This is a genomic window from Xanthobacter pollutisoli (genome assembly GCF_040044995.1).
Taxonomy (GTDB): Bacteria; Pseudomonadota; Alphaproteobacteria; order Rhizobiales; family Xanthobacteraceae; genus Xanthobacter.
Genome location: NZ_JBDZDP010000021.1, coordinates 1 through 50739 on the forward strand (window position 1 = coordinate 1; position 50739 = coordinate 50739).

Genomic DNA, 50739 nt, shown 5'->3' on the forward strand with positions numbered 1-50739 from the left:
GCTCCGCTTCCCGCGGGGCGCCCACCTTCCAGCCCGCAATTATGCGGAGCAGAACCCCCGCCGAAACCGGCGGCAACACAGACCTTACAGGCCGGCGCTCTGCATAATCCCGCTCTCCGCATAATCGGCGCGACCGACCAGGACGCGGTGGCTGGGGGCGTTCTCGCCGGTGGCCCGGGTCTCGGGGACGATTCGGACGTTCTTGGCCTGAACGCTCAGGGTGACGATCTCGCCGGTGAACTCGTTCGTGCCGGTCTTCTTGAAGGTGCCGATGGTGGCCATGTCATTTCTCCTCGATCTGAAGTCTCGAGCCCGCACCATTGCGGCCTCGATGGCGATCGGCGGGCCGGAGACGCTCGGCGGCGCACCCCAGCCTCGGGGCCCCAGTTCGCTGGGGTAGGCTTGGGGCCTGACAGCAAAGGAGGAACTTTCTTGTTCCGCGAGGAATGACGGCGCAGCCGGCAGGGGAAGAAAGTTGTGACGCCGCTGTTGCGCCATTGGCGAGCGAGGCGTGAGCCGGTCTTCGGCCAGATCAGGCCATTGAAGAGGCCGCTCGGGTGCGCTCGATCTGGCTAGATCCCGAGGGGATGACGTGGCGGCGCAGGGCATCGGCCGAATTGGCATGCGCGGTTCACGCGATCGGCGTTTCTGAGCTCTGAGCTGACACGTCTTGTCCTGCTGATGAGGGGCGCCTGACCGGTGACGCCCGTCAGCCTGCGTTTTGGTCAGTCGGCGAATGAGTAGCCGGGGATCAGACGATCAGCGAGCCCTGCGCCATGACAGGTTGCGCGCTGACGTGCGCGCCCTTTCGCCCGATCCCACATCAGGTCGGTCGATGGTTGGTGCGTGGCGCACGTCCGCTTTCTGGTCCGGCTCTGCGGTCAGTTCGGCATTCAGGCATTGGCAACGCCCCGGCTGGTCGATCCTGGCGGGGTGAGCGACGTCACGCGGATGAAGGTCGTGACCGCAACGGCAATCGCCCCGATGACCGAGAACACGAGCTGCCAGGTTTCCGACGGCATGGTGTGCTTCACGATGCCATGCGTCGCGTGAAAGCCCGCGATGGCTGCGGGCGCGACAAAAGCCGAGGCGACGAGGAGTTTCAGCCAGGCCGGTCGCAGGATGGCGAGCAGAAGCTGGCCGACGCCGAGTGCGATACCGGCGCCAACGGCGCCGATGACGATGGCACCGAGCAGGCCGGCGCCGGTCTCATGCGCCCAGATGCCCGCGCTGACGCCGATGAAAGCTGGAAGCGCAAAGACGGCAAGCGTGAACAAAAGCCAGCAAAGCACGCCGATGGCGGCAAGCGAACCGAGAATGGCGAAGACGATCATGGTGGTGGCCTCCGTAAGAATAGGTCTGACGGGTGCGCCAACCACCACCAAGGCGCATTGCAGAGTATAGCGAAATTCGACGTGCTTCGGGAGCGGAAATCGAACCGATCTCCGCCCGCGAAGCTGTTCTGCCAGACGTCAGACGTCGAACGGATCGATCTCGGCCACGACCTCGGCATCGCCGTCGAACTCGTTGCAGGGAGTGACAGACAGCGTGCCGTCGCCCGCTCGGAAGATGATGATGGCGACCATCAGGGTGCCAGCGAGGCTGTTTGCGAAGGCATAAGCGGCGTCGAGGGACATCGGTCCGGCTCCTGTTCCGAGCGGAGGACCATCCCCCGCTGACAGGCGCCCGAAGTGTCCGGCCGAGGGCCGCAATCACCGCGCAGGCGAAGACGAAGCGGCGGCACGCAATGGGCGTAGCCGACCCTTCATGGGTTGATGGCGTCAGGCCCTCGGTTGGACCAAGGATGAGCGCACAAAAGCGGGGCGGTGGCTCTGCCTCCGGCGCCAGTGCGGCCGGTCGATGACCAGTAGCGTGGCCATAGCAGTTTGCGGTATCCCGCATCCGATTTCTCTCATGCATGAATAGGGCAGAAAGCGGTCGTCGAAAGCAAAGGGGAGAGGGATGTTGAGGTTTCGTGATTTTGTAAATTTGCCGATGCTGACCGAAATAATTTTGTCCAAAGATGACGAAAGTTTCGAGCGGCTTGACGAAGGCAAATGGGTGAACGGCCGTTTCGACAGAAACATCCGTATCGACCAGCCGACACACGGCGTTGGGCAGACGCATGCGCATATATACGGGCGCAGAGGGGCAGAAATAGGTGTGGTAAATTTGGACGGCTCATCAAGCCACGGAACCCAATGCCGGTTGAGCGATGCAGACGCCGCCGCCCTGCGAGATCGTGGCTTCACGATAATGGCGGGCAACATCGTAGAGTGGGTCATGCTGCCCACGCAGCCACAGCTTTTGTTCGGCTAAAGGCGGCGCTCACGCGCCGCCGAACCTCCAGACCGGGATGCCGAGCTTCTTCGCCTTATCGGCCAGGTTGTCCTGGATGCCGGTGCCGGGGAAGACGATGACCCCGATCGGCAGCACGTCCAGCATCTGATCGTTGCGCTTGAACGGGGCTGAACGGCCGTGCCTGGTCCAGTCGGGGGCAAAGCCGATCTGCGCGACGCCGCGGTGGTCGGCCCAGCGGGCGGCGATTTTCTCGGCCCCTTTCGGAGATTTGCCGTGCATCAGCACCATGTCGGGATGCTTCATGCGGACCTGGTCGAGCTTGGCCCAGATCAGTTGATGGTCGTTGAAGTCGAGCCCGCCGGTCAGCGCGATCTTCGGTCCGGCGGGCAGCAGCACCTCGCGATCGGCGCGTTTGCGGGCGGCGATGAAGTCGCGGCTGTCGATCATCGCAGAGGTGAGCTGTCGATGGTTGACGCGTGAGCCGTGGCGGGGAGACCAGTTCGAGCCGGTCGTTTTCCGGTAAAGGTCGGCGCCGGTGTCACGAAAGAGTTCGAGGGCGTCGCGGCGTTCGATGAGCCGCTGTCCGGTGGCGATCAGCGCTTCGAGCTGCACGGCCTTCACCTCGGAGCCGTCCTGTTCGCGCTGCCCTTGCTTCTGCGCCTGCTCGTTGTCGTCGAGTGTGCGTTCGACCCGTTCGACGGCGCGGTGGAAGGTGTTGACCGTTGACCACAGCAGGTCGTCGAGATCAGCGTCGAGGCCGGTATCGGCCATGGTGGCAATCAGCGCGTCGAAGATGTCGGCGACGGCGCCGGCGATCACGCGATCTTCCGGAATTGGTCGAGGATCGGGTTCATCGTCGCGGGGATGGAAGCCGTAGAGCTGAAGCTCGGTCAGAACGTGGTCGGTGGGAGAAGAGATGTGGTCGGGCTCAAATTCGTCGTGCTCGCTCATGGGAAGCTCCGTTCGCTGGACCGCGACCGCCGCGGCCTTCATGGCGACGAAGCCGTCGGACGGGCTGGACTGGCACCCGGAGCGAAGCGAGGGGCCGCAGCGTGAGAGAAGGACCGTAGGGGCAGGCTATTTTGTCTCGCGATGGAAAGGCCCGAGCCGGGGTCCCCGCGCGGCTTCACCGCGTGGGGTGGAACGGGCCGCCGGAAAATAGTCGGCCACAAGGTTGCCGGGATGGACCGTCTGATGGCCGATCGCCCTCTGGAAGGCCGGGGCGCGGTCCTCTGGCGAAACGGTCATCCCAGATGCGAGCGTTGATCGAAGTGCTCGACCGGCAGCCGCCTGCCTCCATCGCGGTTAAGCTGCGTGCTCCATGAAGCGTGCGATTTCCTGGGGCGCGACCTGGACACGGATGGCCGCCCGGAGCGCTGCGAGTCCCAGCAGCCGGAGGTCTTCATTGAAGTCGCCGAGGGTCGGAGACAGGATGACCGCCTCGATGCCCGCTTCCTCCGCGCGGGTCATCAAGGTCCTCACCGCTGCATCGCCGGCGGGATCGTCATCACGCGCGACATACAACCGGTGCAGGGTGTCGGGGAACTGGATGGCAGCCAGATGCGCCGCCGACAGCGCGGCTGCCATTGGCATGTTCGGCAGGACGCAGCGCAGCGACAGCATGGTCTCGACGCCTTCGCCGGCCGCCATCACCGAGCCCGGGAGTCCGAAGCGCACGGCAGATCCGAGGAGATTGCCCATCGCCCGTCTTGGTGTCTCGACGGGCGCCTTGCCTAAGGTCGCTTCGTTGAAGCCGCCGGGGTCCAGCCAGGTGCGATGTGCGCCAGTGAGCTCGCCATTGAGATCCGTGACGGCTGCGATGATCGCCGGCCAGATCTCGGTCGGGGAATGCTCATCGGGGCGGAAGAAGCAGCGGGGATGAAAGCGCAGCGATCCGGTTTCGTGCAAAGACGTAATGCCGCGTCTGCGCAGATACGTCTCGGCGAGTGTACGGTTGATCGGCTGTGCCATCGCGAAGAGACGCCTCGCGGCTTCTGGTGAACCCATTGGCGCCGCGAACGTCCTAGCCCGCCGCGACTCTCGTGCGGGCTCTGGATGCGGGAGGCTCAAAAAGCGCCGCGCTTCCTCGGCGACCTGCTTGAAGTCGGGAAGGCCGCAGGTTTCGCGAATGATATCGAGCAGATCGCCATGCTCGCCGGTGGCGGCGTCGGTCCACTTGCCGGCGACGCCCTTACCCGTCTGCGGCCCCTTGAGCCGCACGAACATTGAGCGGCCCGGCGTGTTGCGAACGTCGCCTACCAGCCAGTAGCCTCCCTGCCTTGTGCCGTTGGACAAATAGTGCCGGCACACGGCTTCGGCTTGGCCGGCGAGGCGGGCCGCAAGATCGGATGCGTCCAAGCTGGCCATCACGCGGCCTCCCGTTCAGAGATCCGCGTGACCGGATAGCGCTCCATCACCTTGGCAAGAACGGCCACGCCGGTCGCGTCGGTTGGAACGAACATCCTGAGCTTCCAGGAGATGATCTCGTGGAACAGGCCGTAGGACCGGAGGCGATCGCGCATCGTTTCGGAGAAGCCCGATAGCTCGATGCGGTGGATGCCCATCACCCGAGCGCGATGAAGCTGGAGGCCCTCGGTGAGGTCGAGGACGGTGCTGCCTGCCACCAAGGCTGCAAAGGCATTGGCTGCCGTCAGCGTGGGCGCTCCGATCGCGAGTGCGTTGGCCGCCCAGGCTGGAGACACGCGTCGCCCGATGATGCGTTCACCGTCGTCCGTCTGGAGGCGATAGACACGCGTGCACTCATCCGGGAGACGCTTCCAGATCGGGAGCAAGAGCCCGGCGACGACATGGATCGTGCTGTCGGTGAACTCGGGGATCTGCCTCAGTTCGCGCTGCCACGCCACCGCGAAGACCTCGCGATCGGCCGCCCGCCAATGGCTTTCCGCCATCGACGCCAGCGATGCATGGTGATGTTCCATCGGCCGGAGCAAGCGCACCCGGCGTTCGATTTCGCCATCATCCAGCATGATGCTCGGGGCAGGCACCTGAACCGCCGCCCTGGCGGATCGCTCGTTGATCAGCAGAGCTGCACGTGGATCGGCGAGAAGCTCGAAGGCTTGGTCGAGCGACAGGGGCCGGTTGCGCTCGCGCTGGGTGATCGTCAGCAAGCGGGTTTCCGCGCCAGTGGCGGGATGCGTGTAGATGGTGTGCCGGTCGGTGACGACGAAGCTTTCGGCCTTCAGCGTTTCCAGCCCGATGTCATAGGTGCCGCTGGCCAGTGCTCCGGCAATCCGGGCATTGAGAAGCTGCTCGAAGGCGGTGAACAATATGCCCTGCAGGTCGATCGTCAGCGCCAGCAACCTATTGAGAAAGGTCGTGATCGGCGGCAGCTCGTCGCGGATGCCCGTGTCGTCCATCAGGCTGAGGCCGGTGGCGCTCTCGAAGAGCTGGAGCGGGCAGCCATCGACCTTGCCGCGAACGATCAGCAGGTAAAGTTGGCGCAGCGCGTCGCGCGCGTGCGGGCTTTCGAGATTGTCCTCGGGTCTGAAGAGGCCCTGTCCGCCGGTCTGGCGCTGGCCGCGGGTGATTGCCCCGAGCGTGTCGAGCCGGCGGGCAATGGTCGACAGGAAGCGCTTCTCGGCTTTCACGTCGGTTGCGATCGGACGAAACAGCGGCGGCTGCGCCTGGTTGGTGCGGTTGGTGCGACCAAGGCCCTGAATGGCGGCGTCGGCTTTCCAGCCCGGCTCGAGGAGATAGTGGATGCGAAGGCGCTGGTTACGCGCCGCGAGATCGGCGTGATAGCTGCGCCCGGTGCCGCCAGCATCACTAAACACGAGGATGCGCTTGGCATCATCCATGAAGGCAGCGGTCTCGGCGAGGTTAGCGGAGCCCGGACGGTTCTCGACCATGAGCCGATCACCTTTGCGGATGATGCGCCGCGATCGCCCGGTCACCTCGGCAACCAAGTCCACTCCGAAGCGCTGGACGATCTGATCGAGCGCGCCAGGCACCGGCGGCAGGCTTGCGAGTTTCTCGATCAGCCGGTCACGCCGGGCGACCGCTTCACGGCTTTCGACGGGCTGGCCGTCGCGGGTGACAGGTCGCGAAGAGAGATTGCCATCCGCGTCGGTGAACGGCTCGTAGAGCTGCACCGGGAAGGAGTGTTGAAGGTAAGACAGCACATATTCGCGCGGCGTGATGTCGACGCGCACGTCGTTCCATTCCTCGGTCGGCACCTCGGCCAGTCGCCGCTCCATCAGTGCCTCGCCGGTGGAGACGATCTGGACGACAGCCGCGTGCCCGTCATCGAGATCGCGCTGGATCGAGCGGATCAGCGTTGGGGTCTTCATCGAGGTCAGCAGGTGCCCGAAGAAGCGCTGCTTGGTGCTTTCGAAGGCCGAACGGGCGGCAGATTTGGCGCGCGGGTTGAGCGTGCCGGTCTCGCTGGTGATGTTCGCGGCGCGCATCGCCGCATCGAGGTTGTTGTGGATGATCGAGAACGCGCCAGCATAGGCGTCATAGATGCGGCGTTGCTCGTCGGTGAGCGCGTGCTCAACCAGCTCGTACTCGACCCCGTCATAGGACAGGGATCTGGCGGTATAGAGGCCGAGGGCGCGAAGATCGCGGGCCAGCACCTCCATCGCTGCAACACCGCCGGCCTCGATGGCAGCGACGAATTCGGCCCTGGTGGCGAACGGGAAATCCTCGCCGCCCCACAGGCCGAGACGCTGGGCATAGGCGAGATTGTGGACGGTGGTGGCGCCTGTCGCCGAGACGTAGACGATTCGAGCCGCGGGGAGGGCGTGCTGGAGCCGCAAGCCGGCACGGCCCTGCTGCGACGGAGCGACATCGCCTCGTTCTCCCTTTCCGCCGCCGGCGTTTTGCATGGCATGGCTCTCGTCGAAGATGATCACCCCGTCGAAATCGGAGCCCAACCAATCGACGATCTGGCGGACGCGCGAAACCTTGTCGGCCTTCTCATCGGACCGCAGCGTGGCATAGGTGGTGAATAGGACGCCTTCCGGCAGTGTGATCGGCCGTCCCTGCGGGAAGCGGGAGAGCGGCGTCACGAGCAGGCGCTCCATGCCCAGGGCCGACCAGTCGCGCTGCGCATCCTCGATCAGCTTGTCCGACTTCGAGATCCAGACGGCCTTGCGCCGACCGTGCAGCCAGTTGTCGAGGATTATGGCGGCGGACTGGCGCCCCTTGCCCGCGCCCGTGCCGTCGCCGAGCATGAAACCGCGCCGGAAGCGGACGGCGGATGCCGCCTCGTCAGGTGCGGCAGAGACGACATCGAACGTCGCGTCGACAGTCCAGGCGCCGCTGAGAAAGCCCATATGCGCCTCGCCGGCATAGATCATGGTTTCGAGCTGCGCATCCGACAGTACGCCCTCGTTGATGAGCCGTTCAGGCACGCGTGGACGATAGCTTGGCTTGGGCGGTGCGACCGACGCCATGGCCGCCGATTGCACGAGCTTGGTCGGATGGGCCTGAGAGCCGGGAATGCGGATCGTCTGAAGTCCGTATTCCTCGTAGATGGCGTCGGTCAGCCGACCGCCCTCGGCCGGCTTCCAGTCAAGGGTCTCATAGGCGAGGTCCAGGTAAACCGGTTCCTCGAGTGATGACCTCTGCGGCGCGTTCGCGGTGCTGCGCGCAATCGGACAGGCAACCTGCTTCGGCGCCATCGCCGACGGTGCCGGCAGGGCGACCGAACCCGCCAGTGTGAGCCGTGGGGGAACGTGATCCGTGACCCAGCCCATAAGCGTCTGCGTGTCGGGTGCTTGACCCTGTGATGCGGGAAACCGGGCCGGATCGTCTGCTGGCAGCTTGTCGAAGACGGTGAGCCGCGTCTCGATGGTTGTGCCGTGCTTGGCGTAGACGGCGCCGTCGATGCTCGCGGTGAATACGACGCGCCCGAGCTCCTGCAGTCGGATGAACGCGTCGCGCCAGGCGGGATGCTCCGGGCTGACATTGGCGCCGGTGATGGCCACCAAGCGCCCGCCCTCGGCGAGGCGGGCGAGCGCGGATGCGATGTGTCGCAGAGCTGCGTCGGCCATGCGACCGGAGACGTTCGCCATCGCCGAGAATGGCGGGTTCATCAGCACGACCGACGGGACCATAGCCGGGTGCAGATGATCGTCGATCTGCGCTGCGTCGAAGCGCGTGACTGCGACCGCCGGGAAGAGGGAGGACAGGAGGCTGGCGCGGATTTCCGCCAGTTCGTTGAGGACCAAAGTAGCGCCCGCAATCTCGGACAGAATGGCGAGCAAACCGGTCCCGGCGGAAGGCTCGAGCACATGGTCGGCAGGTGTGATGCCGGCCGCGCGCGACGCGATGAATCCGAGCGGGATCGGCGTCGAGAATTGCTGGAACGTCTCGCTTTCGAGGGAGCGGCGGGTCTGCGTGGGAAGCAGACCGGCGACTTTGGCGACCAGCGGCAGGGCAGCGGCCGGAGAGCCGGCTTTGTGCAAAAGCGCTTTGCCGTATTTGCGGAGGAAGAGAACGGTCGCTGCCTCGCAGGCGTCGTAGGCCAGCTTCCAGTCCCAGGCTCCGGCAGCGTCGCTCGCGTTGAAGCTCGCTTCCATCGCGTCACGAAGCAGGGTGGCGTCGACACGTCGGCCGGCTTCGAGATGGACGAGGATGGATCGGGCGGCATCGAGCAGGGCCGCCATTCGGTCGACGCGTGGCAGATGAGACGCCGGCCTATGTTCTTGCGCGCATGGTGCGGAACGATCGTGCATGGGGAAGACCTCGAGGAGAGCGGGAACAGGGCAAGCCCTCGGCCGCTCTCTCTCGACCGTCCGGGCTCAAACCCGTCCCGGCCCCCTCTGCCTCTCGACGTGCGAGCGGCAGGCTGAATCAGCCGAAGCGCCGGCCCGCTTCGGTGAAGGTGTAGCCGTTCGCCGCAATCGCCTCGTCGACCACCTCGTCCGAGGTCAGATGCTCGTATTCCCGTTCGAGCTGGCGGTAGAGCCAGCGGGCCAGATCGCGGAGCGCTTCCGACACGGCATCTTCTGCATCGGCGGTCATGTCCTGACCTACGGGACTGTCGCGATCGACCATGATGGCCATGCAATGCTCGTGATAGTAGCGCCCCCGGTGGGTCATCGTGGCTCGGAGCTGGTAGAAGTTGCGCCTCTGAACGGCCTGGAGGGTATCGGCGATCCGGTGAAGCGCGGTATCCGTCGGTGCATAGGCCCGGATGCGGCCGGCGGCGGATCTCGCGTGTCGGTAGTCGCCCTCGAAGCAGGCTCCGTCGCCCTGGCTCCAGAAGCCCGAAAACCAGATGCAGGGTTTCGAGCGGGTGCTACCGCCGAACAGTCGGACAGGGCGCCTCCTGAGGCTGATGCCGAGGATCATGCAAATGCGTTCGAAGTCGTCATAGGCGAACTCGAACCAGTCATAATCGAAGCTGCCGTCGCGGTACCATCCGCGCGCGGCGTCCTTCGCAGCAGCGGAGAGTTCGTCGAGGCGATAGACGGTGGTTTCGATGATCTCAGACATCGGGATTACCTCCATCCACCGCGGCGGCGAGCCAGCCATCGGTGTCGATCCATCCGAGGGTCTCACCCGTGCCGAGGTCGAGGACGTGCGCACCGCCACCGAACGCATTGAGCCGGGGCCGCGAGCAGGTATTGGCGTATTGGAAGCCCCAACGGCCCTTGAGGCTGAATTCCGCGGCGCAGAGTTTCACGAACTGGATCAGCCGTTCGGGATCGCCGGAGACGTCATCCCGTAGCCAGAGCTGCGAGCCGCCGTGCTCCGGCTGGATGGAGATAAGGAAGCCCTCCGACGGCGGTTCTTCCGACGCGCCGGCTTCGGACAGGGCATTGTAGAGATCGAGTGCGCGCGCGGCGTTCTGAGCTGTGCCGACGTCGAGCAGGCACGAGAAGTGCGTGAAAAAATCTGCCATGACAGTCTCCCACGAAAATGGAAAAGCCCGGCGTGGCGACCGGGCTTATGGAAGGGGCGTGTGAGGAAAGATGCGGGACCACCGGAGCGGTCCCGCCTGGATCGGCTACTCGGCTGCGATGGCCGGGAGCGGCTCGGGATCTTCGTCCGAAGCTTCCTCGTCACCTGAGAGAAACGCCGGCAGATCCACGGAGCTCGCCTCAGCTTCGGGTTCGGCCGGTTCGGAGGATGTGTCCGTGTCGGCGAGCCGCAGCGGCTCGGGCAGCCACCGGGCGTCGGCGAGAAGGCGTTCGGCTTCCTTGGCCATTTCAGCCTTCTTCAGATGCTCGATGAGCTGCGCAGCCCGGTCTCCCGCGCCCTCACGCACGGCCTCGACGATGCGGTGCTTCGGGACCCGGCCGAGATAATTGTCGACCGAAGGACGCCATCCGGCCTCCACCATGTCGAGACCAGTCTCCCGCGCGAGCCGGTCGGCCTGGGCGAGACGGCGTTCGAGCCCGTGCTGGGACACGCCGTTCCCCCCGTAGGGGTTCGGCTTCTCGTAAAGCGCGTTGACGCCGAAGCTCACGCAATGAGCGAGCAGCGCGAGTCGGCTCGCATCGTCGAGTGCCGACAGCCAGTCCCAGAGCGCCTGATCGTCCTGGGGAAGATCGGCCTTCCAGGCGTCGTGACGCTCCGCGATCGCGCATGCGGAGGGGCTGTCCTTGAGGTCGGCGGCCTGCGCGGGGAAGAAGACGTGTCGCACGGACGCTTCGAGGCATCCGCCGCCGGTGCTGGTGCGCTGGAATGTGTCGATGACGAGCTTGTGCAGCAGCGCCGTCAGCGCGATCCGTGGGTTACTCGCCACGGCGTCGCGCAGCGCGAGCGTGCGATGGGCGGTCAGTTCGATCACCAGGCGCTCGGGCAACGGCTTGATAACGTCGTCCTCTTCGTCCTCGCTTTCGATCGTCTGCCCGCCGACCGTGATGACGGTGCGGGACGTGCCGCTCGGTCCGGGTTCGCCGGCTTGGGCGCCGGTCGCCGCCGTAGCGCCACCGGTCTCGTCATCGGGCAGGACGAGGGGCGCCTCATCGTCCGGGCGAACATAGCCGCGGTCGGCCAGGAGCCTGCCGTCCGCGCCGATGCTCACGAAGACGCCAGCACGCGTGATATCGCAGGGATCAAAGATCACCGACCGGGTGTCGAGCTCATCCAGCTGGGCCTCGATCTCGCCGAGCCGCGCATCGACCTCGTCTGGCAATTCGTCCGCACCTTCGTACTCGGCTTCGAGCCGCTGATACTCAGCGTTGAGCGCGTCGATCGTCGCCTGCTCGTCAGCCGATCGTTCGGCGGCGACACCGTCGATCTGGCGCAGACCGTGGGTGTGACCGTAGGGGAAGTCGGCAGCGACCTCGATCCACTTCCAACCTTCGGCCGCGATGGCCTCAGCCTCTGTCTTCAGCTTGGCGGCAACCAGGGTATCGAGCAGGGCGACATCGGCGAGCCAGCCGCCATCGTCCTGTTGGAAGAGATCGCGCAGGACCGTGCCGCCAGCGGCTTCATAGGCATCGAGCCCGACGAACATGGCGCGGCGGTCCGACGCGCGCACCGTCTTCTCGGTCAGCATGCGGCGGATCTGATAGGGCTCCTTGGACCAGGAGCCTGCGATCGTCTCCCAGACCTGTTCCTGCCTAGGATGGTCGGCGCTGACCGTGAAGGCCATCAGCTGCTCCAGCGTCATGCCGTCCTCGGCATAGATGTCGAGAAGCTTCGGCGAGACGCCGGCAAGGCGCAGACGCTGCTTCACCACATGAGCGGAGGTGAAGAAGGCCGCGGCAATGTCTTCCTCGGACTGGCCCTTGTCGCGCAGCGCCTGGAACGCCCGGAACTGATCGAGCGGGTGGAGCGGGGCACGCTGAAGGTTCTCTGCGAGGGAGTCGTCTTCGGCCAGAATCGGCGTCGCGGGATCGCGCACCACGCACGGCACTGCGGCTGTCTTGGCGAGGCGCTTCTGCTTCACCAGACGCTCGAGCGCCTGGTAGCGACGCCCACCGGCCGGGATCTCGTACAGGCCGGTCTCCGTGCCATCGGCATCGATGATAGGACGGACGTTGAGGCTCTGCAGGAGACCGCGGCGCGCGATGTCCTCGGCGAGTTCGTCGATAGACACACCGGCTTTGATGCGCCTGACGTTCGCCTGCGAGAGCGTGAGCTTGTTGAAGGGGATGTCGCGCGATGGCGAGAGGATGATCTTTTGAAAGGCAGTGGCCATGACAGGTCTCCGCGACGGGCGGCCGGGAGCCTCTCTCCCGACCTCCAACCCGTCACGAAAATCGGCGCAGCCCTCTTCCTCTCATCGCTTCCGGAAAGCCGGAACGCCGTAGAGCCGGAAAGACGGGACTGCGCCGATGCTTGGAGTGTATGCGAGTGGGTCAGGCCGCCTGGCGTGCGGCCTCGGGGGTGGTGGCAATTGCCTGACCCGGTTCGCCCGTTTGTGGGGCGAAGGCCAGCAACCAGTCCGCTGCCTTGCTTGCCTGACTGGCTGCACGGACGATGGCGCGATTGTCCTCGCGCAGGACCTCGGCCCATGATCCGATGTAGTCGGCGTGGCGGACGGTCGGGGCGATGCCGAGGGCGGCGCAGCAGAAGGCCGAGGCGATTTCGGCCACCAGTTCCTCGAACGCGTATTTCTTGGAGCCGAACGATCCTGTGAGATCGCGTCCCAGCCGATGGGCCGCGCCGCTGGCATGGGCGCATTCATGCAGCGCCGTGCGATGCCAGTTGATGGGCTCGAAGAAGGCCTGAGGCGGCGGCACCGTCACATAGTCAGGTCCCGGCGCGTAGTAGGCCCGGTCGCCGCCGATGCGAAAGTCGATCCCGCTCGCCCGGATCAGCGCGTCGACCGTGGGCTCGATCAGCCCGGGTTCGGGCGCCGGCACGGCGGCCACGAGGTCCTCAGGCAGGCCGTCACACTGAGCGACGTTGAAGACCGTGAAGCGCTTCAGGAACGGGATCGCCTGTGCCTCGTCGCCGGTCTCTCGCGCACGACGGCGTTCATCGTCCGGCACGAAGCGGTCGGCATAGACGACGGTGGTGCCGCGCTCGCCCTTTCGGACATTGCCGCCGAGCGACAGGGCCTGGCGGAAGGTCAGCCAGCCTTGGCTCGGGAAGCCAAGTGAGATCACTGCGCCCCAGAGGATCAGCACATTGACCCCCGAATAGCCGCGCCCGGTTGCGGCGTTGGTCGGCATGGCCAGTGGCGCCTTGGCCGCGGCCGTCCCCCAGGGCTGGACCCAGGGCAGTCGCCCGGCTTCCAGTTCGGCCAGGATCTTGCCGGTGATTTCGTCATAAAGGCTCGTCCGGTCGGCGCTCGGCCGGGCGCGTGGATCAAGTTTCGACATCGCGGGTCTCCGCGACGGGTGCCGGAAGCCTCTCTCCCAGCCTTCAACCCGTCACGGCACAGCCGGCCTGCACTCTCACTCTCGGGGCGCTAGGGGAGGATTCCCGCAGAAGGGGTCGGCTGAGACATGGCTCAGCCGCAGGGGAATGCTTTTCCCCAATTGACGTCGCAGCTATCGATTCTGCAGGCGATGCGGTTAGACGCAGTAAAATCCAGTGTTGTCATCATCTTCGCCTTTGGGCATCAGCAGTCGCTTAGTGAGCAGGCTGATACCCAGCGGTGCTAAAATCCGCTGCTCGCCATCTCCTTTCTGTCGGGACTCAGCCGGCGCAGCATTTGTCGGGCGACAATCGGCGGAACGCGTTGGTGTATATTCATCGTTTCCTCGCGGTGGCAATTCCGCATGGGTCTTCCGCTTCCGCAGGGACAGGGCCAGTGGCCTTTCGGCCAATCCTGGGACAGCAGTCGCAGGTGGTAAAGGAGGCTCCGTCGCCGGTTTGGAATTCCCAGTGCATCCGCATAGGCCTCTTCGAGCCCGGATGACCCGTGAGCCCTTTCGCCAAAAGGCCATTGCCCAGTCTTTTCAAACCAAAGTTGTCCTAGGAAGTACTCATTGAGCGGGCCGCTGAGAAAGTTCCCGATCGAATGGTCATTTACGGTGACCAGCCAGTTCTCCCACACCGTCACGCAGCAGTCGCCATCAGGGTTAATGTGACGCGCCGCCTCACGCGGAACTCTGCCGCCGACTTCGAAGACCTTTGGTTCGCGGCGAGGGTAGAGATCGGGCAGCTCTATCCTGATGTCGAATTCGGCGATCGGTCCCCCTGGGGCCGCGACGACATCCTTCTCAAGAATGAGAAAGCTGCCCTCGATATATATTTGGTTGCCATTCTGTGACGCGTGCAGCTTCGGCTGGTCAAAGGCGATGGCAGCCTTGGCTTCCTCCAGCGTCAGCAGCTTGGTCGGCTTTCTTACAATTTTGCCCAAGGCTTCGACTGCGGTCCGGCTTGGTTGATCAGTTCGACGGCGCGCTCGGCGCGCGTCATGTCATCGGCATTGGACGGCCTCGAGGCGATCGCCGGGGCTGCGAGGCTGGAAACGGGCAGCGCCGCAGACATCGTGCTATCGACCAGCTTGGTATCCAGGTGCTCTCGGAGCAGTTCGGGCATTTTGTCGAATGTGCTTGCTCGCAGATAAAGCGCGAAGTCCTGCCGTGCCTGATCGAGCCAGCGGTAGAAATTCTCGCGCTTCTTGGGCTCCTCGGCCCACTTGTCGGCGAAGTTCTCGGCTGGATTGACCGGGTTTGCTACCCAAGCGACGCCACCGCGATCCTCGATAAAGCGGTCCATGCCGGTGAGGATGCTCTGTAGGGCCGCCGAGATGGTGAGCTCCTCATTGTAAGCGTGCGCGGCCAGCGTGGTGATGATGATCGAGATCGGTTTGTATTCTGCATCATCCGTGAACATGCAGTCGCGATGGCGCTTCAGGAGCTGGATCGCCCGCTGCAGCGGCGTCTTGACCTTGTAGTCGGGTATCTCGTCGACACTGGCGGTAATCCGCTCTCGCTTGGCTAGAGCGCGTTTTGCTTCGGTCAGGCGCACGCGCATCCGGCTTCTAAACCAAGCCGCGTAGCCGGTCGGATTACTCTGCGGCCAATCCTCCGTTGGCCGATCATATTGCGGTAGAGAATTGTCAGTGATGGCGATGGCCTGGCCGCTCAATGTGTCGTCTTTTGCAAGGGTGCTGTATCCCTCCAAGATGAGCCTCGCCTGGTAGCGCTGCGCATCGGGCAGCGCCGGCAGGACATCCATGTGGAATTGTGCGCCGGCGGCGTAGTTCAGGCGCCAGCAGCGGCGATGCTCCTCGGGGCCGGCCATGCCATGCGCACGAGCATAAAGCGCGACCTCGCGGCCAACCGCCTCCTTTAGGCTCTTCTGTGTGAAATCGGCCTTCGTTGCCAAGAGTCTGCACACCAGATCGACGTCGTATTCCTCGTTGTCATTGAACGGCCGCGTAACCGTACCAAGCAGGAATGACCCTTGTGGTGAGATCGACGGCTCAAATTGGGCGATGGAGGATTCCGGTCGATCGAGCCAGTTGCCTATCGCTTCATAACGGCTCTTCGCCTCCTCGAATTTCGAAGGCGGGATGTCGAGAGCATCCGCTATCGCTTCCAGGATATCGTCGTGCGACTTTGCAAGCCGCTCGTTGTACACGGTCATGGCGTCACCTGTAGTAAGGTATGAATTCCTCAGCCGGTGCGCCGAAGAATTGCGGTTGAAGGATCGGCTTTTGAATCCGTGCTTCCGCGAACGCACGGTCTTTGAGGCTTCGTATGCGGCTAGTGTCGTCGAGCGAATAAAAGCCGTCAGGTACCGGCTGGGAGACACGAAAGATGGCGCGCCGTTCGTGCGGATCGCCGGTAAGGATTTGGGCGATGCCGAGAGAGCCGTGCGACTGCCCCGCCATGAAAAGGCTTGCAAGCTGCGGCGCGAGGCTTGCTGCGCCGTAAGCCTCCCGAACGACCTTTACGTCATCCAGGCAGCCGATGCTGAGCACGCGGATTTCGTCAGCGGGCCATCCAAGTGTCGCTATGGCCTCGACGACAGCAATACCGGTCGGGTTATTGGCCCAGAGTCCCCCGTCGACCAGTCCCACATCATTGGCAGTAACGTGCTGCGCGAAATAGGTTGGAGCTGCTGCGGTACCCATTGCAGCGTCGATCGCGAGTTCTTTGTAATCCGTCCGAAGGCGGGGATGGTGAGCGGTCTTGAAGATGTAGACGCCCTGTGTTTGGGGATGCCATGCGGGGATCACCAACCGCGTTAGAGCTTCGCCGAGCTTGCGGTCGCCGAGCACGCCGTGCAGCGCATCATAAAGAGGTTGCGCGCTGTATTTCGGTCCCCAAAGCAACCACCGGCCTTTGCGCAGATGTCGGCTCAACCAGCCAATCATACCGCCGCGCGACTGAGCAAAAATCGCTGGCCCTTTGTCTTCATAAAGCTTGAGAATGTCCGCAGCGCGCATCCCGAGCGCCAACCCGATGGCGATGATCCCGCCGGTCGAGGTGCCGGAAATAAGGTCGAAGTAGCGGCCAATGGGCTGATCCAGGTCGCGCTCCAGATTGGCAAGGAACGCCGCCGGGAAGGTGCCCCGGATGCCGCCGCCATCGATTGTCAGGATCCGTTTCAAGGCACGCGACCTCAGTTTGCTGCCTAGTGCTTCTTGTCCCGGGGCGGGTTCGGGTCGCTGCCCGGGGGAACCGTGTCGGAGTCGCGCCAGCGGCCGTCACGGCCCTGAATGCGGACCTCGCCTCCGCCGAGATTGCGAACGGTTTGCTTTGCAGCCTGCTCGGCTTCGCGCTGCGTGGGATGGACACTGCTAGCGCGCTCGCCGCTTGGCGCCTTCACTGCCCAGCCCCTCGGATGCTTGGTGACATATCTGTCGGGCATAGCGGACCTCCTTGTCATTGACTCGACGATGGGATGCATATATGAACTATACGCGTTCCTTGTCAAGGTCCGTGTAGTTTTTATCCCCATTGGAGGGCTAGCGGTGCGCTGGGGCGTCGAGCAAAGGCTTGAATTTATTGAATTTCGCCTGTTCTGGGAGGGCTCGATCAACCGTGCCGACATAGTAAAATTCTTTGGCGTTTCGGTGCCCCAGGCTTCGAAAGACCTGACCCTCTATCAGGAGCGCGCGCCTGGAAACATGGACTACGACACGCGCGGGAAGCGCTATGTCGCGGCCGACAAGTTCGTCCTGCGTTTTCTTGATCCCGACCCGTATGTCTATCTTGCGCAGCTTCGGTCCGTCGCCGAAGGCGCGGTCCCGACCCACGATTCTTGGATCGCCACACTGCCGAACGCCGACGTAGCGCTGACGCCCAAGCGGGGCATCGATATTCAGGTCTTGCGCCGTGTGCTCGACGCAGTGCGCGAGAGCGCGTCGGTGGAAATCTTCTATCAGTCGATGAACAAGGTTCGACCAGATCCCATCTGGCGCCGAGTTACACCGCATGCCTTCGGTTTTGACGGCTTCCGATGGCACGCGCGTGCCTATTGCCACCTCGAGAACAGGTTCAAAGACTTTCTGCTCCCACGGATCCTCGAGGTGCGTGGCAAGGGCAAGCCCGGGGCGGCCGGCGAGCAAGACTGGCTCTGGAACAACTTCTTTGATGTAGTCATCGGACCCCATCCGGATTTGACGGAAAGTCAGAAGAAGGTGGTCGCCAAGGACTATGGGCTGGACCAAGGCAATGGTGTGCTGTCCGTTCGGTATGCGATGCTTTTCTATGTTCTGAAGCGACTTGGCCTGCTCGGCGATGCGGCAAAGCAGAGTGCTCGCACACAGCATATTGTCGCGCTAAACCGCAAGGAAACCGAGGCTGCGCTGAACAAGGCGGAGCTTCTGATATGACGATATTGTGGGGGAGCGCCGGCTGATGACCGCCAAGCTCGAAAGCATCAAGAACGGCGCCTCCGTCCGCGGCATCGCGTCTGCGCAGCCCGTGCAGATCGTGTCGGTGGACTGGATCGGAGATCAGGCGATCAATGTCGTCTACCGCGACCACAACGGCTCGGTCGCGGAGTCTGTTCTCTACAGGGACGACGAGCATCGTCTCGAGGTCGAGCAGGACGGGCGGCCGTGGTCGTTCGACGCGGATGGTTCGCTGCTTCGATTGGTGACCGAAGCCAACCGCATCAAGCTTGCCCATTTTTTCGATCCTTATCTGGCCATCCACACCAGCCTCGTCGATCCGCTGCCTCATCAGATTTCGGCAGTCTATGGCGAGATGCTTCCGCGGCAGCCGTTGCGGTTTCTGCTCGCAGACGATCCTGGCGCCGGCAAGACGATCATGGCGGGCTTGCTGATCAAGGAACTCATCGCGCGGAGCGACCTCGAGCGTTGCCTCGTAGTCGCCCCCGGCAGCCTGGTCGAGCAGTGGCAAGATGAACTGGGTCAGAAGTTCAATCTCGAGTTCGACATCCTGACGCGGGACATGATCGAGACGTCTCGCTCGGGGAATCCGTTCAACGACCGGGATCGACTCATCGTTCGCCTCGACGTTCTGGCCCGCAACGAAGACCTTCAAGAAAAGCTCATGAGCGCCCGCGAGTGGGACCTCGTCATCTGCGACGAAGCCCACCGGATGTCGGCAACCTATTTCGGTGGCGAGGTCAAATACACGCGGCGATATCAGGTTGGTCAGAAGCTCGGCCAGGTCTGCCGGCATCTGCTGCTCATGTCGGCGACGCCGCATAACGGCAAGGAAGAGGACTTTCAGCTCTTCATGGCGCTGCTCGACGGCGACCGGTTCGAGGGGCGTTTCCGTGATGGCGTCCATTATGCCGATACGGAAGACATGATGCGGCGCCTCACGAAGGAAGAGCTGCTGAGGTTCGACGGTCGGCCGCTCTTTCCCGAGCGCCGAGCCCGCACGGTCAAATACCAGCTCTCGGAAGGCGAGGCTGCGCTCTACGCCGCCGTGACCGAATATGTGCGAACCGAGATGAACCGGGTTCAGCGGTTTGCTGAGGGAGATGGCAAGAAGCGCAATAATGTCGGATTCGCCCTGCAGATCCTGCAGCGTCGCCTCGCTTCCTCACCGGCTGCCATCTATCAGTCGCTGAAGCGTCGCCGCGAACGGCTCGAGACCGAGCTGGGCGAAGCGAGGCTCGCGGCCAAGGGACGGCGTGCCGGTATCGGCGAGCCGTCGGTGAGCTCCGATGTTCTCGGCAACATCGAGGAGTACGGACAGGACGAAATCGATGAGCTCGAAGAGCTGATTTCGACTGGCGCGACGACGGCGGAGACCGTCGAGCAGCTGGCGCTCGAAGTCGACACGCTCAAGGGGCTGGAGTCTATGGCGCTGGGCGTCCTTCGCTCCGGTGTCGATACGAAGTGGACCCAGCTGAACCGCATTCTCGACGACGATCTCATGATCGACGCCGCCGGAAATCGCCGGAAGCTGATCATCTTCACCGAGCCCAAGGACACGCTTCATTACCTGCTCGACAAAGTGCGCGCGCGCCTTGGGAGCCCTGAAGCCGTGGACGTCATCCATGGTGGTGTGTCGCGCGAGGAGCGGAGGAAAGTGATCGAGCGCTTCATGCAGGATAAGGACTTGCTTGTGCTCATCGCCAACGATGCGGCGGGCGAAGGCGTGAACCTCCAGCGCGGCCACTTGATGGTCAACTACGACCTTCCATGGAACCCCAACAAGATCGAGCAGCGCTTCGGCCGCATCCATCGAATCGGGCAGACCGAAGTTTGCCACCTCTGGAATCTTGTGGCGGCCGACACGCGTGAGGGCGAGGTCTACGGGCGTCTGCTCGAAAAGCTTGAGGCGGCGCGGGAGGCTCTGGGTGGGCGCGTCTATGATGTGCTCGGTGAGCTCTTCGAAGGGACCGCGCTGAAAGACCTCTTGTTCCAGGCCATCCAGTATGGCGAACAGGAGGAGGTGAGGGCGCGCTTGTTCCGCCAAGTCGATGGCGCAGTCGACCAGACGCACCTGCTGGAACTTCTGCGTCGACGCGCGCTCACAAACGACACCATGCCTCAGGCCAAGGTCGAAGAGCTGCGGCTCGAGATGGAGCGCGCCGAAGCGTTGCGCCTGCAGCCGCACCACATTCAGAGCTTCTTTGTCGAGGCATTCCAGCATCTGGGCGGCCGTTTGAAGCGCCGTGAAGAGGGCCGCTGGGAAGTCACCCACGTTCCAGTGCGGATCAGAGAGCGCGATCGCCAAATTGGCACGGGCGCGCCTATCCAGAAGCAGTACGAGCGGGTCTGCTTCGAGAAGAGCAAGATCAATCAACAGCCGGTCGCTGCGTTCATCTGCCCGGGCCATCCGCTGCTGGAGGCTGTGATCAGCCTCATCCGGGAGCAGTACGAGCAGATCATGCGCCAGGGCGCGATACTGGTGGACGAAACCGATACTGGCGACGCGCTGTCCGCTGTCTTCCTGCTGGAGCACACGGTCCAGGACGCCCGCACGACGAGCGGCGGCAAGCCGCATGTCATTTCTCAGCGCTTGCAGTTTGCCGCGATCGACAAGGCCGGGAGTGCCAGCAACGCTGGTATCGCGCCTCATCTCAATCTCCGGCCCGCCGCACCAGAAGAAGTCGACCTGGTTCGAGACCTGCTTGATGAGGATTGGCTGACCACCGAGCTCGAGAAAACCGCGATCCGCTTTGCCACAGTGGAGCTGGCGCAAGGACACGTCGCCGAAGTCAAGGCGCGGCGCATACCTGAAATCGAGAAGGTCGAGCAGGAGGTACGTGCCCGCCTTAAGAAGGAAATCAACTACTGGGACTCGCGGGCCTTCGAGCTGAAAGAAGAAGAGAAGGCGGGCAAGAAGACGCGGCTCAGCTGGCAGAACGCCCAGCGGCGCGCCGAGGATCTGGCGGAGCGGCAGAAGCGCCGGATGGATCAGCTCGAGCGGGAGCGGTTTATCTCATCGCAGCCGCCGCGGGTGCGCGGCGGCATGGTCGTCATTCCGCGCGGGCTGCTCAAAGCCCGGCAGAATCCTACGGTACCCAATCATTTTGCCGAAGATCCGGCGGCGCGGAAAGAGATCGAGCTCGCGGCCATGCAGGCTGTGATGGCGGCGGAGCGAGCGCTTGGGCACGAACCGCTCGACGTGTCCGCCCAAAAGATTGGCTACGACATCGCCTCCCACAATCCGAAGTCCGGACACCTTCGCTTTATCGAGGTCAAGGGCCGGATCGACGGTGCGGACTCCGTGATGATCACGCGGCAGGAGATCATCACCTCCCTTCATGAGCCGGAAAAGTTCATCCTCGCGGTCGTGGCCGTCAACGGCGGGTTTGCGCACGAGCCGCGATATGTGCGGGGCGCGCTTATTGAACGCGAGCCGTCCTTCCTGGAGACAGCGATCCAGTTTGACCTGCGGCGTCTGCTTGAACGTGCGGTGCCGCCATCATGAGTGCGGACCGCCGATCCGCGCCTGTCGTGGCTGAGCCACCGGCTTTCTTCCATCCGATCAGGGATGGCGCGTCGAAGCGTTGGAATCAGCTTGAGGCCGACCCCGAGCTTGCCGGGCCGTGGCACCAACTGTTCAAGCAGGTGCAGAGCCCACGCCATATCCTGTCCGAGCTGCTTCAGAATGCCGACGATGCCGGCGCGACCGAGGCGCGCGTTTCGATCGAGGACCAGCGTTTCGTGTTCGAGCACAATGGCGAAGACTTTGTCGAAGCGCACTTCGCCTCGATCTGCCGCTTCGGTTACTCGAACAAACGTGCGCTTCACACCATCGGGTTCCGAGGGATCGGCTTCAAAAGCACATTCAGCCTGGGTGATCGCGTCGAGCTGTTCACCCCCACATTGTCTGTCGCCTTCGAGCGGAACCGCTTCACCGAGCCGCATTGGATTGACGGCCGCCGCACGACGCAGGGCGTCACGCGCGTCGAAGTGGCGATCGCCAACCCGCTTCTCTGCCGCGAAGTCGAGAAGAACCTCGATGAATGGCTGAAGAGCCCGGTTTCGCTGCTGTTCTTCAAGAAAATTCGGCGTCTTCAGATTGGCGATCGGGTGGTCCACTGGCAAAGCCTCGGACCAGGCCCTGTCGCCGAGAGCGAGTGGATGTCGCTGGACGACAAGGGCGATGACGCCTTTCTCTTGGTCCGGTCGGCCGAAGAAGCGTTCCCCGCTGATGCGCTCGACGAGATCCGCAAGGAACGGATGCTCGGTGCCGAGGACGGCGGCGACTTCCCGCCCTGCCGGGTCGAGATCGTCTTGGGCGCAAAGGGCCGGCTCTATGTCGTGCTGCCAACGGGTGTTGAGACGCCGCTCCCGTTCGCCTGCAACGCTCCGTTCATCCAGGATCCCGCCCGCCTTAAAATCAAGGACCCCGAGACCTCGCCGACAAACCGCTGGCTGCTGAAACGTGCCGGCGAACTCGCGGCCAAGGCGATGGTGGAATGGCTTGAACAGACCAAGACCGGTGTTCTGGATCGAGCTGCGGCCTATGGCCTGCTGCCTGACGTTGACCGAGAGGCAAGCACACTTGAGGGCTCTTGCGCGGCCATCGTCGAGCTGGCGTTCGCCGATGCGGTCGAGGACCGGCCGATCCTGCTGACCGATGAGGGCAAGCTGGTTGCCGCCGACGCGGCGATCGTGATCCCGCTGCCGATCTTCGATATCTGGCCGGCGGAGCAGGCGATGGCTCTGTTGGATGAGAAGTCGCGGCCAGCCTTGTGTCGGCATGTCTCGGCCGCCGACCGGACCAAGCTGGTTCACTGGAACCTGGTCGAGGAGTTTTCGAAGAGCGATCTTCTCGCTCGCCTCCGCACAAGCCACCTGCCTCGGCCGTCCACATGGCGGCATCTGCTGAACCTTTGGACTTACATCGCGCCCGAGGTGACGGGATGGCAGAGCCATCAACCGGAGCGACTCCGCATCGTTCCCGTCCAGGGCAAGGAAGTGCTCTATTCGGCGTCTGAGGTGGTGCGGCTCGGGGAGAAGAAGCTGCTCCAGTCCGATGATGACTGGGAGTTTCTCGCGGAGCATCTGATTGTCCTCAATCAGAACTGGACCCGCTTTCTGGCGGAGCAACGCCGGGACAAGGGCGACGGCGATGGCCGATCTGACCCGACCCAAGCCGCCTTTGCGGTGCTCAAGAAAATCGGCCTCGACGACACGAGTGACGTCAACGCGGTGATCGAACGGGTCGCTGCCGACTTCTTTGGAACAAGCGGCATCAAGCTGGCCGAGTGCGTGCAACTGGCCCAGATCGCGGCAAAGCTTGGCGCGTCTGCGGGCGAAGCATTCCGCTACGCGTGCGCCGATTTGAAGCTTCGGCCGATCGCCAAGGCGATTTTGTACGACGAAGACGGCGCCCTCGATGACCTATTGCCGGAGACTGCTCGGCAGACCCAGCTCCTGCATCCCGATTATGTGGCCAGCTTCACCTCTTGTTCGCGTGAGGATTGGCTGCGGTGGGTCTCGTCCGGCCGTTCCGGGCTGCAGACCTTCGCACCGCTGACCGCGAAGCGGACCAACGTCTATGGGCGCCAGCAGGTGGACGCCGAGGCCAAAAAGCGTGGTCTGCGCGGAGCGCTCTATTACCCCTATGTGACGAGCCAGTTCGTCGTCGAGGATTGGGATTTCCCGGCTGAGTACTGGCGGCACTGGGAGGCGCTGGCGAAGTCCGACCCACGAATTTGGGCCAAGGTCGCCGGGCGGGTTTTGGAGCAGCGGGACAGCTTCTGGTCTCGTGCATCAAGTGCGCGCCTGTCCCAGGTCGCGACTACGGGATCGACCCGATCGCTGACGTCAGAGCCCCTGCTGGCGGACTGGTTGCTGAAGCTCAGGTCGAAGCCCTGCCTTCCCGATACACGCGACATGATCCATGTCCCTGCCGATCTGCTCCGGAGGACGCCGGAGACGGAATCGCTCATGGATGTCGAGCCATTCGTACACGGTCTCCTCGACCGGGAGACGACTCGGCCGCTGCTCGATCTGCTCGGCGTCCGCAGCGCGCCGAGCGGGCCAGGTCGATTGCTCGACCGGCTACGCGCGCTGGCGAAGTCGGATAAGGCGCCGGCCCATGAGGTCGAGAAATGGTATCGCCGCCTCGACCAGATGCTCGATGCCGCTTCCACGCCTGACGCGCAGAGCATCAAGGACGCCTTCAAGACCGAGAAGCTGATCCTCGCGCAGGACGGCACCTGGGTGACGTCGGGCGGGGTTTTCCTGGCCGGGGACGAAGAGGATGTCCCGGGCGCCGCGGTCATCCGCGCCTCGGTGCTTGATCTGACCCTATGGCGCCGCATCGGCGTTGCTGAGCGGCCGTCAGCGGATCTGGCGTTGCAATGGCTGGGTGCGCTTCCCTCCGGTAAGGCGCTCTTGCCTGACGACGCGCGCCGTGTGCGGACACTGATGGCGCGATACCCGACCCGCATCTGGGAAGAGTGCGGGCATTGGGTGAACCTGTCCGGCGAATGGGTCGAAACCGACGCGCTCGCCTATGGGCTCAGCATGCAGAGCCTGTTCACCTACGGGCATCTCCACGACTGGGTGAAGCGCAAGACAGCCGATTTTCGGCAGCTCTCGGCAGAGACGGTGCGCACCCCGCCATTCTCGTCGCTTCGGGCATTGTCCGATCTCGTCGAGGAGCGCTTCAACCAGCCGCCCCTGTTCCCGGGTCTGGAAGACAGGCGCGCTTGGCTAACGGCCTTCGGCACGCAGCTTGCGCGGATCGAACTGGCCGACCCTGGCGAGACCGAGCGCGTGCGCACGGTCGCAGCGGCGATCGCGGCGACCAGCTGGGTCGCCGCCCCGAAGCTGGAAGTGATCCCTTATCTGGACGGCGTGCCCGCTGGCACGGCGCGGCTCACGGACATTCTCTGGCTCGACGGCAAGCTGTTCGTCAGCCCGCTGTCGAAGGCGAAGCTCGCCAAGCGCGTGCCAGAAGAGATTGGAAAGGGCCTGAGCGCCGATATTCGTGCCGCGCTGGCCTATGCGTTCGAGCGGTCGCCTGCTGACATCAAGGACTATCTCGAAGAGAACTTCACGCTCGGCCCAGAGCAGACGATGGTCGCGCTTGGGGTGGAGGTGCCGCCTGCAGCTGCCGCTGCCGGAGGCGAAGCGGTCGATGAGCCGGTCGATCACTCTCGGCAGGCGGCGTCGGCAGATGGCGAGGCTGAGTCGGTGCTCGACCAGGATTTGTCCGAGGACGAGGATCCCACGAACCCGCCGGAACCGGATGCGCCGCCCCAGGAACCCGATGGCGGGTTGTTGGAGCCGGAGACCGTCAGCCGTCCGCGCCCGCCGCAGAAGCCAGCGCGTCCCAGCGTCATCGCCCGCTTCGCGTTGGCGCTCGGCTACAAGCCCGATGGCGAGGATCGCTTCTACCATGCGGATGGCAGCTGGATCGGCCGCGCCAACGGCGCACGCTTCCCGTGGGAGCGTCGCTCGGCAGGCGGTGAGGTGCAGCGGCATTACTATCCGAAAGAGCATTGCCTGGAGCGGGAACCGCTTCAGATCGAGGCCGACGTCTGGGGCCTGCTCGACCAGAAGCCCGACGCTTACTCATTCATTCTCGTCAACCCGGAGGGTGAACCCGTCGAAATGACGGGTGCTCGCCTGCGCGCGCTGCGCGATGGCGGCGAGATCACCATTCACCCCGCAACATACAGGCTCGTCTATGACCTCGACCAATAAGTACAAGAAGAAGCTCATCGAGGTCGCCATCCCGCTGGAAGCGATCAACGCGGCGTCGGCGCGGGAGAAGTCGATCCGGCACGGGCATCCGTCCACGCTGCATCTCTGGTGGGCGCGGCGGCCGCTGGCGGCGTGCCGGGCGGTTTTGTTCGCCCAGCTCGTCGATGACCCCTCTGGCTATGCGGACAAGCTGCTAGACGATCCCAAGGTACGCGAGCGGGCAGAGGCAGATCTGGCCGTGCGCCTGAAGACTTGGCGCGAGCGCAAAGCGGACGCTCAGGGGAATGTGCCCGACACACCCGAGCCGACGCTGGAGGATTGCGCGGCCGACATTGAGCGCAAGCGGCTTTTCGAGATCATCGAAGAGCTTGTCATCTGGGAGAACTCGACGAACGAGGAGGTTCTGGAGCGTGCGCGCGCCGAAATCCGGCGTAGCTGTGGCGGAGTGCTGCCGCCGGTCTATGACCCGTTCTCAGGTGGAGGGTCGATTCCGCTCGAGGCGCAGCGGTTAGGGCTACCTGCTTATGGCTCCGACCTGAACCCTGTAGCGGTCATGATCGGCAAGGCGATGATCGAAATCCCGCCGAAGTTTATGAACCTGCCGCCCATTCATCCCGGCATCAAGGATCGATCTTTCTACCGCAACGCCGAGGGGCTGGCCGAGGATGTGAAGTTTTACGGCGAATGGATGCGTGAGAAGGCGCTAGAACGCATCGGGCATTTGTATCCGCAGGCAGATCTTCCCAAGGAATTAGGTGGCGGAAAAGCAACGGTAATAGCTTGGATCTGGTCGCGAACAGTGCCCAGTCCTGATCCGGCATTCTCGAGTGCGCATGTGCCGATCGCATCTAGCTTTATGTTGAATTCAAAGTCTGGAAGCGAGGTTTGGGTTGAGCCGGTTATTGATCGTATGTCCAAGTCGATCACTTTCACTATTCGTCGCGGGGGAACGAAATCCGAAATTGAGAAAGCGTCTGAGGGTGCAAAAGCAGGCCGAGGAAACTTCAGGTGCTTGCTCTCCGGAGCAGGCATTTCAACGGAATATGTGAGGCAGCAGGGGCAGGCAGGAAACATCGGCTACACGCTCATGGCCGTTGTTGCGGAGGGAAAGCGCGGCCGGCATTACCTGGAGTCTTCAGAGGATCAGCGTCAATCGGCTAAACCCATTGAATATGCTAATGAAATAGCAGAGTTTAGGTCAAAATTTCTGTCTGGATCGACGCCTGAAAAACTCACAGGTGGCACTAGCTATGCCTATGGATTGACTACTTGGGGGTCGCTTTTTACCGATCGCCAAATTGCTGCGCTGAAGGCATTTTGCGATTTGCTGCCAGTAGTGCGCGCGAAGATTGCAGCCGACGCTAACGGCAAGTTTGCTCAGGTCGACGCAACGGCTCTCGCGGAAGGCGGCGCCGGTAGCAATGCCTATGCTGAAGCCGTATCTCTATATCTCGCATTTGCGATAAATCGCGTCGCCATGTCCGGAAATAGCCTGGTGCGTTGGAATCCGGTAGGCGAAAAAGCCCAGCACATTTTTAGCCGGCAAGCCATTGCAATGTTGTGGGATTTCGCTGAGACGAATCCTTTAGGCAACGCTACTGGTGCGTTCAACGCAGCTTATACGATGGCAGAGAATGGGCTTCACACGCTGATGGGGAACGTGGGGGGCGTGAGGCAAGCCGATGCCCAAACGGTTAGATTTCCCGAGGGGGCCGTTCTGAATACGGATCCCCCATACTACGACAATATTGCTTATGCCGATCTATCGGACTTCTTCTATTGCTGGCTCAGACCCGCCCTGAAGAGCACTTATCCTGACATATTTGGAGTTCTTGCGACTCCAAAATCAGAAGAGCTTGTCGCAACCCGCTATCGCCACGGGACACGTGAGATAGCTGAAGAGTTCTTTCTAAGTGGCATGCGTCGCGCGCTGTCAAATGCGCAAACGCAAACGAGCGACGAGTTCCCGGCAGCGATCTACTACGCCTTCAAGCAGAGCGAAGTCTCGCAGGATGGTGTGACCTCCGCTGGTTGGGCGACGTTCCTTCAGGCGGTTATCGAAGCAGGGTTTGCTGTCGTGGGCACTTGGCCTGTTCGCACCGAGATGCGAACAAGACAGGTTGCAATGGGGACCAATGCGCTTGCCAACTCAGTTGTGCTTGTTTGCCGCAAGAAGAAGGCTACGGCCGAGGTCATCACTCGTGCCGAGTTCATACGTGCCCTGAAACGCGAACTGCCTCCAGCTATCGCTGAGCTTCAGGCCGCTAACATCGCCCCGGCCGACATGCCGCAATCGGCCATCGGCCCTGGTATGGGGGTGTTCTCACGCTACAAGGCGGTGCTGGAATCCGACGACAGCCCGATGAGCGTTAAGACGGCGCTCCAGCTCATCAATCGCGAACTCGACGAGTATCTTGGCGGCATCCAGGGCGAGTTCGACGCCGACACGCGGTTTGCGATCACCTGGTTCGAGCAGTACGGCATGGCGAAGGGTGACTATGGCGCCGCCGATAATCTCGCGCGTGCACGCGGCATCTCTGTTGAGAGCGTAAAGCACGCCGGGATCATAGAGAGCGCCGCCGGCAAGGTGCGCATCCTGCCGCGCGACGAACTGGATGATGATTGGGAGCCCGAGGGCGACGGTCACCTCACGGTGTGGGAGTGCCTTCAGCATCTCGTTCGCAAGTACGAGAAGGACGGCATCTCGCACGAGACCGCCGTCTTGCTGAAGAAGATCGATGCGAAAGCTGAGGCCGTGAAGGATCTTGCCTACTGCCTCTACGACATCAGCGCGAACAAGCGGAAGGATGCGAAGGAGGCCACGGCTTACAACGCCCTGATCGCCGACTGGACGGAGCTGACGCGGCAGGCTGCGGCGATCCACGACACGAGCGGGGATCGTCAGATCCGCCTGGATATCTGAGGAGGAACGGGACAGTGGCCAAGAGCACGCGCCAGTATGTTTTTGAGGGTATGGAGCTGCTGCCCGCGGCCCTCATTCCGTTCGTTGAAAAGCGGCTGGAGAGCTCGCTGAAGGGTCATTGGCAGGTTCAGGTTCTGGAGAAGCTGCCGAGCCTGCGCCCCAACAGCAACGGTGAGGTCGGCTGGGACCAGGCCGCGCTGTTCAACGCGATGGACCGCTTTTGGAACGACGCCTTCCGCGCCGTTCTCGGCCGCGCGGAGCGGTCGTGGGTGAACGAGCTGAGCGACGTTCGCAACAAGCTCTCGCACAACGAGACCTTCACCTACGACGACGCCGAGCGCGCGCTCGATTCCATGCGCCGTCTGATGGAGGCGATCAGCGCCGGCGAGACCGCCGAGCAGCTCTCGAAGATGCGCGACACCATCTTGCGGACGAAGTTCACCGAGCTTCAGCGCAACGAGGAGCGCCGGAAGACCCAGCGCCTGGAAATCTCCGTCGAGACGGTGGCAGGCTTGCTGCCTTGGCGCGAGGTGGTGGAGCCGCACCAGGATGTTGCAACCGGCGAGTTCCAGCAGGCCGAGTTTGCGGCCGACCTCGCCAAAGTGCATTCGGGCAGCGCGCCCGCCGAATATCGCGACCCGCGCCAGTTCTACAGCCGCACCTATCTGACCGAGGGGCTGAGTGCGCTTCTGGTCGGCGCGGCCAAGCGGCTGTCGGGCAGCAGCGGCGATCCGGTCGTCGAACTGCAAACCAACTTCGGCGGCGGCAAGACGCACTCGATGCTGGCCCTCTACCACATGGCGGGGCCGACGCCGGTTCAAGACTTGTCGGGCCTCGATCAGCTGCTCGAAAAGCACGAGCTGACCGTGCCCAAGAACATTAAGCGCGCGGTGCTGGTTGGCACCTCACGCGGGCCGCAGGACGTCCTCAATGCCGAGGGCGGCCGTAAGATTCGCACGACCTGGGGTGAATTGGCGTGGCAGCTCGGTGGCGCCGAAGCTTTCGACATGGTTGCGGAGAATGATGCCAACGGCATTGCGCCAGGCTCGCACCTGCTCGAGACGATCTTCAAGAAGTACGCCCCATGCCTGATCCTGATCGACGAGTGGGTCGCCTACCTGCGGCAGATCTATCGGGTCGAAGGGCTGCCATCGGGTTCGTTCGACGCGAACCTGTCGTTCGTCCAGTCGCTCACCGAAGCGGTAAAGGCCAGTCCCGGCACATTGCTGGTCGCCTCCTTGCCTGCGTCGCAGATAGAGGTCGGCGGCGAAGGCGGCCAGGAGGCGCTCGCGCGTCTCAAGCAGACCTTCAGCCGCGTGGAATCCTCATGGCGGCCCGCCAGCCAGGAGGAGAGCTATGAGATTGTCCGGCGGCGGCTGTTCAAGGAGATCTCCGGCGACAAGTTCCATCACCGGGACAACACGCTGAAGCAGTTCGCCAAGCTCTATCGCGAGAACGCCAACGACTTCCCGCAGGGCTGCGCCGACGAGGATTACCGGCGCAAGCTGGAGAAGGCCTATCCGATCCACCCCGAGCTGTTCGACCAGCTCTACACGAGCTGGGGATCGCTGGAGAAGTTCCAGCGAACGCGCGGCGTGCTGCGCCTGATGGCGCAGGCGATCCACGAGCTCTGGATGAACGGCGACCCGTCAGTGATGATCATGCCGGGCAGCGTTGCGGTTAGCTCGCCGCGCGTTGAACCGGAGTTGCTCCACTATCTCGACGTGACCTGGCAGTCGATCATCGCCGGTGATGTGGATGGCACCGCGTCGACGCCCTACAAGATCGATCAGTCGGCCCCAAACCTGAACCGCTATTCCGCGACGCGGCGCGTCGCGCGCGCGATCTTCATGGGCACGGCACCGACGCACCAGCAACAGAACACCGGTCTCGACGACAAGCAGATCAACTTGGGCGTCGTGCAGCCAGGTGAGCGGCCCGCGATCTTCGGCGACGCGCTGCGACGGCTGACCAACCAGGCCAAGTTCATGCACGCCGATCTCGGGCGCTACTGGTACTCGATGTCGGCGAGCCTCAACCGCATCGCGGCCGACAAGGCAGCACAGATCGAGACCGCGCTCGTCCTGATGACGATCGACACCGAGCTGAGCAAATATGTGAACAGCCTCGCAGATCGTGGGCACTTCGACGCCGTGCAGGTGGCGCCGGCCTCGTCAGCGGAAGTGCCGGACGAAGCTGGAGGCGTGCGGGCAGTCGTGCTGGGCGTCGCGCATCCGCATAATGGCCGCGAGGGTTCCGAGGCGCTGGTCGAAGCCAAGGACATACTGATGCAGCGTGGCAGCACGCCGCGTGTGTATCGCAACATGCTGGTCTTCATCGCCGCGGATTCTCGCCAGCTCGATAATCTGAAAGACGCGGTGCGAGCGTCACTCGCTTGGGGCGAGATCGTCCGCGACACCGAGCGGCTCAACCTGACGCAGAGCGACAGCGCGCTGGCCAAGGCAAAGCTGGCTGAATCAAACGAGACGATGAAGACACGCCTGAAAGAGGCGTGGTGCTATCTTCACTATCCGGCGCAGGAGAGCGCACAAGCCGATGTCGAATGGGTCTCGGGCAAGATCCCGGCTCAGGACGGGCTGCTGGCGCGGGCCAGCAAGAAGCTCGTGGCCGAAGAAGGGTTGCTCACGGAACTGGGCCCGACGCGCCTCGATCGCGACCTCCAGAAGTACATCTGGAACGGCAAGCCGCATCTCTCGCTCAAGGATCTGCGGGAGTATCTCAATCGCTACATCTATCTGCCACGCCTGAAGAACCAGGAGGTTCTGATCAAGGCCGTGCAGGCCTCCGTAAGCGGGATGATCCCGGGGCCCTTCGCTTATGCCGAGCGATGGGACGAGAAGTCAGACATCTATCTGGGCCTTGCCATCGAGCGCGCCGCGAACGCGGCAGTCGTGATCGACAGCGACAGTGTCATTGTTAAGCCTGCTGTGGCCGAGGCCCATCGACCGGCTCCGGTGCAGTCTGGTAGTGGCGGGGGTGCGCAAGGCCCAGGCGAGAAGTCGCCGGATACAGGGTCACAGCCAGACGGCGGTACGCCCCAGGCTCCGCCTGCTGAGAGGAAGCCAACCCGCTTCACCGGCAGCGTGATGATCTCTTCGGAACGACCAGCCCGCGAAATCCATCAGATTGTCGAAGCTATCGTCGAGCAGCTCACGACGATCCCGGGGAGTTCGGTGAAGCTGAAGCTAGAGATCGACGCCGAAGTGCCATCGGGGCTCGACCGAGCAAAGGTGCGGACGTTGGTAGAAAACGCCAATACGCTCGGGTTCATCGACAAGGCGGTCGAGTAAATGAGCGGGGCCGGGCCTGTTGAACGCGACCTGATATTCATCTCCAAGGCGACGCCTGGTGATGACCAGTTTGTGTTGTGGCTCGCGCCGCGGCTCGAAGCCGCCGGCTACAAGGTCTTCGCAGACATCTTCGATCTTGATGCCGGAGACGAATGGCGCGGCAAGCTTACTGCGGCGCTTCAGACTCGTGCGTTCAAGATGCTGTTGTGCTGTAGCGACGAGACGCTTGCCAGAAGGGGTGTTCGCGAGGAGATCGCCATCGCGGAAGACCTGACGAAACAACTTCAGGATCCGAACTTCATAATTCCGTTGAAGATGCGTGCCTTCCAAAAGCTCTTCGGCATCGGCGGCCTGCAGTATGTCGACTTTGAGAGCGGATGGGCGAAGGGGCTGGAAAGCTTGCTCAAATCGCTCGAAAGGCAGCATGTGCCCAAGGCTGGCGGCGGCAACATTCAGCCCGAATGGTACGCTCATCTGCGTCGGCGCGCAGTCGAGATCGAGGCGGTTCCCGAGGTACTGACGTCCAATTGGCTCCGGATATTAAGGATGCCGGACAAGCTCAATCACCTGGTGCCGAACAATCGTGCCAATGAGGCGTTGCTGCGTAAGCTCGGCGCGTCCTTCGAATACCCGATGGCGGAATTCGGCGACGGTTTCCTGACCTTCGCCAGCCCAATGGACCTTGCGGAACATTTCGAGCGGGTGGGGCCGTTTCACGCCGAGCGTGACTTCGATGTTCTCGATCTACTCGAGAACGGGTCATCGGACGCGGGGATCGACAGTCGCGATGCCCGGTCGATTATGATGAATCTCTTGCGCCAGGCATGGGAGAAGCATTGCGCCCGCCAAGGGCTTCTTGCTCATTCGTTCTCAAGCGGACTGTCCTTCCACGTTGGCGACAAAAGATTGGGCCTCAAGAAGCGCGTCTCATGGGGGCGCCAGGGTCAGCGCCGCAATTCAATGCTACGCGGTGTCGCCCGCAAGAAGATCTGGGAATACGGTGTAAGCGTCATTCCCAGCCTCTTCCCTTACCCTCATATGCGGCTCAAGGGCCGTGTGCTGTTCTCTGACATCGGCGAGCACAGCAAGCCGATCGCCATTCCAGACCCCAAGACTCAGTTTCGCCTTCGGCGTTCGATCTGTTCAGCTTGGCGGAACAAGGCATGGCATGGGCGTGTGATGGCCTTCATGGAGCTGTTGGCTGGCGACAGTCCATATGTCGACCTTGCCGTCGGCTCTGGCGGCAGCATCACTCTCGATGCGATGCCGATCCAGTTCACAGCGCCTGTGACCGCGCGCCAGACCAACAGACTGGGCGAGGATGCGGAAGAAGCCGATCCCACAACGTTAGGCGGCCACTTCGAGGAGGAGGACGCTTGATCGAGTTTTCCGAGAAATCCGTTCCGGTTCTTTACATTCCGGAACCACCGCTGGGGTTTGGGCACGGGCAGGCTTCGGATCATCCGAAGGACGGCCTTACGCTTTACGGGCCTGCGTCAAAGCCTGATCGTCCACAGATTACGATAGGTGCGGTTGGTACAAAACATGGCCTAGACCTCCTGTGCCGCTGGCTCGATGCAATCAGCAATCCCGTCGCAATTCCGCCTCGCGGTCAGCGCGACAAAGAGTTCCGGCTTCATCTTTCTGATTTTCCCGGTCTCGAAGAGGCCTTCGGCATCCGCGCCGATCTTGGCGCTATGATTCAATGCGAGATAGATCCTGCGGATATCCGTGCTGCGATTGCGATCGAGAACCATCACGAGGCGGTGGCCACCACAACTAAGCTGTTCATCGACCCTATTGAACGCCACGCGAAAAATGAGGAGCGGACGGTAGACGTTTGGATCTTCGTTGTGCCGGAAATCGTCTTCGAAACCTGCCGCCCAGTTGCGGGTCAGCGCCGTAAGGTCGAGCTTCTCAAGGGGGAATTGTCCCGGCGCCAGAAAGGGCGCGTCGACCTTCCTCTACTGGCCGGTGTTATTGATGACACGCTTGAAGCAGTGTTCGATGACATTCCCGACTTCCACCGGCAGGTCAAAGCGAAGCTTTTGAAGCTGGGCATGACATCTCAGCTTATTCGCGAGACAACCCTTGCCCCTGAAGAGTTCGTGAACAAGGCTGGATATCCGAAACGTGGCACTCAGGATTCCGCCACCGTCGCTTGGAATTTGGCCACAGGCCTGTTCTACAAAACGCAGGCGGAACCTCCGTGGAAGATCGCCCGTATGCGGCCAGGCGTCTGCTACGTCGGCTTGGTGTTTAAGCTCCTTCCCAATCACGCTGACAATCACGCCTGCTGTGCGGCGCAGATGTTCCTGAGCGAAGGAGACGGGGTCGTCTTTCGCGGGGCGAACGGGCCGTGGCAGACTGAAAACAGAGAGTTTCACCTCAGCGATCTGGCGGCCGAAAACCTGATCAAGACGGTTCTGGATACCTACAAGCAACGCTTCGGAACTTATCCAAAAGAGCTGTTCATTCACGGCCGAACCAAGTTCAACGACGCGGAATGGGAGGCCTTTAGCAAAGCCGCGCCCGACGGCACCAATATCGTAGGCGTGCGTATCCAATCGACTCATGGCGAGACCAAGCTCTTCCGCGATGGCGATTATCCGTGCCTGCGCGGCACGGCGATCCAGCTCGGAGACAAAGATGCTTATCTGTGGACCACGGGGTATGCGCCACGTATCGATACCTATATCGGTCCCGAGACGCCGAATCCGTTGTTCGTGACCGTGCTCCGCGCGAGCGGTGACTATCCCTCCATCGAGACGGTACTGGCAGACATATTGGGTCTCACGAAAATCAATTACAACGCCTGCAATTTCAGCGACGGGTTGCCGGTCACCATTCGCTTCGCGGACAAGGTCGGCGAAGTGCTAACTATGGGCAGCGCTACGGGAGCAGAGCGACAGCCGTTCAAGTTCTACGTTTAGGGGCGTCGGACGTGCGCTGGCCACCTTTGCCGTTCCCGGGCTCCTCGATCCGAAGACTGAGTCCTGCTATGGAGAGCTGACGGTACTTTCGGGCAGCCGCCGGAGTTGCGATGCGCAGGCAAAAAAACGGGTCTGAAGGGCGATTGACCTCGATAGATGCCGGAACTGCAAAAATATTTTTTCTGGCGGTTTTTTCAATGAAATCAAAAGCGTAGCATTTTGACGGCCTCACAGTCGGAGAATGACCGTCAGACCGGATAGTTACCATCGAATTTTCAAACACTTATGCGGGATTCAGATAATCGAATGGGTATTGGCACATCCGGGCATGAGTGAGTGGCTCAAGAACACATTGCGAACGGCGCACGATCAAGACCCCGTAAACCTTCTGAATGATCTGGAGATACTATGCCTGCTCTTAAGATCGAAGTCTCAAGCAGTCATCCACCAAGCGCTGCGCGATTCTCAAAATTAACCCTGAGAACGCTTCCTGCTCTGCGACCCACCTTCAACCGGGCGGTCGTCGCACGAAAGTTCCGGCGACCTCTGTTGCATGTTGATTCGCCCGACCGAGCTTCGAGACGTTCCATTTTTCTTTCAGGCTTCGTTCCGCCTAAGGACGAAGAACCGCCGTTGTCCGGGAAGCAGCGCTTAACTCCATTGACGAGGGATTGAAGGTCCCGGGATCATGGAGCTTCGGCATCTTCGCTACGTCATCGAGGCGGCCGAGCGCGGGAGTTTCCGCAAGGCCGCGGACTCGCTTGCTGTTCAACAGTCCAATCTCAGCCGGCGTATAAGAGCGCTTGAAGAGCAAATCGGGATCAAGCTGTTCGAGCGGACTAACGGCGGCGTGCGCCCTACGCCGGCTGGCCGCGAGTTCCTCGACGGCGTTCGTCGCACGCTTGCAGACTTACAGAGCGCAATCGACAACGCTAAGGCGGTCAGTCACGGCAAGGTCGGCCACCTCGCCATCGGATTCTATACGTCACTGTCGGCTGGCAATCTGCGTGCAAGCCTTATCGACTACACGGGGCGTTTTCCCGAAGTTCAGATCAGCATAGTCGAAGAATCGCGTTCGAGGCTGTGTGCCGGCATCCATAGCGGCACGATCGATGTCGCCATCCTTACCGGTGAGGCGCCACTTAATGACACTCGATCAATGACCCTGTGGGGCGAAAGGGTCGTAGTCGCGTTACCCGAGGACCATCGGCTAGCAGCCAACGAGATTATCTACTGGACCGATCTGAAACGCGAGCGGTTCCTATTGAGCAAACGCGATCCCGGCTCCGAGTTTCAGAACATCCTCATTTCCAAACTGGCGTCGCCCGGAGAGCTGCCTGATGTGGTGCGGCATGATGTCAGCGTCGAGAACATCAGGGGCCTGGTTGGGATGGGTCGCGGAGTCACGCTTATGTGCGAGGCGTGTGTGGGCGCCAGCCATGACGGCGTGATCTATCGCGAAGTATACGACGGAAATGGCGCGACGCGGATTGGCTATTCCGCATTGTGGGAACACAGCAACGACAATCCCGCGCTCCGGAACTTTATCCGTCTTTTGGAGGAGCGCTGCCCGCCGGTTGCGGACGGGAACGGGCCGCGTGGCGGAGTTTTGAAAATTCCCGATCCGTCGCCATGAAACGCTCAATCATCGGTGCGACGAGCTTGGCAGGCTCGACGGCTTTGCCGCTTTCGCGGCCGAGGATCTCTGCATACGCGATCAGATCGCGATGAAGTGCAGCGGACAATTCCACCGCGAGCTTCACTGGCTTGTCGTCTTCGAGCGCACCGAGCTTCAGCTTCGCCATCGGCTAGCCTCCGTAAGGTTCGAGCACCAGGTCTCGCGTGACGATGACGCGAACGGGAAAGCCCGAACGGATCGTCAGCGTTGGCGCGATATTCAGTTGGCGGCGCACGATCTGCTGGCCGGCATCGTTGATCGTGTCCTGGCCGCCGTTGCGGATCGCCTGGATCAAGCGGTCGTCGTCGTTGGTGGCGAGTTCGGCACCGAGGCTCAGCAACGTGGACAGCCCCGCCGCCTTCGCCAGCTCCCACCAATGATGGTCGACGCCATCCTGAAGGCCGGCATAACCCTCAGAATCGGCACCGGGTTGGCGCTCGATCACTATCGAGCGGCCGTTCGGGAAGATCAGGCGGTTCCAGACCAGCAGCACGCGCCTTTGGCCGAACTGGACGCTGTTGTCGTACTGACCGATGATCCGCGTGCCTTGCGGCACCAGCAGGATGCGGCCTGTCGGGCTGTCGTAGATGTTCTCGGTCACCTGCGCGGTGATCTGGCCGGGCAGGTCGGAGCGAATGCCCGTGATGAGCGCAGCGGAAATGACGGCGCCTGCCTGAAGGATGTAAGGCGACGCCGGCGCGGCAACGCGATCCGGCGCGACAGTGCGCCGATCGGCGGCTGCGTTCAGGAATGCGAGCTGCCGATCCTGGGCCGATGGTGTGGCGGGTGGTGGCGCGAGGCCGAGGCCGGCGAGGTCCGGCGCTGGCGGCGGCGCGATCGTCGCGGGGCCGGGACCGGTCGAAGCCATAGGCCGATTCTCGGTGCCGCTGAAAAGCCTGCTGACGCGGGCGGTCTCTATTTCTTGCAGCCGCCGCTGCTCCTCCGCGCTAAGGCCGGGGTCGGGCTGTCCCGGCAATGGCTGGCCACGATTTTGCGCGCCCAGGATCGGTCGCCCGAGATCGCCCGGAAGCGGCGGACCGAGCTGAGGAACTCCGCTGTAATCACGCGGCAATCCGGCAAGGCCATCGGCGGTCGACCGATTGTCCGTCGAGTAGAGTTCCTCGGCGGGCCCACCTCCGTCGCGTGTTTGAAGCGCATAAATGAGCGCCCCGCCGATGCCGACGCTCGCGACCAGACCAATGCCGGCGAGCACCTTTCGCGACAGCCGCGTGACGCGCGGCGCTTCGGCACGCAGCCGCATCGGTGCGGCCGCATCGCCGGCCGACCCGGTCAGCGGCGCCTCGTCTTCCTCTTTCCGGGGTTCGGGCTCGCTCACGATGCCGGCCTCCCATCGGTGCGGACGATGCGGACGCGCTTCTGGCGGTCGCCGGCGCCGAAGCGTAGCTCGGCGGCCGCGAACAGGCGGTCGACGATCATGTAGTTAGCGCGGACGCGGTAGTTCACGAGTTCGGAGGTGTTGCCCTCCGGGCCGACGACGAACAGCGGCGGCATTTCGCCCTGACCAATGCCGCGCGGAAACTCGATGAAGACCTGGCGCCCATCATCATAAGCCCGCAGCGGTCGCCACGGCGCACGATCGCCCTCGATGGCATAGCGGAAATTGATGTTGGCGAGGTCGACGCCGGTGGCGACGGGACTGCTGGCCTCGGCCTGTGCGTTCTGGCGCCGCAGCGCGATGAGCTGATCCTGCGGATACTGCCATGACACCGAAGCCATATAAGTCCGCTCGGTCGAGCGCAGCTCCATGTGGTACGTGCGCAGATTGGTGTTGATGATGAGATTCGTCATCAGGTCGGCGCGGGTCGGTTTCACCAGGATGTGGACTTGGCTCGTCGCGCCCGAACCGCTCAGCGTATCGCCGATGATCCAGCGGACAGTGTCGCCGGCGGCGACCGGGCCGGACCCGACCAGTTGCTCACCGGGTTGAAGAGCGATGTCGGTGATCTGGCCGACGGCGGTGTAGACCTGATAGAGCGCGCCACCCGTATAGGGATAGACCTGCATGGCATTGATGAAGCCGTCGCGGACCGGCTGAACGCGCGCGGCGGCATTGGCCTGGTTGACGCGCGCCGTGGGCTCGGTCGGCTCCGGCGTTCGGCGCGCCGGTTCAACGGGCTGCAATTGCCCAGGCAGCGGGAGCGGCCTCGGAATTTCGACCACACGCACGGGAGCGGGAGGATCGGCGCTCAGTGCCGCCGGCACGGCGTTGTCATAGGAGATCTCGGGCGGCCTGTTGGCCGTGGCGCAACCGGCGAGCCCCGACGTGCAAAGCAAAATCGCCAGTATGGAAGTGCGGAAAGCCGGGTTTCCGGCTTTACGGAAAGACGGCTTCTTTGCCCAAGCTCCCGTGACCAGTTGATGGCGTTGACATAGATGCCGAGCGGGTTGGCGCGCAGCCGGTCGGCGTTGCGCGGCACCTGCACGACGATGGTGAGGATGGCGGTCCAGCGGGTCGTCTCGGCGAGCTGGCCGTTCTCGTAGCGGCGTTCGACCCAGGCGACACGGAAACTGTCCGGCGAAGCGCGGATCACACTCGACACGTCGATAGCGATTTGTTGCCGGCCGACCTTGGTGAAGGGGTCGTTGGATCGCGCGTAGTCGTTGAGCGCCATCGCGCCGCGATCGGTCGTGAAATCGTAGGCGCGCAGCCAATTCTGCCGGACGATGATCGCGTCGGCCGGGATCGAGCGGACCTGCTCGATGAAGCGCGCGAGATGGAAGGCGATCTGCGGATCGGTCGGTCGATAATCGGCGACTGCGGGCGCGACCGCCTGCGCCTGCCCGAGCCTGTCGACCTGGACGACCCACGGCACGATCGTTCCGCGGGCGGATTGCCAGACTAGCGCCGCCGCAAAGCTGGCGGACAGGACCAAAGAGCCGAAGGCCATGAGCCGCCAATTCTTCGCCTGGACCCGCGCGGCGCCGATGCGCTCGTCCCAGACCTGTGCGGCGCGCTGATAAGGTGTCTCGGATTCTGGCGCTTTGCCGTAGTGAGTAGATGGTCGTTTGAACATCAGCGATCGCCTTGGGAAAGGTTGATGGAGGAGCTGCCGCCATGGCTGTCACCGCTCCGAACGGCGTGGGCGGCGGCCGTCACACCGTGGCTCAAGGCCTGAGAGCGTTTCATGCGCTGGGCCCATTCCGGCGGGCCGTCGGCGGACGTTGAGGGCGCGGCATCGGCCGCGCTTCCGCCGATCGCGCCCATGGTCGACGTGCCGCCCGTGGCGGCGAACGTGGATTTGGCTCCGTCGGAGACGCTCGACTTCATGCTGTCTGCTGCGCGGGCGGCCGCGCGCCGTAGCGGTGAGGTGGCGGCCGCGCCAGCGGCGCGAGCAACGCCGCCGAGTCCAGACCCGACGGCGGACGCGCCCGACTGACCAGCGGCGCCGAGGCTGTAGGCAGTCGAAGCGCCTCCGGCCATCGCCGCACCACCCCGCGCGGCGGCAGCGGTTCCGGAAAGAGCGGCGGCGCCGCCGCGCAAGGCCATTCCACCCGCCGCGCCGGCCGCGACCAGAGCCCCACCCGCCGCGAGTCCGGTTCCGACCGCCGCGCCTGCGCCGAGCTGCGGACCGCCGGAGACAAGGCCATTGGCGATGCCGGGACCGAAGATTCCGAGACCCAGCAGCGACAGCGCGGCGAGCACGATCGCCATCGCCTCGTCGATCGTCGGCGTCTGGCCAGCGAACCCGGCGGTGAACTGAGAGAACAAGGTCGAGCCGATGCCGATGATGACGGCAAGCACCAGCACCTTGATGCCGGACGAGATGACGTTGCCGAGCACCCGTTCGGCCATGAACGCGGATTTGCCGAACAGGCCGAACGGGATCAGTACGAAGCCAGCGAGAGTCGTCAGCTTGAACTCGATCAGGGTGACGAAGAGCTGGATGGCGAGAATGAAGAAGGCGAGCAGCACCAGGGCCCAGGCGAACAGCAAGCAGGCGATCTGGATGAAGTTCTCGAAGAAGGCGATCCAGCCCATCAGGTTGGAGATGGAATCGAGTAGCGGGCGGCCGGCATCGAGGCCGGTCTGCGCAACGCGGCCGGGGCGCATGAGATCTTCGACGGTAAATCCCGTGCCCGACGCCTTCAGGCCGAGTCCCGCGAAGCTCTCGAACACGATGCGCGCGAGGTTGTTCCAGTTGCCGATGATGTAGGCGAAGACGCCGACGAACAGCGTCTTCTTGACCAGGCGCGCCATGATGTCGTCGTCGGCGCCCCAGCTCCAGAACAGCGCGGCCAAGGTCACGTCGATGACGATCAGCGTAGTGGCGATGAACGCTACTTCGCCGCCGAGCAGGCCAAAGCCACTATCGATGTAGCGGGTGAAGACCTCTAGGAATTGGTCGATGACGCCGGTGCCGCCCATGATCAACGTCCGTCGTCATGCTGCGGCGACGTCCGCGCTGGTGTGGCCGTAACGCCGAGGAATCGGTCGCGGGTTTCAGCCCAGGTGCGCAGGCATTCGGTATCGCGCACGGCAGCCTCGCCAAGCAGTTGACACCGCCGCTGCGCTTCGCGCAGCGGATCGGCCGACATGTCTTCGCTTGGCCGTGACGCCTGGACGGGCGGCTCTTCCTCTTTCCGGGTCATCTCGATCGCCGTCGCGGTGATGGCGACGGCGACGAAGACGACGGCGCCGAGGCGCGCCAGGAGTTTGCCGTTCATGATACGATCCTCTTGAGGGGCCTTAGTTGCCATTCGGGAACATGCGGGCGTTGCCGGGCTGATAGCCGTCGCCGGGCGTCAGGAAGCGGCGGCGCTGCTCGCGACCCTGCTCGGCGGCTGCCGCACGCTCCGCTTCGGTCAGCGCTTGAGCCCGTCCGTTCGCCGCGACGACGGCCGTGAGATCGGCGAGTTGCTGGGCCTGGAGCGCGAGGAGCTGATTGCCGGCCTGCGCCGCCTGCAGGGCGCCAGTCGCGCCCTGGCTTTGGCCGATGAGCGCCGACATCTCGGCGCGGTTGGTGTCGAGGTTACCGACGACGGCGGCCTGCACGCGCATGGCATCCTGCAGGCCGCCGACCGTGTTCTGCCAGCGCTCGCGCGCTTGCGCGACGAGCTGCTGGTCGGAGGCGGACATCGACGCATTGCCGTAGGTGGACGTGAAGGCCTGGTCGATCTGCTGGATGTCGTAGGCGATGCGCTGCGCCTGGCCGAGGAGCTGTTGTGTCCGCTGCACGGACTGCTGCAGGCGCTGAAGCGAGGAGTAAGGCAGGCTCGCGAGGTTGCGCGCCTGGTTGATCAGCATCGTCGCTTCGTTCTGAAGCGAGGTGATCTGATTGTTGATCTGCTCCAGCGCGCGGGCCGCGGAGAGAACATTCTGCACGTAGTTCGTCGGGTCGTAGACGACCCATTGCGCGGACGCCGGCTGGACCATCACGGGCGACATCGCCGCGGGAATGGAAAGGATCGACGCGGCAAGAAGCGCCGCTCGTGAGCGACGGAAGATCATGGCTGTGTCTCCAGGTTGTTGAGGTTGGGGATGAGGTCGGCGGCCCAGGCGACGCCGCGCAGACGCAGCCAGGCCGGCAGGAATCCTTCGGGGCCGTGTTCCGCCACGACGCGCTCGATTGTGGCCTGGTCGGTCTTCGAGGAAGCGGCGCAAAGCGCCAACGCAACGTCGGACAGACCGAGCTCGAAGAGCCGGTTGCCGCGGCGCGATTGGCAGTAGTAGTCGCGCTTCGGCATCGCGCGGGCGAGGATCTCGATCTGGCGGTCGTTGAGCCCGAAGCGGCGGTAGATCGCGGTGATCTGCGGCTCGATCGCGCGCTCGTTCGGCAGCAACAGCCGGGTCTGGCAGCTCTCGACAATGGCGGGCGCGATCGCCGAGCTGTCGATGTCGGAAAGCGACTGGGTGGCGAAGATGACGGAGGCGTTCTTCTTGCGCAGGGTCTTCAGCCACTCGCGGAGCTGACCGGCGAAGTCTTCATCGTCGAGCGCCAGCCAGCCTTCGTCGATAATGAGCAGCGTGGGGCTGCCGTCGAGGCGGTCCTCGATGCGGTGGAAGAGATAGGCGAGCACGGCCGGTGCGGCGCCGGTGCCGATCAGGCCTTCGGTCTCGAACGCCTGCACAAAGGCTTCGCCAAGATGCTCGCTCTCGGCGTCGAGCAGCCGGCCATAGGCGCCGCCGACACAATAGGGCCGAAGCGCCTGCTTGAGATCGTTCGATTGAAGGAGGACGGCGAGTCCGGTCAGGGTGCGCTCGCCGGCGGGCGCGCTGGCCAGCGAGGTCAGCGCCGTCCAGATGTATTCCTTCACCTCTGGCACGATCGTCACGCCCTCGCGCTGCAGGATCGCGACGATCCAATCAGCCGCCCATGCGCGTTCCGGCACGTGGTGGATGCCGGCGAGCGGTTGCAGCGAGACGCTGTCAGCCGCGCCTTCTGTCAGGCCGCCGCCAAGATCGTGCCAGTCACCGCCCATCGCGAGCGCCGCGGCCCGGATGCTTCCGCCGAAGTCGAAGGCGAAGACCTGGGAGCCGGGATAGCGCCGGAACTGCAGCGCCATCAGCGCCAGGAGCACTGATTTGCCGGCGCCGGTCGGCCCGACGACGAGCGTGTGACCGACATCGCCGACATGAAGGGAAAACCGGAACGGGGTCGAGCCTTCGGTCCTGCCGTAAAGCAAGGGGGGTTGTCCGAAATGCTCGTCCCGTTCCGGCCCCGCCCACACCGCCGACAGCGGAATCATATGGGCGAGATTGAGCGTCGAGATCGGCGGTTGCCGGACGTTGGCGTAGACATGGCCCGGCAACGAGCCAAGCCAGGCGTCGACGGCGTTGATCGTCTCCGCCATCGCGGTGAAGTCGCGGCCCTGAACGATCTTTTCCACCAAGCGCAGCTTTTCGGCTGCGATGCGTGGATCGGCGTCCCAGACAGCGACCGTCGCGGTGACGTAGGCCTGACCGGCATAGTCGGCGCCGAGTTCCTGGAGCGCGAGGTCGGCATCGGCCGCCTTGTTCGCCGCGTCGGTGTCGACGAGCACCGAAGCCTCGTTGGTCATCACCTCCTTGAGGATCGCCATGATGCTCTTGCGCTTAGCGAACCACTGCCGCCGGATCTTGGTGAGCAGCTTGGTCGCGTCGGTCTTGTCGAGAAGGATGGCGCGCGTCGACCAGCGATAGGGAAAGGCCAGCCTGTTGAGGTCGTCGAGCAGCCCAGGCGTGGTCGCTGTCGGAAAACCGACAATGGTGAGGATGCGGAGATGCGTGTCGCCCAGGCGCGGCTCAAGTCCGCCGGTGAGCGGCTGGTCGGCGAGCAGCGCGTCGAGATACATCGGCGTCTCGGGCACGCGCACGCGATGGCGTTTGGTCGAGACGGTCGAATGCAGATAGGTCAGCGTCTCGCCGTCATCGAGCCATGCGCATTCCGGCATGAAGTTCTCGATGAGCTGAAGCACGCGGTCGGTGCGATCCGCGAAGCCGCGCAACACTTCACGGGGGTCGAGACCGTTGTCGGCCTTGCCTTCATAGAGCCAGCTTTCGGCGCGGGCGGCCTCCTCAGCCGGCGGCAGATAGACGAAGGTCAGGAAGTAGCTCGACTCGAAGTGCGAGGCGTCTTCGTCGAAATCGGCCTTGCGTTCGGCGTCCACCAAGGCCGACGCGGCCTCTGGAAAGCGGCTCGACGGATAGGCGCCGGCGCCGTGGCGCTGCGCCTCGACGAAAATCGCCCATCCCGAGCCGAGCCGGCGGAAGGCGTTGTTAAGCCTACCGGCCACGGCGACGAGTTCGGCCGGCACCGCGGAATCCAGGTCGGGACCACGAAACCGGGCGGTGCGTTGGAAGCTGCCGTCCTTGTTGAGGACGATGCCTTCGCCCGCGAGCGCGGCCCAGGGCAGGAAATCCGCGAGGCGGGTTGAGGTCCGGCGATATTCGGCGAAGTTCATCATCGGGATCTCACGCGCTCAGGTGGCCGGGGATGCGCAGGTGGCGGCGCACGACGTCGACGAATTGCGGATCGCGTTTGGCCGCCCACACCGCCGCGAAATGCCCGACCGCCCAGAGCCCGAGGCCGACCAGCCAGAGGCGCAGGCCAAGGCCGAGCGCCGCCGCCAGCGTGCCGTTGAGGATCGCGATCGAACGCGGCGCGCCGCCGAGCAGAATGTGTTCGGTGAGCGCCCGATGGACTGGGACGGTGTAGCCTGGCACTTCGCTGGCGCTGTCGATCAGGCTCACCATCAGACGAGCGCTCCGCCGCCGAAGGAGAAGAAGGACAGGAAGAAGCTCGACGCGGCGAAGGCGATCGACAGGCCGAAGACGATCTGGATCAGCTTCCGCGCGCCGCCTGATGTGTCGCCGAAGGCGAGTGTTAGACCTGTGATAATGATGATCATCACAGCGATGATCTTGGCCACGGGTCCCTCGATGGATTCGAGGATAGATTGCAGCGGCGCTTCCCACGGCATGGACGAACCGGAAGCATGAGCCGCTGGCGCCAGCATCATGCTGATGACGGCGACGGACATGGCGGCCGCAATACGACGGCGCGCGAGCAAGGCGTGGTGCATCATTTGGAATCTCCTTGGACGGACTGGGTTGCTGGGGTGACGCGGTAGTCGCCGTCGGGATGAAGGCCATCGACGCGAGCGAGTTCGGTGAGGCGACGGGTCGATCCGCGGCCGCTGAGCACCGCCACGAGATCGATGGTCTCGGCGATGAGCGCGCGCGGAACGGTGATGACGGCTTCCTGGATGAGCTGTTCGAGGCGGCGCAGCGCGCCGAGCGCGGTCCCGGCGTGGATAGTGCCGATCCCGCCCGGATGGCCTGTTCCCCAGGCCTTGAGGAGATCCAGCGCCTCGGCGCCGCGCACCTCTCCTATTGGAATGCGATCCGGGCGTAGGCGAAGCGAGGAGCGAACGAGGTCGGAGAGCGACGCGACGCCATCCTTCGTCCGCATGGCCACGAGATTTGGCGCGGCGCATTGCAGTTCGCGCGTGTCTTCAATGAGAACGACGCGGTCGAAGGTCTTCGACACTTCGGCGAGCAAGGCGTTGGTGAGCGTGGTCTTGCCGGTCGAGGTGCCGCCGGCAACGAGAATGTTGCGACGCTCCGCAACGGCGAGGCGGAGAATCTCGGCCTGTTCGGCAGACATGATTTTGGTCGCGACGTAGTCGGCGAGCGTGAAAACAGCGACGGCCGGCTTGCGAATGGCGAACGCTGGGGCCGTTACGACCGGAGGCAGGAGACCCTCGAACCGTTCTCCCGTCTCGGGAAGCTCCGCCGATACACGCGGCGAGCCGGCATGTACCTCGGCGCCGACATGATGCGCGACGAGGCGCACGATGCGCTCACCGTCCGCCGGCGACAGACGCTCTCCAGTGTCGGAGAGCCCCTCGGAGAGCCGGTCGATCCAGAGCCGCCCGTCGGGATTGAGCATTACCTCGACGATCGATGGGTCTTCCAGAAATCCGGCGATGGCGGGGCCGAGCGCCGTGCGCAACATGCGCGCGCCTCGCAGGATCGCCTCTGATTGCTGGTGAGAAACCGCCATGTCGTCCCCGTTCTGCGTGGGACCGCAAACGTGCGGCCCTGGATCGGGGATCAGTAGAAGAGGCAGAAATCAGGGCATGACAACAAGCAGAATGGGGTCGTAGTGCTCTGGCGTATAAAGACAGGGAGGCGGCGGAACTGCCGGAATCTTGCTACGCGTCGCGCGATGATTAATCCGCGCCTGCGATCCCGGCGACGTCCTCCGAAATCTCCTCACGCACTTTCGGTCCCTTCGCGAGTCGCCGCCCGAGTGCGGCGACGAAGGCGTCGTACCGCTCGCCAGCCTGCGCCCGTGCGGCGGCCTGGGCCGGCTCCGGCAATGGCGGATTGGTCGTGAGCCAGAAGCGGACAAACACCGCCAGCATCTCCACCGAGATGCCGAGATCGCGCTCCATGCGCGTCATGCGCCGGTCGAGCTGATCGAGACGCTTGGTCGTCGCTGCTTCCTGTCGTTCGGCCGCATCGGGCGACAGGAACGATGCGATCGCCGCTTCGGCGATGAGCGATCGTGACTGGTCGCGGCGCGCGGCATAGGCGGCGAGCGCCTTCATGGTGTCCGGATCAAGATAGACGGATAGCCGCTGCTTTTTCGGCGCCTTCACCATCGCAGCGCCTACAGATCCATGCCGTCATTGGTGTCGAGCGAGACCTGTCGCGCGATACCCTGCATGACCTGATTGAGGCGGCTCGTGCGGACGCTGTCGTCATCCGCATCATCGGCAAAATCGGCCGCGAACTCGTTGTCGATGGGCGCCTTCTTCTCGACAGCGCCCGCCTTGTTCAGCTCGGGCTGATGGCGGCGCTCCGAGCCTGTAGGGTCTTCGTCATCCCCATTGGCATCGTTGATTTCCACGTCCGACTGCGGTCGTGGCGGCAAGGGCATCGCGCTCCAATCGTCGGCCTTCGCCGCAGGCGTCTTCACGAGCACGGGCGGCGGCAGCACACGCTCCTGAAAACGACGATCCTCGAAATAGCGGGCCTTCTTCGCGCGGATCGGCGGCGTGCCGGCGACCATGACAATCTCGTCGGCCGGCGGGAGTTGCATGACCTCGCCTGGCGTGAGCAACGGCCGCGCGGTTTCCGAGCGCGAGACCATCAGATGGCCAAGCCAGGGGCTGAGCCGGTGTCCGGCGTAGTTCCGCATCGCCCGCATCTCGGTTGCGGTGCCAAGCGCATCCGACACGCGTTTGGCCGTCCGCTCGTCATTGGTCGCGAAGCTGATGCGGACGTGGCAGTTGTCGAGGATCGAGTTGTTCGGCCCATACGCTTTCTCGATCTGATTCAGCGACTGGGCGATCAGGAAGCTCTTCAGGCCGTATCCGGCCATGAAGGCCAGCGCGGATTCGAAGAAGTCGAGGCGGCCGAGCGCTGGGAACTCGTCCAGCATGAGAAGCAGACGGTGCCGCCCTCCCTTCGCCTGTAAGTCCTCGGTCAACCGCCGGCCAATCTGATTGAGGATCAGGCGGATCAGCGGCTTGGTCCGCGCGATGTCGGAGGGCGGCACAACGAGGTAGAGCGTCGTGGGCCGCGCTCCGCCGACAATGTCGGTGATGCGCCAGTCGCAATGTCGGGTAACCTCCGCCACCACCGGGTCGCGGTAGAGGCCAAGGAACGACATCGCGGTAGACAGCACGCCGGACCTTTCGTTGTCTGACTTGTTCAGCAGCTCCCGCGCGGCAGACGCGATGACGGGGTGCGGTCCAGCGTCTCCGAGATGCGCGGTCTTCATCATCGCGGCGAGCGTCGATTCGATCGGTCGCTTAGGATCGGAGAGGAAGGCGGCGACGCCGGCGAGCGTCTTGTCGGTCTCGGCGTATAGAACGTGTAGAATGGCACCGACGAGCAGCGCGTGGGACGTCTTCTCCCAATGATTGCGGCGTTCCAAACTCCCTTCGGGATCGACCAGGATGTCGGCGATGTTCTGGACGTCGCGCACCTCCCATTCGCCGCGTCGGACCTCGAGCAGCGGATTGTAGGCGGACGACTTCGCGTTGGTGGGATCGAACAGCAGCACGCGGCCATGTCGGGCGCGGAAGCCGGCGGTGAGCTGCCAGTTCTCGCCCTTGATGTCGTGAACGATGGCCGAGCCCGGCCAGGTCAGCAGCGATGGCACGACCAGGCCGACGCCCTTGCCGGAGCGGGTCGGCGCGAAGCAGAGCACATGCTCTGGTCCGTCATGACGAAGATAGGCGCGGTCGAATCTGCCGAGCACCACACCGTCGGGTCCAAGGAGACCGGCGGCTCGCACCTCGTCGGCGCGCGCCCACCGCGCTGAGCCATAGGTCTCGACATTCTTGGCCTCGCGCGCGCGCCAGACCGACATGCCGATCGCGACGGCGATCGCGATGAAGCCGCCTGATGCAGCGATGTAGGCGCCCTCAACGAAGACCGAAGGCGCATAGGCGTCGTAGAAGTACCACCACCAGAAGAAGGCCGGCGGATGATAGACCGGCCAGCCGAACAGCTCGAACCATGGCAGGCCGAGTTGCGGCTGGAAGCCGAGCTGCCATGCCGTCCACTGCGTCGCGGTCCAGGTGGTGGCGAGCACAATCAGAGAGACGACAAGGATTTGACCCCAGAGGATTTTGGTGGCCGACATAGCGGAGTCCTTTCTTGATGAGGAGCTGTGTTCACAAGCCGATCCCCCGCTTGCGGGCGAAGCTCCAGTCGATGCCGCCATCGCCCCGCGCGAGACCGGAGACATGCCGGCCGAGCTGCTTTTCGAGTGATGGCGACCAGGGAACGAGCTGGAAGCCGAGGCCGTCATCGATCATTGCGAAGCGGCCGGAAGCGAGCGCGAAGCGCCGCTGGTAGTTGCCGGCGACATATTCACCGCTGGCCGCCTTGTTGAACGGCCGCCCGCTTTCCGCCGCCAGCCTTTCGCCGAGCGCGTCCAGCTCGCGCCGGCGCAGCGTCTCGATCAGGTTGCGGCTAAAGCTGACGCCGCGGCTCTGACGTTCCGCCAGACCTTGAGCGATCAGGTGCTCGGCGCGCCGGTCCAGCGCCTCATGCACCACCGCTCCAAAGCCACCGCCCCCGAGTGTGACAGGTTCACGCGCGATAGCCTGCCGGTCGAGCCAAGTGGCGCCGTTTGCCATGATCTGCTGTTCGATCGAGAGGTCCGAGCGGACCGCCAGGGCGACGCGGCGTTGGCCCTGGGCGTCATCGAACCTGCGTAGCTCGACGATCGATCCGGGCGCGCTATCGCCGGCGGCGTCGAGGTCGGGCAGCTTGATGTGATGGGTGCGGCCGTCCGTGCCGTCGATCACGGCATAGGCCGTACCCTTCAGCTCATCGTCGAGACCGCGGGCGACCAGCCGGCCGACGACAGGATCGTCCAGGCTTTCCCCGGCGAGCACATAGTTGGACGCACCGCGCTCGATGCCGTGTTCGGTCAGGCCGCAATGGATGCGCTTGATGATGTCGCCGCGTTCACCGAGCTGGCGCAGCGTCGTCTCGGCGTTCTCCGATATCGACCACTGGCCGGGGCCGATTTGGTCGGCAAGGCCGAGCGACTCGAGCTTGCGTAGGCGCCCGACCTTGAGTGCATGAAATTCGTCGGGCTGGCGGTCGGGCCGCGGCGCGAGGTCGATGACGCCGGTGCGGGTGCTGTCGCGCGCGAGCTGCCGGTCGAGGTTGGTCCAACGCTCGGCGGCTATCTGGCGTTCGAGCGTGCGGTGGATCTCCTGATCGGTGCGGGGGCCGAGCTCCTGGGTGATCAGGTCGCGCGCCCGATCGCGCATGCCCTCCTTGATGTAGTCGCGCGAGATGACGAGGTTCTCGCCGTCCTCGCGCGCGCCACGCACGATCAGGTGGACGTGCGGATGCTCGGTGTTCCAATGATCGACGCCGACCCAATCAAGCTTCGTGCCGAGGTCCTTTTCCATCTGCCCGACGAGGTCGCGGGCGAAGGACTTGAGGTCGGACATCTCCAAAGCGTCGTCGGGCGAGACGATGAACCGGAAATGATGCCGGTCATCCTCGCACCGCTCCGCGAACGCTTGTCGATCGGCATCGTCCGCGGCAGGGCCGAATAGCAGGGCCTTCTCTCCGTCCCGGGTGACGCCCTCGCGGCGCAGATAGTTCAGGTGGGTTGCGAGCTGCGCGTTGCGTCCGCCGTGGCGGACCACACGCGCCTTGACGACGGCGCCACGCGAGCGGGACGTGATGAGCCGATTGGCCTGCAACGATGCACGCTGGCCGCGGCCGAACCGAGAGCGGTGGCCGGGACCGATCGTCCCCATGCGGGAGACCGATCCGCCGGCCCGTTGGGCGGCGGCGAGCGCCTGGGCGATGAAGGGTCTGGCGCGCTGGACGCGCGTCGAGCGGATGCGGCCTGGCCGGATGCGGAAGTCGTTCTCGTCGCTCATGGCGGCAAGACCGCACATCGCGCGATAGCGCTGATTTGCTTATGAAATCGCCGGAGCCGCAGGCTGCGCCAGTCAGGCACACCTCGCGAATCTGCTGTGTAAGTCCCTGAAAAAGCACAACCGAACCGAGGCGCACATCGCGCCCCTTTATCCTGCCCTCCTAATCGGTCGTATTTCCACTGCTCTTGCGGACATCGTCGTTCATCCTTCCCGATGCGAGAATATACTATGCTGTTCGCCACGGCACGCCTCCGCTCGCGGGCTTCGAGTTCCGATGCGCC

General features: G+C 63.6%; 35 protein-coding genes and 2 pseudogenes. 9 read left to right on the top strand and 28 right to left on the bottom strand.

Going from position 1 to position 50739, the window contains the following annotated elements:
* Positions 1-123: 123 nt before the first annotated feature.
* From ABLE93_RS22845 to ABLE93_RS22855, 3 genes and pseudogenes are all read right to left on the bottom strand, one after another.
* A pseudogene (locus tag ABLE93_RS22845) lies at positions 124-282 on the bottom strand (DUF736 family protein); the annotation flags it as partial.
* Positions 283-893: 611 nt separating this feature from the next.
* Positions 894-1334 carry a hypothetical protein gene (locus ABLE93_RS22850; RefSeq protein ID WP_348842066.1) on the bottom strand — a complete coding sequence of 147 codons (441 nt, stop codon included), beginning with the start codon at positions 1332-1334 and terminating at the stop codon, positions 894-896.
* Between the two features lie 138 nt (positions 1335-1472).
* The gene (locus tag ABLE93_RS22855; protein ID WP_011579877.1) at positions 1473-1637 is read right to left on the bottom strand and encodes a hypothetical protein; all 165 of its coding nucleotides are present in this window, start codon (positions 1635-1637) and stop codon (positions 1473-1475) included.
* 325 nt (positions 1638-1962) lie between these two features.
* On the opposite strand from ABLE93_RS22855, the gene ABLE93_RS22860 reads away from it, so the two are divergent.
* The gene (locus tag ABLE93_RS22860) at positions 1963-2319 is read left to right on the top strand and encodes a hypothetical protein (RefSeq protein ID WP_348842067.1); all 357 of its coding nucleotides are present in this window, start codon (positions 1963-1965) and stop codon (positions 2317-2319) included.
* A 9-nt stretch (positions 2320-2328) separates the two neighbouring features.
* On the opposite strand, the gene ABLE93_RS22865 is transcribed toward ABLE93_RS22860, so the two are convergent.
* The 11 genes from ABLE93_RS22865 to ABLE93_RS22915 form a co-directional block, all read right to left on the bottom strand.
* A complete protein-coding gene (locus ABLE93_RS22865) occupies positions 2329-3252 on the bottom strand; it encodes a DUF2493 domain-containing protein (RefSeq protein WP_348842068.1) in 924 nt (307 codons plus the stop codon).
* A gap of 354 nt (positions 3253-3606) precedes the next feature.
* Entirely contained in the window at positions 3607-4668 is a 1062-nt protein-coding gene (locus ABLE93_RS22870; RefSeq protein ID WP_348842069.1) for a DUF7146 domain-containing protein, read from the bottom strand.
* Positions 4668-9002, bottom strand: coding sequence for a strawberry notch-like NTP hydrolase domain-containing protein (locus ABLE93_RS22875; RefSeq protein WP_510183068.1), 4335 nt, complete (start codon positions 9000-9002; stop codon positions 4668-4670). Before ABLE93_RS22875 ends, ABLE93_RS22870 begins: the two co-directional genes overlap by 1 nt.
* Positions 9003-9120: 118 nt before the next feature.
* Positions 9121-9765, bottom strand: coding sequence for a DUF8835 domain-containing pootine (locus ABLE93_RS22880; protein ID WP_348842071.1), 645 nt, complete (start codon positions 9763-9765; stop codon positions 9121-9123).
* Positions 9758-10174 (bottom strand): hypothetical protein, encoded by a 417-nt coding sequence (locus ABLE93_RS22885; protein WP_348842072.1) that lies wholly within the window; start codon positions 10172-10174, stop codon positions 9758-9760. Before ABLE93_RS22885 ends, ABLE93_RS22880 begins: the two co-directional genes overlap by 8 nt.
* Before the next feature lie 105 nt (positions 10175-10279).
* The gene (locus ABLE93_RS22890) at positions 10280-12424 is read right to left on the bottom strand and encodes a ParB/RepB/Spo0J family partition protein (RefSeq protein WP_348842073.1); all 2145 of its coding nucleotides are present in this window, start codon (positions 12422-12424) and stop codon (positions 10280-10282) included.
* A 160-nt stretch (positions 12425-12584) separates the two neighbouring features.
* Positions 12585-13553, bottom strand: coding sequence for an ArdC family protein (locus tag ABLE93_RS22895; RefSeq protein WP_348842074.1), 969 nt, complete (start codon positions 13551-13553; stop codon positions 12585-12587).
* A gap of 281 nt (positions 13554-13834) precedes the next feature.
* Entirely contained in the window at positions 13835-14539 is a 705-nt protein-coding gene (locus ABLE93_RS22900) for a hypothetical protein (protein ID WP_348842075.1), read from the bottom strand.
* Complete coding sequence (locus ABLE93_RS22905) at positions 14524-15774, bottom strand: nucleotidyltransferase domain-containing protein (RefSeq protein ID WP_348842076.1); 1251 nt, start codon at positions 15772-15774, stop codon at positions 14524-14526. The genes ABLE93_RS22900 and ABLE93_RS22905 overlap by 16 nt, the downstream gene beginning before the upstream one ends.
* Before the next feature lie 4 nt (positions 15775-15778).
* Complete coding sequence (locus ABLE93_RS22910) at positions 15779-16744, bottom strand: CBASS cGAMP-activated phospholipase (protein WP_348842077.1); 966 nt, start codon at positions 16742-16744, stop codon at positions 15779-15781.
* A 23-nt stretch (positions 16745-16767) separates the two neighbouring features.
* The gene (locus tag ABLE93_RS22915; protein WP_348842078.1) at positions 16768-17187 is read right to left on the bottom strand and encodes a DUF2188 domain-containing protein; all 420 of its coding nucleotides are present in this window, start codon (positions 17185-17187) and stop codon (positions 16768-16770) included.
* On the opposite strand from ABLE93_RS22915, the gene ABLE93_RS22920 reads away from it, so the two are divergent.
* From ABLE93_RS22920 to ABLE93_RS22955, 8 genes are all read left to right on the top strand, one after another.
* Positions 17108-17971, top strand: a complete 864-nt coding sequence (locus ABLE93_RS22920; protein ID WP_348842079.1) for a WYL domain-containing transcriptional regulator — start codon at positions 17108-17110, stop codon at positions 17969-17971. The two genes, ABLE93_RS22915 and ABLE93_RS22920, sit on opposite strands and share 80 nt — an antisense overlap.
* A gap of 25 nt (positions 17972-17996) precedes the next feature.
* A complete protein-coding gene (locus ABLE93_RS22925) occupies positions 17997-21500 on the top strand; it encodes a DUF8742 domain-containing protein (protein ID WP_348842080.1) in 3504 nt (1167 codons plus the stop codon).
* Entirely contained in the window at positions 21497-25738 is a 4242-nt protein-coding gene (locus ABLE93_RS22930; RefSeq protein ID WP_348842081.1) for a sacsin N-terminal ATP-binding-like domain-containing protein, read from the top strand. Before ABLE93_RS22925 ends, ABLE93_RS22930 begins: the two co-directional genes overlap by 4 nt.
* Entirely contained in the window at positions 25722-28661 is a 2940-nt protein-coding gene (locus ABLE93_RS22935; protein WP_348842082.1) for a DUF1156 domain-containing protein, read from the top strand. The genes ABLE93_RS22930 and ABLE93_RS22935 overlap by 17 nt, the downstream gene beginning before the upstream one ends.
* A gap of 14 nt (positions 28662-28675) precedes the next feature.
* On the top strand, positions 28676-31972 hold the full coding sequence (locus ABLE93_RS22940) for a DUF499 family protein (RefSeq protein ID WP_348842083.1): 3297 nt from the start codon (positions 28676-28678) through the stop codon (positions 31970-31972).
* Entirely contained in the window at positions 31973-33352 is a 1380-nt protein-coding gene (locus tag ABLE93_RS22945) for a toll/interleukin-1 receptor domain-containing protein (RefSeq protein WP_348842084.1), read from the top strand.
* The gene (locus ABLE93_RS22950; protein ID WP_348842085.1) at positions 33349-34905 is read left to right on the top strand and encodes an argonaute/piwi family protein; all 1557 of its coding nucleotides are present in this window, start codon (positions 33349-33351) and stop codon (positions 34903-34905) included. The genes ABLE93_RS22945 and ABLE93_RS22950 overlap by 4 nt, the downstream gene beginning before the upstream one ends.
* Positions 34906-35593: 688 nt before the next feature.
* Positions 35594-36541, top strand: a complete 948-nt coding sequence (locus ABLE93_RS22955; protein ID WP_348842086.1) for a LysR family transcriptional regulator — start codon at positions 35594-35596, stop codon at positions 36539-36541.
* Here ABLE93_RS22955 and ABLE93_RS22960 read toward each other — a convergent pair.
* The 14 genes and pseudogenes from ABLE93_RS22960 to ABLE93_RS23025 all read right to left on the bottom strand — a co-directional run bounded on the left by ABLE93_RS22960 (position 36450) and on the right by ABLE93_RS23025 (position 50458).
* Positions 36450-36710 (bottom strand): DUF2274 domain-containing protein, encoded by a 261-nt coding sequence (locus tag ABLE93_RS22960; protein ID WP_348842087.1) that lies wholly within the window; start codon positions 36708-36710, stop codon positions 36450-36452. The genes ABLE93_RS22955 and ABLE93_RS22960 overlap by 92 nt on opposite strands.
* 3 nt (positions 36711-36713) lie before the next feature.
* Positions 36714-37919, bottom strand: a complete 1206-nt coding sequence (locus ABLE93_RS22965) for a TraB/TrbI/VirB10 family type IV secretion system protein (protein WP_348842088.1) — start codon at positions 37917-37919, stop codon at positions 36714-36716.
* On the bottom strand, positions 37916-38959 hold the full coding sequence (gene trbG / locus ABLE93_RS22970; RefSeq protein WP_348842099.1) for a P-type conjugative transfer protein TrbG: 1044 nt from the start codon (positions 38957-38959) through the stop codon (positions 37916-37918). The genes ABLE93_RS22965 and trbG overlap by 4 nt, the downstream gene beginning before the upstream one ends.
* Positions 38938-39618 (bottom strand): annotated as a pseudogene (trbF, locus tag ABLE93_RS22975) (conjugal transfer protein TrbF); the annotation flags it as partial. The pseudogene trbF and the gene trbG, both read right to left, overlap by 22 nt.
* Positions 39618-40970 (bottom strand): P-type conjugative transfer protein TrbL, encoded by a 1353-nt coding sequence (trbL, locus tag ABLE93_RS22980; RefSeq protein ID WP_348842089.1) that lies wholly within the window; start codon positions 40968-40970, stop codon positions 39618-39620. The pseudogene trbF and the gene trbL, both read right to left, overlap by 1 nt.
* 2 nt (positions 40971-40972) lie before the next feature.
* A complete protein-coding gene (gene trbK-alt, locus ABLE93_RS22985) occupies positions 40973-41269 on the bottom strand; it encodes a putative entry exclusion protein TrbK-alt (RefSeq protein WP_348842090.1) in 297 nt (98 codons plus the stop codon).
* Between the two features lie 22 nt (positions 41270-41291).
* Positions 41292-42053: a P-type conjugative transfer protein TrbJ gene (trbJ, locus tag ABLE93_RS22990; protein ID WP_348842091.1), complete on the bottom strand. Its 762-nt coding sequence runs from the start codon at positions 42051-42053 to the stop codon at positions 41292-41294.
* Positions 42050-44488, bottom strand: a complete 2439-nt coding sequence (gene trbE, locus ABLE93_RS22995; RefSeq protein WP_348842092.1) for a conjugal transfer protein TrbE — start codon at positions 44486-44488, stop codon at positions 42050-42052. The genes trbJ and trbE overlap by 4 nt, the downstream gene beginning before the upstream one ends.
* 7 nt (positions 44489-44495) lie before the next feature.
* On the bottom strand, positions 44496-44777 hold the full coding sequence (locus ABLE93_RS23000) for a VirB3 family type IV secretion system protein (RefSeq protein ID WP_348842093.1): 282 nt from the start codon (positions 44775-44777) through the stop codon (positions 44496-44498).
* Entirely contained in the window at positions 44777-45109 is a 333-nt protein-coding gene (locus ABLE93_RS23005; protein WP_348842094.1) for a TrbC/VirB2 family type IV secretion system protein, read from the bottom strand. Before ABLE93_RS23005 ends, ABLE93_RS23000 begins: the two co-directional genes overlap by 1 nt.
* Entirely contained in the window at positions 45106-46089 is a 984-nt protein-coding gene (gene trbB, locus ABLE93_RS23010) for a P-type conjugative transfer ATPase TrbB (RefSeq protein ID WP_348842095.1), read from the bottom strand. Before trbB ends, ABLE93_RS23005 begins: the two co-directional genes overlap by 4 nt.
* A 169-nt stretch (positions 46090-46258) precedes the next feature.
* Positions 46259-46693, bottom strand: a complete 435-nt coding sequence (locus ABLE93_RS23015; RefSeq protein ID WP_348842096.1) for a CopG family ribbon-helix-helix protein — start codon at positions 46691-46693, stop codon at positions 46259-46261.
* An 8-nt stretch (positions 46694-46701) separates the two neighbouring features.
* Entirely contained in the window at positions 46702-48687 is a 1986-nt protein-coding gene (locus ABLE93_RS23020) for a conjugal transfer protein TraG (protein WP_348842097.1), read from the bottom strand.
* Positions 48688-48718: 31 nt separating this feature from the next.
* Positions 48719-50458, bottom strand: coding sequence for a relaxase/mobilization nuclease domain-containing protein (locus ABLE93_RS23025; protein ID WP_348842098.1), 1740 nt, complete (start codon positions 50456-50458; stop codon positions 48719-48721).
* Positions 50459-50739 lie beyond the last annotated feature (281 nt).

Bases quoted from the DNA above. Each gene is read 5' to 3' on its own strand.
- ABLE93_RS22850 (WP_348842066.1), bottom strand. From the start codon at position 1,334: ATGATCGTCTTCGCCATTCTCGGTTCGCTTGCCGCCATCGGCGTGCTT.
- ABLE93_RS22855 (WP_011579877.1), bottom strand. From the start codon at position 1,637: ATGTCCCTCGACGCCGCTTATGCCTTCGCAAACAGCCTCGCTGGCACC.
- ABLE93_RS22860 (WP_348842067.1), top strand. From the start codon at position 1,963: ATGTTGAGGTTTCGTGATTTTGTAAATTTGCCGATGCTGACCGAAATA.
- ABLE93_RS22865 (WP_348842068.1), bottom strand. From the start codon at position 3,252: ATGAGCGAGCACGACGAATTTGAGCCCGACCACATCTCTTCTCCCACC.
- ABLE93_RS22870 (WP_348842069.1), bottom strand. From the start codon at position 4,668: ATGGCCAGCTTGGACGCATCCGATCTTGCGGCCCGCCTCGCCGGCCAA.
- ABLE93_RS22875 (WP_510183068.1), bottom strand. From the start codon at position 9,002: ATGCACGATCGTTCCGCACCATGCGCGCAAGAACATAGGCCGGCGTCT.
- ABLE93_RS22880 (WP_348842071.1), bottom strand. From the start codon at position 9,765: ATGTCTGAGATCATCGAAACCACCGTCTATCGCCTCGACGAACTCTCC.
- ABLE93_RS22885 (WP_348842072.1), bottom strand. From the start codon at position 10,174: ATGGCAGATTTTTTCACGCACTTCTCGTGCCTGCTCGACGTCGGCACA.
- ABLE93_RS22890 (WP_348842073.1), bottom strand. From the start codon at position 12,424: ATGGCCACTGCCTTTCAAAAGATCATCCTCTCGCCATCGCGCGACATC.
- ABLE93_RS22895 (WP_348842074.1), bottom strand. From the start codon at position 13,553: ATGTCGAAACTTGATCCACGCGCCCGGCCGAGCGCCGACCGGACGAGC.
- ABLE93_RS22905 (WP_348842076.1), bottom strand. From the start codon at position 15,774: ATGACCGTGTACAACGAGCGGCTTGCAAAGTCGCACGACGATATCCTG.
- ABLE93_RS22915 (WP_348842078.1), bottom strand. From the start codon at position 17,187: ATGTCGGCACGGTTGATCGAGCCCTCCCAGAACAGGCGAAATTCAATA.
- ABLE93_RS22925 (WP_348842080.1), top strand. From the start codon at position 17,997: ATGACCGCCAAGCTCGAAAGCATCAAGAACGGCGCCTCCGTCCGCGGC.
- ABLE93_RS22930 (WP_348842081.1), top strand. From the start codon at position 21,497: ATGAGTGCGGACCGCCGATCCGCGCCTGTCGTGGCTGAGCCACCGGCT.
- ABLE93_RS22935 (WP_348842082.1), top strand. From the start codon at position 25,722: ATGACCTCGACCAATAAGTACAAGAAGAAGCTCATCGAGGTCGCCATC.
- ABLE93_RS22945 (WP_348842084.1), top strand. From the start codon at position 31,973: ATGAGCGGGGCCGGGCCTGTTGAACGCGACCTGATATTCATCTCCAAG.
- ABLE93_RS22955 (WP_348842086.1), top strand. From the start codon at position 35,594: ATGGAGCTTCGGCATCTTCGCTACGTCATCGAGGCGGCCGAGCGCGGG.
- ABLE93_RS22960 (WP_348842087.1), bottom strand. From the start codon at position 36,710: ATGGCGAAGCTGAAGCTCGGTGCGCTCGAAGACGACAAGCCAGTGAAG.
- trbL (WP_348842089.1), bottom strand. From the start codon at position 40,970: ATGGGCGGCACCGGCGTCATCGACCAATTCCTAGAGGTCTTCACCCGC.
- trbK-alt (WP_348842090.1), bottom strand. From the start codon at position 41,269: ATGAACGGCAAACTCCTGGCGCGCCTCGGCGCCGTCGTCTTCGTCGCC.
- trbJ (WP_348842091.1), bottom strand. From the start codon at position 42,053: ATGATCTTCCGTCGCTCACGAGCGGCGCTTCTTGCCGCGTCGATCCTT.
- trbE (WP_348842092.1), bottom strand. From the start codon at position 44,488: ATGATGAACTTCGCCGAATATCGCCGGACCTCAACCCGCCTCGCGGAT.
- ABLE93_RS23000 (WP_348842093.1), bottom strand. From the start codon at position 44,777: ATGGTGAGCCTGATCGACAGCGCCAGCGAAGTGCCAGGCTACACCGTC.
- ABLE93_RS23005 (WP_348842094.1), bottom strand. From the start codon at position 45,109: ATGATGCACCACGCCTTGCTCGCGCGCCGTCGTATTGCGGCCGCCATG.
- trbB (WP_348842095.1), bottom strand. From the start codon at position 46,089: ATGGCGGTTTCTCACCAGCAATCAGAGGCGATCCTGCGAGGCGCGCGC.
- ABLE93_RS23015 (WP_348842096.1), bottom strand. From the start codon at position 46,693: ATGGTGAAGGCGCCGAAAAAGCAGCGGCTATCCGTCTATCTTGATCCG.
- ABLE93_RS23020 (WP_348842097.1), bottom strand. From the start codon at position 48,687: ATGTCGGCCACCAAAATCCTCTGGGGTCAAATCCTTGTCGTCTCTCTG.
- ABLE93_RS23025 (WP_348842098.1), bottom strand. From the start codon at position 50,458: ATGAGCGACGAGAACGACTTCCGCATCCGGCCAGGCCGCATCCGCTCG.